Raw genomic sequence first — 56,478 nt, 5'->3', positions numbered from 1 at the left:
ATGTGAAACGTGACAGCGGCGACGATAGTTGGGGGGCAGCCCCCTGTGAAAATAGCTCGATGCCAGGGTGTTTTTAATAAAGCCTCTTCATTGCTTGATTATTCAAGCTGAAGGGGCTTTATTTTGATCCTACTTTTTCTAATTCCTGGTCGGCGAGTTCGTAGAGTTGTTGTAAGCGCGTGAGCGTTTGCTCATTCGGAGACCAAAATCCTCGCCCATGGGCCTCTAACATACGTCCGACAATGTTGCAGAATGCTTCGGGGTTGGCCTTCCGCAGGCGTTCTGCCATGGCTGAGTCGAGGGCATAGGTTTCTGCGGCCTGGTCATATACCCAGCTGTCTCGAAAGTCCGCTGTTCCACTCCAGCCGATTAAGGCGGTCATGCGTTGGGAAATTTCGTAGACTCCTCCGGAGCCTTGATCCGCCATTGCCGTAGCCCATTTAGGATTCAGTAGCTTGGATCGATATTCGATTCGCAGCAGTTTTTCTAGCCTTAGGGGGGTGTGGTTTTTGGAGAAGCTCTCAACGAATTTTGCACTGACTTGCTTCCCTTGGACTTGCTCCATGGCTTTTTTCATGGCCCCGGTGTTGGCATAGTATTCCTGGATATCCGTAAGACCGTATTCTACGGAATCAATTTGTTGAATAATCTGTCCTGTGGTGTTAAGCAGTGTTTGTAATACTTCGGGGCGGGTTTGGCCTCGATCGTGGCGACCGTAGCTGAACGCATTGCGATCGCGCCAGGTTTGGGCCAGGTCCTCCCCGCACTCCCAGTTGGCATCGGTGACGCGGTCATTGACCAGGGATCCAAAATCCCCGGCGGGATTAGAAAATAGTCGGGCTGTGGGCTGATCAATTCCTTGGGCTTGTAAGCTCAGAGCATGTTTACGAATAAAGTTTTGATCCTCTGGTTCTGCGACCTCAGCGGCTCGTAGAAATAAATCATCCAAGAGTTCCAGAATATTGCCAAAACTATCGCGGAAAATTCCGGATAGATTCGCGAGTACATCAATGCGGGGGTGGTCTAGATCTGACAAGGGCCTGAGGCCGTAGCGAACAATCCGACCGGTGCTTTCCTGAATGGGGTGTGCCCCCACCAACTCCAGCAAAATACCCAGGGACTCGCCACGAGTTTTGATGGCGTCTAGACCCCAGAGCATCACGGCAATGGTTTCGGGATAGTCTCCCTGTTCCTCTCGATGCTGGGCAATGAGCTTTTGGGCGATGGCCCGACCTCGTTCAACGGCACCTGCTGAGGGCATTCGGTAAGGATCCAGGGCATGAATATTGCGCCCCGTGGGCAGCACGCCAATGCCGTCGCGCAGCAAATCGCCGCCGGGGGCAGGCGGAATATATTCTCCGTTGAGGCCCCGGATCAGGTTTGTGATTTCGTCAGGGGTTTGCTGGAGGCGATCGCGTAGCAGCACCGCTTCATGGCTGCGATCGCACCAAGCCGGGTTGACCTCATGCGCTCTACCTGGCTGCTGGATATGTCGGTGGCGACGATAGGCGGCTAGGGCTTCTTCGGCAGTGGATCCATGGGCGATGGCCTCCAGGATCGGCTCCGGGAGGTCCTTGGGGGCTGTAAAGTAGGCATTTAGATAGCTGCGCAGCGCTTCCGGGCTTGGGGCTTCGCCCAGCACATGCAGACCCGAGGAGAAGAGGCGATTTTCTAGCCCGAGAAGATAGTCGTAGAGATCTATGAGATAGCGGCCAAAAACCTCCGGACTGAACAGCCGGGCATTTTCTAAGGTGAATTCAATTCCCAGCTTTTGCGCCTCTTTGAAGGGACAGTCGGTTTGAAGCCCCGCATCTAGAATTTTTTTCGTAATGACTTCGCGCAGCCCTTCATTAACCAGCGGATCTTCCCGATATTCGGCAATGAGATCCTTGAGGAGGGCAAGTTCTTTATAGAGATCGACACGACCGTAGGGCGGAATATTATGGGAGAGGATCACCCCGTAGCCGCGCCGCTTTGCCAGAATTGATTCCGAGGGATTGTTGGCAGCGTAAATATAGAGATTCGGGAGATTTCCCAACAGTACATCGGGCCAGGAATAGCCGGTGTTGCCCAGCGGGGAACCGGGAAGCCATTCGACGGTTCCGTGCATGCCAAAGTGAATGAGTGCATCGGCCTGGAAATCCCGCTGGAGCCATTGATAAAAGGCTGCGTATTGGGGATGGGGGGTCATATCGCGCTCAAACATTAGGCGCATGGGATCACCCGCAATGCCCAAGGGCGGCTGGACTCCAATCCAAACATTGCCGAGCTGCACGCCTCCCAGGTAAAACTCGTCGCCAAAGGTTTTAATACCGGTACCTGTCAAGGTGTTCCACTGCTGTTCGATGCGGTGCGTCAACCGATAGCCGAGCCACTTTTCCAGGCGATGCACCTGAACTTTGGCGGCGCGTTGACGCTGTTCAAAATCCCTTGCGGATCCGGGATGATCGGCATAGGCGTTGTCGGCCTGGCGCACCTGTTCAAGGAGTGCCTCGCCATCCTCGGGGATCTCGCCCACCTTGTAGCCCTCTGCCTGAAGCGATCGCAGGAGCTGAATGAGTGATTTCGGCACATTCAGCAGAGCGGCTGTGCCTGTGGCGCCATACCCCGGAGGAAATCCATAAAGCAAGATCGCAATTTTACGCTGAGACTTCGGCTGATGACGCAGCTTAATCCACTGGTGCAGTCGCCCGGTTAGCCGCTGCACTCGTTCGGGAATGAGGTAAATATCATTACCCACAAGTCCTCCCAGGGGAACGGTATCAATGGCCCCATCTAGTTCTGGGAGCGCATATAAAACAACGCTTTGCAATCCATTGATGCCTTGCCGGGTCCAGGAATGAATGTCCTGAATCAAGAGGGGGGCCGCCACTATATAGGGGAGATTTTTAGCCCACAAAATCTGCTGTGCCACGGCCACCTGACGACCGGCCTCCATAGATCCTGCTGGTCCGCCCACAAGGGGAAAGCCGAGGGTGGAGACGATGGCATCCACAGCGATCGCCTCCTTTGACAGGGAACGAATTCGGGTTGGATTGGACTGAGGCTGCTGTTGCTCATAGTTGCTTGTCATCAGATCTCGCACTGCGGCGTGGCCTTCGACCCCATTGATAAAAATGGGAACGGGAAGAAGCTGGGCCTGTTCAAAATACCGAATCAGCTGGGGAATGTAGGGCTGTTGGGTAATGACATGCTTGCGGTAGAGTAAAATCCCCACCCTGGGCCATTCTTGGGCCTGAGGGGAGGTTTGGTGATACCAGTGGAGGTAGGCTCGCGGGGATTCCCAATATCCCTCATGGTCTGGGTGTAAAAGTCCGAGGTTGGGCGTTTCTACGGGGGCGGGTAGGTCGCCCACTGCAAGATTAAAGTACTGTTGTGCGATTGCCCAGCACATTGCCGCTACATTTTCAGCGCCGCCTGCATTCCAGTAGCCATAAATGATCAGCCAGTTGCGCAGATCCTGCACCTTGGAGACGGGAATATACTTGAGCAGTTTGGGACCCACCTTGAGAAAGCTTAAATAGCCTGCCAGCTTGTCTTCCTCACGACCACTGCCAAACTTGTCCAAAATAAATTTAATGGGTTTGGGCATTCCCTTGGGCTGATGACCGATGGCAAACTGTCCTAGTTGGGTCCATCTCATCAGCTCCAGGGCTGACTCAAAGATCAGACGAATGGGAATGTGTTGGATGCGCGCACAGATCCATTCCACCTGATCGTAGTCAAAAATTAAGCTGGCAAAGAAGACATCTGCCTGCTCCAGTAAAGCTTCGATCTCGGCTGCTTGAGGCTGAAGATCGCGATCGCTGAAAATGTGCAGATCTAGATCGGGACAGCGGGCCTTGGCAAGGGAAAGGGCTTGACCGTACAGCCCCAGATTGAAGGATTCAAATCCAATAATTAAGACAATCCGTACCATGGCCAGCCTTCTAGGGTTTAATCTGATTGTATTGAGATTGCCGCGGCTTGCATAGCCATGACTATTCCTTAACCACAACGAGTCTCAGCGCAAAGGCCACCAATCCACTTTGTCGCGAGTGGCTCCATAGACTTCCTTCAATCCCTCTGGATCGCAAATCTGGACGAGATCGTGTCCTGCCTCTGACTTTTTGGATGATCGGAGGAACCCTGTTTTTGTCATTCCCTTGAGAACCTGTTCCACCGTCCGGTGATTCAGCTGACAGGCTCTGGCAATGATATCAATGGGTAGATCGAAGCTAAAGATCCCCTCGGAGGCAGGCTGATTCCCCAGGACTCGTTCTTGATAGATCAAGGCTCGCAAAAGGGCTGCAACGGCCTGGGGCGGATAGGTACTGCAGTTCAGGAGATGATACTGAAACTTCTCGCGCAGCTCAAATAAAGTGCCATAGCGCTCCTGAATTTGCGGGTAGTCCTGATAAAGCTGCTGCACAATCATCTGGGGAATTTTGAGGACATCCGTGGTTTTGTAGGCCTCCACTAAACTGGGAAACCCCTTGTAGACCCGACCATAGCTAAAGTCCAGATTCATCATCCCAAAGCAGCTTCCTGGGTAGGTGAGCGCAATCACCCGATCGAGGGGGACACTGCGAACAATAACTGGCCCCCCCTGCACAATGACATAGAGATACTCCAGAAACACGTCAGGCAGGTAAGCCGTGTAGATGGGACGACTTGAATAGAGTTTTTCCAGGGATACATCCTCTGTCTCTAGATATTGAGCAATTTCTTGAGTATCTAGGCCACGAAACAAAAAATTTGTTTGCGTGAGGTTTTGGATGACCTCTTCCTTGGAAACAGCCTGCACAGTTTCCTTCGCCATTTTGTTGTCTCCTGCAGAAGTTGTCTCCCATGTCCTATTGTGTCACGGTCGTTTATCTAAACCGTGGATTTTTCAAAATCTTTTGCAGGGTGTTGATTGAGCCTTGACGAGGAGAACCTCCGTCGCGTCGCGCTTGGAGTCTGAAATTTAATGGGGGGTCAACCACAGTCCCGCAGGGGGTGGGCTTCGCACGATCTGCGATTGAAACATAAATGTTTTGAAAAACATTTCTGTTTGACATGAGTTCCATTTTTGTGTAGTTTGAAGGTTGTCTGAATTCCAAGTTGCTCCAGGGTGCCTAGGATTCAGGACTGATGGGTAATTCATGGAGGATTTTTGGATGAGCGCAGGGAGTGGAGCCCCGTTTTCAGTGACGTTTCGAGGGATCTCAGACCGCTTAGTAAGGGTTGGGTTAACCGGGCTGATGCTTGGAGGGTGTGTTCGGGGAAGCGCGGAAAACGCTCCTCAACCGTCTTCCGCTGCCGGTGAGAAGGCGGAATCCGTGGAGATCACCCTGGTGTCCTACGCGGTTACCAAATCCGCCTACGAAAAAATCATTCCCAAATTTGTCGCAGCCTGGAAGGCCGAAACGGGTCAGGAGGTGATTTTTCAGCAAAGTTATGGTGGATCCGGGTCACAGACACGTGCGGTCATTGATGGACTTGAGGCAGATGTGGTGCAATTGGCTCTGGCTGGGGATGTCGAGAAAATTGAAGAGGCGGGTCTGATTGAGCCCAATTGGGAGCAGGAGGCACCGAATAACGCCATTGTGACCCGATCCGTTGTGGCGTTGGTGACGAGAGAAAACCAACCCAAGGTTGAAAAATGGTCGGATTTGGCCGATGGGCGCCTGCAGGTGATTACAGCCAATCCCAAGACCTCCGGTGGAGCCAAATGGAATTTCCTGGCTTTATGGGGGGCCGTTACCCAGACCGGGGGAACGGATGCTGAAGCGCAAGCCTTTGTGGAACGAGTCTTGAAAAACGTTCCTGTGTTGGCTAAGGATGCTCGTGAATCTAGCGATGTCTTCTACAAGCAAGGTCAGGGCGATGTTTTGATGAACTATGAAAATGAAATTTTGTTGGCTCGCGCCAAGGGGGATACGCAACCCTACAGCGTTCCCCTTGATACCAACATTTCCATTGAAGGGGCTGTTGCCGTCGTAGATAAAAATGTGGACCAGCACCAAACCCGAGAGGTCGCTGAGGCCTTTGTGGAATTTCTTTACACCCCGGAGGCTCAAAGGGAATTCGCGCGGGTTGGATTTAGGCCAGTCAATGCAGCGGTGGCCCAGGAATTTTCTACTCAATTCCCCACGGTCAAAAAGCTATTCACCGTTCAGGATTTTGGCGGTTGGAGCCAAATCGACACCCAATTTTTTAAGGAAAATGCCCTTTTTGATCAGAGTTTACGAAAAATCGGACGCGCTTCGCGCTAAAGACCGATTTTACCTAAATTAATAGGGTTGGAGTGGCGTTCCAGGACTCTATTGCTTTTTTCCTTTCTTCTACTGGAGTTCAACATGATGATTAATTCTCAATGGAACGGTTTACCTGTGGCCTCTTTGGGGTCAAGCTCTCTGCGGGCTCACGCTCGAACTCATTCAGGAGAAACCGCGGGTGATCGCCTCATGACCCAGATACAGCTGCGAATTCCGCCGCAGTACGCCGACAATCCTATTTTGTCGCAGTTAGTGAACTACGGAGTCGAGTTTAATATTCGTGCAGCTTTGCTATCCAAACATTCCGAAGAGTCTGGCTGGTTTGATCTTGCTTTGTTGGGGCAGGCAGAACAAATCCAGCAAGCGCTGGAATACCTGAGGTGCTGCAATATCGACATCTGGTTCCTAGATATGGCCCAAGATAGCTGGGATTACCTTTAACGACCAACGTAGGAGACTCAACCTTTGCTGACTCATTTAAAATTCCAAAAGATGACTTTTCGGGGAGGCCGTTCTCAACGAAGAACCAGAGGTCAGGCTTTAGCGCAAACAGCACAGCCGATGTCTTGGCCTTGGTGGGTCATGGCCGTCTACTTAACTCTGATGCTATTGCTTCCCATCTCAGCCCTGATCGGCAGATCGCTAACGGTAGGTTCAGCTGAGTTTTGGGAGATTGCGACCTCGCCGGAAGCCCTCTCGGCCTATGATGTCACCTTTCTAACGGCTCTGGGAGCGGGAATCATCAATGGAATCATGGGAACTTTAGTAGCTTGGGTCTTAGTCCGTTACTCATTTCCGGGTCGTAAATTAGTCGATGCGGTGATTGATCTTCCCTTTGCCTTGCCGACGGCGGTAGCAGGGTTGGTGCTGGCAACAGTTTATGGTGATCAAGGGTGGATTGGACGCTGGTTCCTGCCTTTGGGAATTCAGATTGCCTTTACGCGTTTAGGGGTTTTAGTGGCAATGTTGTTCATTTCACTGCCCTTTGTTGTGAGAACGATCCAGCCGGTCATCCAGACCATGGAGAAGGAGATAGAGGCGGCGGCTCTATCCTTGGGAGCGAGTTCTCTACAAACCTTTACTCAGGTATTGCTGCCCCCCCTACTGCCCGCGATTTTAACCGGTGTAGCCTTGGGATTCTCCCGTGCAATTGGGGAATATGGGTCGGTGGTGATCATTTCCTCTAGCATTCCCTTTCGAGATCTCATTGCTCCAGTTTTGGTGATCCAGCGTTTGGAGCAGTACGACTACGACGGGGCAACGGTCATCGGTGTGATGCTGCTCTTGATTTCCCTGGTGCTGTTGTTCGTCATTAATCTGTTGCAGCAATGGGGGCGACGCTATGTTCAGTGATTGGTTCTGCTCTAAGTTTCAATCTTTGGATTGGAAAAAGTTCGCCTTGGTGGCGATCGCCGTATCTTACTTGGCTTGCCTTTTGTTCGTGCCGACAGTTGCTCTATTTTACGAAGCCTTCCATCAAGGATTTGCAGAGTTTCTAGGCATCCTCAGCCAGACGGATTTTATTAAAGCCTTGCAGCTCACCCTGTTGACTGCCGGTATTGCGCTTCCGGTGAATACTGGGTTTGGGCTCTGCGCGGCTTGGTTTTTAGCGCGCCGTCATTTCCTGGGACGATCCCTCCTCATCAGTGTGCTAGATCTGCCCTTTTCGATTTCGCCGGTGGTGGTTGGCCTCATGCTGGTTCTGCTTTATGGGGATCGGGGTTGGCTGGGATTCTTGCCCCTCAAAATTATTTTTGCCCCTCCCGGAATTGTGTTGGCTACCTTAATCGTGACGCTCCCCTTTGTTGCCCGTGAGGTCATGCCCGTCCTTGAGGAATCTGGACCAACGGAGGAAGAATCGGCCAGGACTTTAGGGGCAAAACCCTGGCAGGTATTCTGGAGAGTCACCCTACCGAATATACGCTGGGGGCTTCTATACGGGGTGCTGCTGACCAACGCAAGGGCAATGGGTGAATTTGGGGCAGTGGCAGTTGTTTCTGGAAATATTGTCGGAAAAACTCAAACCCTGCCTTTGTTTGTAGAAGAAACCTATAAAAACTACCAGACGGAGGCGGCCTTTGGCGCGTCAACGATCTTGGCGCTGTTGGCGGTGGTGACCTTAGTGCTCAAAGAGGTTCTGGAGCGGAAGACGCGTCATAAAGCCCCTTGAGTCGGAAAAAAGCGCTTGGAAACGGTGTTTTCGCCCAATTCTAAACCTCTACCTTTGTTCTCTTGCCTTAATTTTATCTTTGGAGGATATCCATGACTATTGTCATTGAAGGAGTAACCAAGCATTTTGGTTCATTTCGGGCGCTGAATGAGATTCATCTCACGATTCCCCAGGGAAAGCTGGTGGCCCTACTTGGCCCCTCCGGTTCTGGAAAATCTACTCTTTTGCGAGTAATTGCGGGTCTTGAGCATACCGATCAAGGGCGTATACACATTGATGGCCGAGATGCCACGACCCTTGATGTGCGGCATCGCAATATCGGGTTTGTCTTTCAACACTATGCGCTTTTCAAGCACATGACCATCCGGCAAAACATTGCCTTTGCGCTGCAGATTCGCCGGGTGCCTAAAACCGTTGTGCGAGAGAGAGTCAAGGAATTATTGGGATTGATTCAGTTGGAAGGCCTGGGCGATCGCTACCCGGCTCAACTCTCGGGAGGACAGCGGCAGCGTGTTGCCTTGGCGAGGGCGCTAGCGGCTCAACCCCAAGTTTTGCTCCTGGATGAACCCTTTGGAGCTTTAGATGCCAAGGTGCGTGAAGAACTCAGGGTGTGGTTGCGGCGACTGCACGATGAGGTTCAAATGACCAGTATATTTGTGACCCATGATCAAGAGGAAGCCATGGCAGTGGCGGATGAGATTGTGGTCATGAATCAGGGATCCATTGAGCAGATTGGAACGCCCGCCGAGATCTATGACCATCCCAAAACTCCTTTTGTAATGAGCTTCGTCGGGCCTGTGAATATCCTCTCTGGCAGCACCGCTAGACTCTTTCAGTCCCAGGGATGGGAGTCCTCTAGCGAGCAAGGTTCTCTGTTTATTCGTCCCCACGATATTGATCTGCGACCCACAGCGCATCCCTCCACCGTGGCTGCGTGCGTGCGCCGGGTTACGGATTTGGGATGGGAAGTTCGAGTGGAGTTGGAACTCCCCAACCGCCAACCCCTCACCGCCTTTCTGACTCGCAGTCAGTTGAGGGATCTGTCTTTACAGCCAGGGGAGGCGGTTTTCGTCAAGCCCAGGGCGGCTAAGGCGTTTCTGCCAAAGCTGGACTGCGTGATTTAGCTTCCGAGGGGAACACCGCATTATCATCTCCTTTGATCGATCTAGATCAAATTGAAGTCAAATTTAATTTCGATTGAATTTAATTTTGATATAAATTGAATTTGGATTCGATCAAGTCATGGTGAACACGATTGCATCATGCGATTAATCCTGTGTGACACCCAAGGAATGAGGAGATCAAAATGCGCAGGGCACACTTCCCCCGAAACCAACGCTGGCTGGGTCAACGCGGGGCCGTCTTTGTGGTGCTGATGGGGCTAGGCGCGGGGGTCGGTTTGGCGATCGCCGCCGCTCAAGCCGGTTCTTTTTCCTGGCTGACTGGGATGAACTGGCAGGCCTGGCTGTCTATCGCGGTGACGCTGATGGCTTTTCTGGGAAATGCCCTGACGCCGCTACCGGCTGAGATCGTGTTTTTAGGGGCCGCAGCGGTGCTGTTTTTAACCGGAGTGCTCGACGAAAAGACCGCCTTATCTGGGTTTAGCAACTCCGGCATGATTACGGTGGCGGTTTTGTATATCGTGGTCACAGGGCTGCAGCAGACCGGTGCCCTGGTGTGGGTGTCGCAGCAGGTGTTGGGCATGCCAAAGACTGAATCTCGGGCGCTGGTGCGGCTGATGTTGCCGGTGATGGGAATCAGCGCCTTCTTGAACAACACGCCTGTGGTTGCCATGTTTATTCCGGTGGTGGATGACTGGTGCCGCAAACTCCGGTTTAGTCCATCTAAGCTGATGTTGCCCCTCAGCTATGCCGCGATTTTTGGGGGACTGTTTACCCTGATCGGTACCAGTACCAATTTGGTGGTCAATGGTTTGCTGATGGATGCCACTCAAGGTCCGGGTCTGAAGCTCTTAGATATTGCCTGGGTGGGAATTCCCTGCGGGATGGTGGGCTTTGTGTTTTTACTGGTTGCCCAACGCTGGCTACTGCCGGAACGCAAGGCGGCGCTGAGTGATACCGATGATTTACGCCAGTACACGGTGGAAATGCGGGTTGTCCCGGAGAGCCCGATTGTGGGGAAAAGCATTGAAAAAGCCGGATTGCGGCATCTGCCCCATCTGTATCTGGCTGAAGTGCGCCGGGGAGATCAATTGCTCCCGGCCATTGGTCCGCAGCAGGTACTCCAGGGCGATGACCAACTTCTGTTTGTGGGGGTTGTGGATTCGATTTTAGATTTGCAGCGCATTCGCGGTCTAGAGCCAGCCACGGATCAGGTTTTCAAGCTTGAGGAACCCCGCACCGATCGCTGTTTGATTGAGGCGGTGGTGTCGAATACCTGTCCGCTGATTGGTCAGACCATTCGAGAGAGTCGATTTCGCAGCCAGTACAATGCGGTGGTGGTGGCGGTGGCCCGCAACGGCGATCGCCTGATGGGGAAAATTGGCGATATCAGGCTGGATCCGGGGGATACGCTGCTCTTGGAGGCGTCGCCTTCATTTGTGCGCGAGCGCCGGATTTCTCGCGATTTTTATTTGGTAAGCAGCATTCCGAACTCTGAACCGATGCGCCACGATCGATCGCCCTGGGCTTTTGGATTTACCCTGGCGATGGTGATTGTGGCCGCTCTGGGCTGGATGAGCATGCTGCAGGCGGCTACCCTGGCGGCCATTGGCATGCTGGTCCTTGGCTGCTGTTCCCCCCGGCAGGCGATCCGCAGTATTGAATGGTCGGTGTTGCTGGTGATTGGAGCCGCTCTGGCCCTGGGAGCGGCCCTGGAATCCACGGGGGCGGCGGCGGCGATCGCCCATCGGGTGATTGCCCTGGCGGGCGATAATCCCTGGCTGGTGTTGGCGGCCCTTTATGCGGTCACCACGGTGTTGACGGAGGTGATTACCAACAATGCCGCCGCTGCGTTGATTTTTCCAATTTCCCTGGCCCTGGCGAAGCAGCTGAATGTCAGTGACCTGCCCTTCGTGATTGCGATCATGATTGCGGCCTCTGCTAGCTTTGCAACGCCGATTGGCTATCAAACAAACCTGATGGTCTATGGTCCAGGGGGGTATAAGTTCACGGACTTTTTGCGGATTGGAGTGCCCCTGAACCTGATCTACGGAATAGTGACCGTTGCGATTACGCCGCTGGTTTACCCCTTCTAGGGGAGGACGCTGCTGGCAGGCCCCCCAATCTCCAGAGTCGCTGAGGGAGAGGGGACAAAATGCTCTGTGATCAGCAGCTCAGCGGCGTCGCTGGGCAGGGGTTTCGACAGGCTGTACCCTTGCCCTTTCTCACAGTTCAGGAGTTTTAAATAGTCGAGCTGGGCTACGCTTTCAATGCCCTCGGCGATCGCCTCAATGCCCAGCTGATGCGCCAGATGAATAATGGTTTCCACAATCTTGCGTTTTTCCCGCTGTTGCAGCATGGAATTCACAAAGGACTGATCCACCTTAATGGAATGAACGGGAAATCGATGCAGATAGCTCAAGCTTGAATATCCGGTGCCAAAATCATCAATACTCAGGCGGATGCCATCGTCTGCCCACCCCTGCAGGAGCGTCACCAGCGCCTCAGATCCATCCATGAGCATGCTTTCCGTGAGCTCGAGCTGCAGACAGGAGGGAAGAATGCCGCTCTGGGCCAGTGCTTGATCAATCGTCGTCATAAAACTTGCCTCTCGCAACTGGGCCATGGAGAGATTCACGCTGACGTACAGTGAGGCTGCGGCTGGGCATTGCGATTGCCACTGCGCCAATTGTTGACAGGCTTGCTGCAGGGCCCAGGCTCCGAGCGGTACGATCAGGCCAATTTCCTCTGCCATAGGGATGAAGGCCTCGGGAGAAATCCGGCCCCGCTGCGGATGAGACCAGCGAATCAGGGCTTCGAAGCCACAAATTTCCCGGTTGGCTAAGGCAAAGATGGGCTGATAATCCAGGGAAAACTCTTGCTGTTCCACGGCCCGTCGTAAATCCTTCTCCAATTGATGTCGGGCCAGGGTTTGCAGATACATTTGCTGGTCAAAGATTTCGAGTCGGCCCTTGCCACTGCCCTTGGCCCGGTACATGGCAATATCCGCATTGCGCAGCAGATCAATGCCTTGATCTTCCAGGGCTGAACTCAACGCGACGCCGACGCTAGCGGTGGTGGTTACCGGGTGTTCATTGAGCTGAAAGGGCTGCTGGAAGGCCTGCACGATGCGATCGGCCACCTGCTTTGCTTCCTCTAGATGCAGGATCTGATCGAGCAAAATGATAAATTCGTCACCGCCGAGGCGGGCCAGAATGTCATGCCCTCGCACCAGATTGCGCAGACGATCGGCCACCTGAATCAGGAGCTGATCGCCAGCATGGTGCCCTAAACTGTCGTTGATGTATTTAAATCGATCGAGATCAATAAATAAAACCGCAAATTGATAATCCGGCGATCGCTTTGCCCGCTGTTGCGCCATTTCCAGGTGCTCGGTGAACAGGACCCGATTCGGCAGGGTGGTGAGGGCATCATGGAGGGCGCTATGCCGCAGCGCATCCTCCACGCGCTTGCGTTCGACAATTTCTGCCGCCAGGGTCTGATTCAATTCCAGCAGCTGCGCCGTTCGCTCTTGGATGCGAGCTTCCAGCGTGGCATTGAGCGAGACAATTTCTGCCTGGGCCCACCGCAGTGCCAGTTGATGGCGGACGCGGGCCAGTACTTCCTCCGCTTGAAAGGGCTTGGTAATGTAATCTGCGCCGCCAATGGAAAAGGCCGTTACTTTGTTAATCGCTTGGTCGAGGGCACTGAGAAAAATCACTGGCGTTCCCTGGGTCAGCGGATGATCCTTCAGCTTGGCACAGGTTTCGTAGCCATTCATCCCCGGCATCATGATGTCTAGCAAAATCAAGTCCGGTGATGTCTCCTGGGCCTTCATCAGTGCGCTTTCGCCGCTTTTGGCCACAGAGATCCGGAACCCCTCCTGCTGGAGCAGTTCAAACAAAACCTTAATATTGGCCGGTTGATCATCAACAATGAGAATAGACGGTGAAGCAGGTGACGGCGGCATAGAACATTCAATCAGGCAAGATAGGGTTTTAGGAGCGAAACAATGGCTTCATCCTCAAAATCAGCCGCCAACAGCAAAACTTGCCGGGCAAAGGCATGGTATTGAGGGTTCAGCGCCTTCAATCGGTGCGCTTCGGCCTGGATATCTGCGATATACCCAGCCTTTGCCGCCTGGTAAAGGGCTTGGATCTCTTCGGGAGGCGGCATCGTGGAAAGAGTGCCTTGATCACCGGCCCCTGGGTCCGCGCAGGTGGGGGAGACCTGGGACTGCCCGGCCTGCTCCTGGGTATAACACCAGGTTAATCCCAGGTAATCCTGGAGCAGATCTAGCAGGTTGGACAATTCCACGGGCTTGGTCAGAAAGTCGTTACAGCCAGCCTCGCGGCTTTGCTGGCGATCGAAACTAAACACGCTGGCGGAAGATGCAATGATGCAGATCTGCTCAAATTCGGCCCGCTTGCGGATTTGCTGGGTCATCTCGAACCCGTCCATCACCGGCATCTTCAGGTCGGTGATGATCAAGTCGGGGTGATGCCGCTCCACTTGCGCTAGTCCCGCTTGCCCCTGATCGGCCTCCAGGACTCTAAAGCCTAAAGGCTCCAGCAGATGTTTAATCACGGCGCGATTTTCCCAGCGATCGTCCACGATCAGCAGCGATCGCTGGGGGCCTTCATACCCAATGATTTCCAGGGAGGGGACCGGGGATTCTTCTGGCCCGGTGGTTTCCTCGGGCAGGTCTAGATCAAACCAGAAGGTGCTGCCCTGTCCCACCTGGCTGCGCACCTGAATGGTAGATCCCATCATCTGGATAATTTGGCTGCTGATGGCCAGACCTAGCCCGGTGCCTTCGGTTTTGCTCTGGTCGTCTCCCACCTGCTCAAAGGGTAGAAAGATACTGTCGATCTGATGGGGATCCATGCCAACGCCGGTGTCTTGAATCTCAAAGCGCACCGGGTGAAGGGGGGAGGCCACCGCGACAGCTTCAACGGCAGCGGTTGATGCTGGGTCGGGGGCGTTGGCCCTAAGAGAGCGGACGCGAAACAGAACCTCCCCTTGGTCAGTAAACTTGATGGCATTGCCCAGCAAGTTAATCAATACCTGACGCAATCGCTTGGGGTCGGTGGAAATGATCTGCGGTAGATGGGGGTCGATCTCAAAGGTGAGGCTAATTTCCTTTTGTTCTGCTTTGATCCGACAAATTTCTCGCACACCCTGGAGAAAGGGCATCAGCTCAACTGGACTGGGAGAGAGCTCAATTTTTTGGGCTTCAATCTTGGCCAGATCCAGGACATCATTGATGAGGGTGAGCAGATGACTCCCGCATTGGTAAATGGTGTTAACCCCGTCTAGGTGCTGCGGCGTGAGCGATTTGTCCCGCCGTAGAATTTGGGCATAGCCAAGGATGCCATTGAGCGGTGTGCGTAGCTCATGACTCATGTTGGCTAAAAATTCGCTTTTGGCCTGGTTGGCGCTGTCGGCCGCTTCCTTGGCCACTTCCAACTGGGCCGTGCGGGTCTTGACGCGGGTTTCCAGTTCATTATTCATCTGCTCCAGGGCCGAAAAGGAGGTTTTAAGCTGGCCCGCCATGGCGTTAAAGACCTGGGCAAGGGCGTTAATTTCCTGGATGACACTGCTGGGGACCGACTGATCGAGCTGCCCCTCTGCGATCGCCTGACTCGCTCGTCGGAGCCGCAAAATGGGCAGGGTCATCCAGCGAGAGGTCAGCATTCCCAGGATGATTGCGCCGCCCAAGGCCACCAGGCACAGGTAAACGGTTAACCAGGTGTTGGCATTGATTTCGGCCATAAAGTCGGATTCAGGTACTGTTACCAGCACCAACCAGTCCAGCCCCTGGCCATCGGACCAGGGGGCGATTTGAGCATAGTGGGGATCTCCGGCCTGAGAAAACTTAAGTTGCTGCGTCGTGTTCAGGGTTTCCAGGCTGCCAAATTTTGTCCGAATGGCCTGTATGGCGCTCTCAAGGGTGGCATCTCCGCTCTGAGCAATGTTGACCCGCTGCGCTTCGCCCTTGACCAGGCGGGACAGGGGCACATCCGTGGAACTGGCAATGAGATTGCCATCACGCTCCAGCACCAGAATTTTGGCCGATGGGCTCAGTGGAATCTGGCGCAAAAAATCGCTGATGCCCGTCAGCAGCAGATCAACGCTCAAGATACCAATAATTTTCTGATTTTCTCCCCAGATGGGGCGGCTGTAGGCAATGGATTGAATGTGGGGAAACCCATCCCAGGGATACACTTCATTCCAGATTGGCCCCTGGGCTGCCAAGGTTTCCTGATACCAGGACTCGGAAAAGGGATCGTAATCTGTATCGTCCACCATCTGGGTGCGATTTCCCTGGGCATCGGTGGCGTAGGTATGGGCTTTCCAGCCCGTATTGGCTGAAGTTTCATCAATGGTCAAGCTTTGCTGCTCGAGCCAGCGTCCAGCGCCCACATATTCCCCACTGGTGAGGACGTAGGACAAATAGCCGACCTCCTCAAAGGCTCGGAGCTGACGCCAAAAAAACTGGCCGTTAGTTTCGTAGTTGTATAAATCCAGGAGACCGAGATCAAGGGCATCGGCATTGGTCTGGAGGAGGTCGATGGGCAGTTCCAGGTAGCTATCGAGCCGGCGCTGCACCCGACTACTGGCCTGCTGCTGGAGCTGTTGGGCTAAGTTATCTATGGCGTTTTGCCCGTGGCGAAAGGAGAGATATCCAGTAATCCCCACGGCAGCAGCCAACTGTAGCACGAAGGGAACCACCCAGATGACTCGCAAGGGGATTCCTGAAAATTGCAACGGCAGGCGTGATCGGGGCGACTGAATAAACACCGCGTAATCTATGGATGAAGACAGGGGGACACTAGACCTAGATTGCCCATCCTTCCAAGGAGATTGACTGGGCTTTCCGGGGCAACATCAGCCTGGATAGCGCTCGATCTGCCTTTTTTACCCTAGTTTGAACGCATGACTTTGCCTTCAGCGAAAATACGGGACACTGGCCTGAACAGCCTAGCGGCTGGCCAGGGATCGTAGACCGGTCTGAACCTGCCAGAGCTGAGCATAGAGCCCTTGTTGGGCTAACAGTGCCTCGTGTTGGCCCTGCTCCACCAGGCGACCTTGGTCCATGACGTAGATACAGTCGGCATGGCGAATGGTGGACAGGCGATGGGCAATGGCTAGGGTGGTCCGGTTTTGGGTAATGCGATCGAGCGATCGCTGGATGGCGGCCTCGGTTTCGTTATCGACCGCCGAGGTGGCCTCATCCAGGATCAAAATAGGGGGATTCTTCAGCAGTGCCCGAGCAATGGCAATCCGCTGCCGTTGTCCGCCGGAAAGCTTCTGGCCGCGTTCACCAATCATCGTGTCATACCCGTGGGGTAGTTGTTCAATGAAGGCATGGGCCTCAGCGTTGCGGGCCGCCGCCTGGACCTCCTCCATGGAGGCATTGAAGCTACCGTAGGCAATGTTTTCACGGACGGTTCCATGGAATAGAAACACCTCCTGACTCACCAGACCGATGGCCCGGCGTAAATCTGGAAGTCGGTAGGACTGGATATCGACCCCATCAAGGGTGATGACTCCAGACTGAATTTCGTAAAGGCGCAGCAGCAGCTTGACTAAGGTGCTTTTTCCCGATCCGGTCGCCCCCACAATGGCAATGGTGGCCCCGGCCGGAATGCGGAGCGAGAGATCATGAATGACGCTCTGGCCGGAGGCGTAGGCAAAGGAGACGTGATCCAGGTTCACTTCGCCCCGCACGGCACTAAAGGGTAAGGACTGGTGCCCCGGATGAATCGTGATGGGGGTATCAAGCAAATTCATGCAGCGCGTAATGGACGCCATGGCACGCTGATAGTGATCGAGGGTATCTCCCATGCGGGTAAGGGGCCAGAGCAATCGCTGGGTAAGAAAAATCATGACGCTATAGGTGCCCACCGCCAGCCGTTCGGCGATGACCTCCTGGCCTCCCAGGATGATGGCTGCCACAAAGGCGAGCAAAATTAAAATGCGAATCACCGGGATAAAGGCTGCGCTCAGGGCGATGGCCTGGTGATTGGCCTGCCGATAGACTTCGCTTTCGCGGCGCACCTGCTCTCGCTCATAGTCCTCGGCCACAAAGCTTTTGATGGTTGTAATGCCACTCAAGTTGTTGGAGAGCCGACCGTTGAGCAGGCTTACCGCCTCGCGAACCCGCGCATAGCGAGGGGCCAGCAGCTTCTGAAAGGCGATCGCCCCCCAGATAATAAAGGGCATGGGTAAGACGGCCATCCAGGCCACCTGGGGAGAGAGAATAAAAAATGCACCGCCAATCACGACGATCGTCGTCAGCAAATGCAGCAGCTCATTGGCCCCGCCATCTAGAAATCGCTCCAGCTGGTTAATATCGTCGCTGAGTATTGACATTAACCCCCCTGTGCTCTGGTCTTCAAAAAAGGCCAAATCTAGATTTTGCAGGTGGGCATAGGCATCAAGACGCAAATGGTGCTGCACGGTTTGGGCCAAGTTGCGCCACAGTCGTGCATAGGCATATTCAAATACAGACTCTAGGCCCCAAATCACCAAGGAGAGGCCCCCTAGCACCAAAAGCTGCTGAGTCACATCCGCCAGCCCCAGTCGGCCCAAGATGGAATCTTGCCGCTGAACCACAATATCCACGGCGGTGCCAATTAACACCGGTGGCGCCAGGTCAAAAATTTTATTCAGGACAGAACAAAGCGAGGCCAGCCAAAACTGGCGACGATAGGGACGGCCGTAGGCGGCGAGTCGCCAGAGGGGATGGGAGCGACGGCTGGCCTGCCGAGAAGAAGCAGTCGAAGAACTTGGCATGAATTCAAGGCTTGCGCAGATGGGCCTAATGTTACAATATGTCAATAAAAGCAAATAAATGTGTTTCCTATCTACCTCTGTCGCTATCTTAAAGGCTGTTCGCGGTTGCCGGATCATGACTAACCGTGATGCAGGTCATTTCGTTCGCTGGGTCAATGGGGAACTTTAAAGGTGAGAGCAACCATCCTATCTAGTAGAGAACTAATTCCGTCATGACTGTGACTGATACCCCTCTCCAAAACCCTGTCCAACCATCTCAAGGCAGCGATGCTGTTGAGGTTCATGTCGAGCGGATTGAGCATCGGCAGCGACAAATTAAGGCACGAATTCAGCTTCCCTATCGAGCAGAGCAAGTTTGGGAGGTGCTGACGGATTACGAAGCGCTCTCGGAGTTTATTCCCAATCTTGAGCGTAGTGCCCGGCTAGAGCATCCAGAGGGAGGGGTTAGGATTGAGCAAGTGGGTGCCCAGAGCGCCTTGATGCTGAAGTTTTCGGCGCGAGTTGTGCTGGATATGGAGGAAAAATATCCCGAGCAGCTTAAGTTTGATATGGTCGAGGGGGACTTCAAAGGATTTACTGGCAACTGGCAGCTGTGCCCTCGCACAACGGAGAATGCCCAAGAAGTCACAGAGCTGACCTATACCGTAAAGGTGTGGCCCAAGCGAACCATGCCAGTCATCGCGGTGGAGCAGCGGCTCTCTAAGGATTTACCCAATAACCTACAGGCCATTCGGCAGCGGCTAGACGAGCTGTACGGGATGAGCGCTTGAATCCAGAGGGGTCAGTCCCCTGGTGACCCTTGGGAAACTCGTCCCTCCCTGGAATCTGGTATGAAATGGGCTCGACGGAGGGCATTGGCCTCCAAGGTGGGCGGTAATGGGGCAGGTGCCTCCGCAGGATCACGGTCTTTGTGGGTAAGCTTCTCGCCGGTCATCCCTTTAGCAATTGCAACAGATTCTAAATAGAAAGCCACTAAGTTTGCAAGTCTTGAGATTGAGTAAACGCGAATAATCGGTCTATGCGCTAAAACGCTATGTGCGCTAAGACGCTGAAGGATGAAGAGTGAACCGAAAGTTAGTGACAGTCGGGGAAACGAGAAAACTCCCCTGATTTTCTGATTTCGAATGGGGGTGGTGGGGAACCTGTCTCCGGTATGGTGATGGAGATGGGGATCCATCTTATTGAAAATATTTACCACTTAATTTGATGATTCACTGACCTTGGGAGAGCGGTTGGGTAATTTTTATGGAATGATTATCATTATCGCGGTAAAGTAGTGCCTTGATTGAGAGCAAGCCTACAGAAATCTTTGTGTATGCTTGCTCGATTCCTGAATCAGGCCGCCTTGGCCGCGAAGAGAAGTCAGGTTTCTTTTGTCCTAACTGTGAGGCGTGGATATGCGTAAAGTTTTGCTTTGGGCTGGGGTGCCCTTGTTTGCCCTGGGCGTGGCGCCAGGTGCTCTGGCTCAAGTTTCTGCCCCCACTGCGGTGGATCGCTTGATCAAGGATGAGCAGGACAGCAGCCTTGGGGTTGTGACTTCTGTTTCTCAATTGTCGGATGTGCAGCCGACTGACTGGGCCTTTCAGGCGGTCCAGTCTTTGGTAGAGCGATATGGCTGTGTTGCGGGCTATCCGGACGGCACCTTTCGCGGGAATCGTGCGGCCACTCGCTATGAACTCGCGGCCCTGGTTAATGCCTGTTTGGATAATATTAGCGATCAGTTTGCTACCCAGGAAGATTTAGCCGCCCTGCGCGCCCTTCAGGAGGAATTTGCTGCGGAGTTGGCAACGCTGCGAGGACGGGTGGACGGTTTGGAGGCCCGCACGGCGACCCTTGAGGCTCAGCAGTTTTCTACGACCACTAAGCTGGAGGGCTCAGTGATTCTCACGGCTCAGTTTGGGGATCAGATCAATAATGCGGCTCCCAGTCCGAGCCGGGTTTCGGTGCTCTCGGAGGTGGGGCTAACCTTCAACACTAGCTTCACGGGGGAGGATTTGCTGCAGGTTGCGCTGTTGACGGGGAACGGTGGAAATGACTTCTTTGGAGATTTTTTTGATACCTTTGGGGTCAATCCGGCTCCGCTGCCTGCGGGGCTAGATGGGATTGTGAATCTGGGGGCTATTGAATATCGAGATACGGGAACGGCTGTTGAACTTGACCGTTTAGCCTACGAGTTTAGTCCGGTTAAAGATCTCTCGCTGACGGTGGGGGCTGTGGTCTATCCCAGTGACTTTATCGATGGGAATAGCTATGCCAACGATCCAGGCGTAGATTTTAATTCCGGGTTTTTTATCAATAATGCCTTGGTGATTAACGATGCCATTGATGACCCTGGAGGGGCTGGCTTTGGTTTTAACTGGAATGTGAATGGCGGGCCGGTGAGCCTTCGCGGTGGGTATGTGGCCTCCCAAGCCGATAGGGCTGTGGATGTGGGAGGACAAAATGGTTTGTTCAACGATCCACACCAGGCTGTTTTTGAGGTGGAATATGCGAACGCATTTGCCGGTGGCAGGAATAATTTCGCGCTGCGACTTCAATATGCTCACATCGACTCCCTTGCCCCGGCGGTGGAGCAGAATGTGCTGGGTGTGAATGCAGAGGCGACTTTCGGCAAATTTGGGATTTTTGGTCGCTACGGGATCTCCCTGGATCCTCAGCTGGCCAATGTGGATTTGTTTCCGGCCAATAACAACATTCAAACCTGGATGGCTGGCATTGGCATTGCCGATTTGCTGGTGCCGGGGTCCATGCTATCGGTGGCTGCGGGGCAGCCATTTATTGCCCCTGGTGCGCAGCCTGATCAGACTAATTTTGAAGGATTTTATCGGATTCCGGTGAATGACAACGTTACGATTTCTCCGGGAGTGATGGTGATTGTGGATCCCCAAAATGTCAATACCAACACCTTAATTCAGGGTGTCTTAAGAACGACCTTTTCGTTTTAACAAGGGAAGGCTGGGTGTCTCTGCCCTAGGGAAGCATTTGCTCTAGGGCTTGTTCTAGCTGCCACCCTACCACGCTGATGAGTACCAGGCCGCCTAAACCCCGGCGAAAATAATTGACGCCGGTTAACAGTTCCTGGGTTGCCCAAAGGAGAATGGCGGCGAGGGCAACAATTTTCATCAGGCTGTGGAGGGGTTCCTGGGGAAACACCCACTGCAGCAAGCTTGCGCCGATCCAGGTCAAAAGGGAGGCATTGGGAGGTTGGCCAATGACGATGTTGCCTTGGTCGTCTCGAAACAGGGTATCAAAGAGGGAGGATTGCATGGTTTACCAGGGTGGTGGCTAGACTCTAAATCTATCCTCTAGCCTAGGCGATCGCGGGGGGGCTGAGGTCTGCTAAGAGGGAGATGGGGGCTCTCTATCGGAGGGGAGATTGTTCCTGCTCATCGCTCAGGGTCGATCAGGGACGGGCGGGGACGCAATCTGGGATCAGCGATCGCTGCGGTCGCGACTAATCTCGTGCAATCCGAAGCCGCCTTGGCGGTAAAACGCTTCTTGCTGGATGTCGTTGTAAACTTCGCCGACGATTTTGTTGGTGTCATCATCCAGGAGCAGGTCAGCATTGAGGGCGGCTTCGACGAAGCCGCGCAATTTTTTTTGATTGGCCTTGGAGAGCTGTTTGTAGGGTTTTCCTTTAAACCGGATGATTTTTTGCTGCAGCGATCGGAACCAGTAGAATCTGTAGACCTTGTAAATGAAATAGCCCAGAAGGCCAAAGAGCAAAAACCAAAGCATAGCGGTATCCGGACAATTCCTACAAGGAGGTGTCAAGTCTTAATCTACCCTAGCAAGCGGTTGAACTTTCAATTGCATCGTGGAACCAGTGGGTCTGATCGCGAATTTTTGTGGCTTTCACCTTACCGAGCAAGGTTCGTCCAAGACGATAAAAGACCTTTGCCATTTTGGCCTGATCGTTTGAGTGATTTTATGAGGAGATCGCATCGTAAAAAGAGGGCGTCTTCTTCTGGATCAAGGGTTCCCTTTTGAGTTCTCAGGTTGTTCAAACGGTCCTGTTGTTTCAAGGCCCATTGAAGGCGTCGCCAAAGTCTTTGAATCACTTGGGCTATCGGTTCTCGCCCATACTGGCGATCGCCTCTTTTAGTTCGTCCTCGGCCACAGCACTTTGATCAGCTTCCGGCCAACTCTCCGCAAAAGCGACCTTGAGATGTTCGTATAAGAGCTTGCCATGAGTCTGAATCACTTGCGTTAAATCACTGACAGCTAATGGCGTTGTCCGCACAAAACTATGGGGTTCGAAGAGGTAATGCTTGATTTGGGTTGGAAGGCAGTCTTTCAAGACATTAGCGAGTTCCTGCTGCTCGGAGTAAGAGAGGCATATACCCTCGTTGAATTTCAAAATCTCCTTCACGCCAGAATTTGGAAAACAGGCGTCCTTCCCGATCGAGCAGCAAATAGTTGCGTCGACTGTAATCGAGGAGTGAGGCGATCGCATTCACCAACTCTTCGGGCTGAATCTGAATTTCCCGTGCCCATTGCTGGACAAATGCAAGATTGGAGGTCCTTAGGCTTGAATTTGAGAGCGGGTTTCATAGACGGTTTGGAGGCAGTCTTCAAAGTCGTCTCCTTGCCAGGTCATCGTGTGACGGAGGAGTGAGCCTCTGTTGGGGGGTCGATAGTCGTTGGTGTCCTCATCATTTGTGTTGGGTTGTTCCCGATGCTCTTTCTGCACCAGAAATGAAATGAAATCGACCACGAGACGGAGGCGATCGCTGGAGAGTTGGTCGAGATAGTGGTCAATGATTTGGCGAAGTTGGGTAGTGTTCATCTAGTGCATTAATCTCCCGCTTCAACCGCCGCACTACCACCTCCTGAATCCGCTGCCGCATCGCTGGCGTAAAGTCACTGGTCTGGGTGAAACGCACCGGATCTAGCTGTTCGAGCAGCCCTGAAAAGCAGCGCGTATGACCGTTATGGGGCGTCGCACTCAGGAATAGCTTGTGTTCAAACCAAGGGGCGATCGCCCGGAGCATTTTCGAGAGATCGCTGTCTTCTCCAAAATTCGAGGGCATCAGATTGTGGGCCTCATCCACAATTAGCAAATCCCATGGCAGTTGCGCAGTGCCCTCTGGCTGCTGACAAGCTGAGCGAAATTGCTCCAAAACGTCGGGCTGACGGAGGTAATGGTAAGAGGTCACAATTCTTGGGAAGGTCCGCCAGGGGTTTGCATCAAGACCCAAACGTTTTTGCAGAGCGTGGGTCTGGGATCGATCGATCACATCGAACGACAGGGCAAATTTATCCTGCATTTCCTGTTGCCACTGCTTGCGTAGAGCCGCCGGACAAAGGATCAGAACTCTTCGAATCCGTCGGCGGAGCAATAGTTCCGATAAAATGAGACCGGCCTCAACCGTTTTCCCCAGCCCCACGTCATCTGCCAGCATCAGAGAGATCCGAGGCATCCGTACAGCCTTCGGAAGGGGAACCAGTTGAAAGTCCTCCACCTGCATCGCTCCGAAGCAAGGTGATGCAAAAATCGCAATTGAAGCGTTAGAGTTATCCCCAAGCCCTAAACATGGAGAGAGGGCGGCCCACCGCGTAGCACGCTGCAAAGCATCAAATTCATGCCCAGACATTGGACCTGATCGCTCTACTGGCGGTAATGCTGTTGGCTCCAACAAGCTACAGCTGACTTCTCGCTCCCAAATCAAATCGTCAACATCAGAACCATCCGCATCCATGTATTCAAGACGAACCCAATGGATCTGTCCCTCTCCTTCAGAACAATAGGGACTGACGTCGGCGACGAGGGCTCGGCGATTGCGAACGCTTGCCAGCATACCTTCGCGGGGGATTTGGATCGGTTTATGAACGTCCATCGCCTAAACCCTTTGGTCGAATCAACATCCTCGTGCTAACCCTCTGAATCAACCCCGCCTTTTTATGGAGAATACGATAACACGTGGTTGTTAAGGAAAGATATTTAGCCTAAGATGGATTCTCTATGATCAATCTGTCTTATTTTGCTCAAAGCGCTCTTTCTTTTTCCGAGAAATAAAAGAATTATAAAGACGTATTGCAGAAACAGTGAGGTTGTGGATTGTGGCTAGGTTAGTTTCTCAGTAACAAGACCTCAGGGATCTGGGCCGTATCGCTTCAATGCTACCAAAGCAGTCTTGCAAGATTAACTTTGAGGCGGGTTGTTTCTGGATGAGACCTGAGAGAAACAGGGAGGGTCGTGATGGGAAATATTACAACAGTTCAACAGATCTATGCGGCCTTTGGTCGCGGCGATATTCCTGCTATTCTTGAACATCTTGCGGATTCTGTGGAGTGGGAATACGGCATTTCTAAGACTGAGGTCCCGTGGCTGCAACTTCAGAATGGTAAAACCAACGTATCGAATTTTTTTGAGTCTCTTAAGCAATTTGATCTCCATAAGTTTGAGCCAAAGGTGTTCTTTGAGAATGGCAATATCGTTGTTGCTCTCATTGACGTAGAACTCACGGTAAAAGCGACAGGAATAAAAATTATTGAGGAAGATGAAACACATATCTGGCATTTCAATACAAAAGGTCAGGTAATAAAGTATGGTCACAGACTCGATACTCATCGCCATTGGCTCGCTTACAAAGGCAAGAACTCCTTGGGGATAAATCTGGTGGATTTTGCCTAAGAGGTTTTTTGAGAAGTATTAAACCGATTGCCCGCACCCCCCTTCCTTGAATGCCCCTCGGGGCGATAACTTGGGGGCAGGGGGCGGATGCAGAGTCTGGAAAGACGTTTCCGCCTCTAACAAGTTGAACCGTGGACGGTGATGCCTCAGCTCTTGCAAAGGCAGGCGCTTGAATTGGTTCAATCGTTGGTCAAGGTGGAAATTTGAGCTTTCCCAGGGCAGCAATGGTTGCGGTTTGCGAGTTCAATTCCTTCGGGGGACCTTCAGTTCCGGCGTGAAGCAATCGGGCGAGAGTGTGAACGGGTAGAGGTTGACGAGGGCATGATCAACACAGGAGTGGGTTAGACCCCAGCCCGGTCAGACCCAGTGGCCTACAGCCAACTGTCCCGATGTCCATGCAAATCATCGCGCTCTGGAGCGGTCCAGTGTCTCAATTGAATTCCAGCATCGAGCATGCGTATACTCAGCTACACTTGCCCCTGGGTGCCCCCCTCGCCACAGTCGAAGCTGCATACTTCAAGCTCCGAGCGGAAAAAATTCAGAACCACCAGCGGGGAGAGATTCCAGACCTCAAGGCAGCCTACTCCTTGATCAAACAGTTTCTGGAGCAAGAAGATCTCAGGATCCATCCTCCAGAAATGCCGGCCTTTGAAACGATGACGCCCAGGCCGGCCCCAGCCACGGACCCCGCAGCGCAGGGACTGGACGCGCCACAATTGCCCCCGGAGACCCGGCTTGAACAGGCGCTCATGGGTCGGGGCCTTCGTTATCCTCAGGTGCAATGGCAGGGCCAACGTCTGCTTCTCACCCTCGATGCCCGGCAGGCCCCACGATCGGCAAAGGCGATCGCCAAACTTTGGCCCATGCTCCGCGAGATTCTGCCCGATCTAGAGGCCTTTCACGGCGTCACGGCCATTCAGTGTATGGCCAAACAACCCTCCGGTAAAATCCTTTGGCGTCATACCCTTCCGGGTCCTCAAGCCTGGCAACGCAGGGATCGAGAGGATCAAAACCTGTTTTCCTTCGAGAGCCGCATCACTCAGATTTGGGTGTTCCCCATTGCCCTGGGCCTGGCGATCGCGATGAACGCCATACCCCTCGTGAAATTTCTGCTCCGGGGGATTACGATTTGGGTGCATGAATTTGGCCATGCCACCGTAGCATGGCTCTCCGGGCGTAAGGCCATTCCTCTGCCCCTGGGCTGGACAAACGTTGAACCTCAGAAATCCTGGTTTGTCTACCTTGGCTTGCTGATTCTGTTTGGACTCTTGATCTGGGCGGGCTATCGGGAGCAGCGGCGATGGCCAGTGGGGTTGGGGATTGTATTTTCTGGCCTGCAGTTTTTCATGACCTGGATGATGCCTGAGGACTGGTTTGATCTGTTGTTGGCCTTCGGGGGCATTGGCGGCGAATTTTACCTGAGTGCCTTTCTGATGGTGAGTTTTTATTTTGACTTGCCTGCCTATTTTAAGTGGGACTTCTATCGATATCCTGTGCTGCTGGGATCTGCCTTTACCTTTTGGGGCGCCTGGTGGAACTGGCAAGAGATTGATCGCGGCGCCGCCGCTATTCCCTGGGGATCGCTCTGGGGAGGCCAAGATCACGCTGGGGGAGATATGAACATTCTCAGTACCCGAGGCTGGAGCGATCAGCAAATTATTGAGACCTATAATCTGCTGGGCGGGGTTTGCTGGTTCCTGATCCTGGGCCTCTATTGCTTCTTTCTATTCAAACAGCATCGACAGTCCTTAGCCCTGTTCTGGCAACAATGTCTCTCCCTGTTCTAAGGCCCCGGTGAGGGCAATTGGGCTATAGATCCCATCCTCCCCACTGCCAAGCCGATACCTTTCCTCCATGGGACCGCCATCTCTGGGACCGTTGCACCATTCCCGATACAGCAGCGAGGCGAAGTCGATCCAAACCCTGTTTCCGCGATCGCCCCTGGAGCGCAAGGCATCGCCCCTTTGTTTCTCATAAATGTCTGCACCGGCCATCCTGAGCCATGATTCAGACTTGAGGCGTGATTAGACCTTGATCCCGATTAATGCTCCAAAGCAAGAGGGAAAAGTCCTCAATTCGCAATTTTTTAGGTAATCATGCCTAGATGTTCGGCTAACCTCCCCCACCCGGCCTGCTCTAGCTACGTTAATATCTGAAGTGAAGAGTTTACACTTTGTAACAAAAGGAGGGGACATGATTTTGATCTCCCTGTTTACATTCCTGCTCCTGTTTTGGTCCATCGGAATCGTGGTGAATCAGTTTGGCAGCGAGCAGCCCCATGGCTAGGGGGAATGGGGGAAGGCTTTTGCCCTGGGCCTCACTGGAAAGCGAGCGTTTAGAGACTGGTTTAGGAACTTGAGTGAGCGACCTTTTTAGAGACTTTTAGATCCCTTTTAGAGATGCAGCGGAACGATGTTTGAACGATTTAATGACCAGGCTATTGCAGCCATTATGATTGCCCAGCAGGAGGCCCGTCAGCTGGGGCAAACCATGGTGGGGACTGAACTGATGCTGGTGGGTGCGATCGCCCAGGGCGAGAGTGTGGTTTCTTCCTACCTCCACAGTGCCGGTGTGACCCTGCGAACAGTGCAATCTGCCGTTGAAAAGCTGTTAGGGAAAGGACCGGTGCACGCCAAGGCAGAAATTCCCTTTACGCCAGCGGCTCAGGCCATCCTGAACCAGTCCATTCAGGCCGCCTTGGAACTAAAGCAACCTCTGGTAGGGCCGGAACATCTGGTGTTGGCCATGGTGCGCGACGCCAGCAGCTCGGCCTCTCAGACCTTGCAAAGGCTGGGCATTGATCTCCAGGAGATGGAGGAGACCCTGGTGGAAGCGGCTAAGGAACGCCTGGCGGTGCCCGCGGGGAGTGGAACACCAGAGGGGGGGGCCGCTCCCCGCAGCGGTAAGGTTTTGGCCAATTTTACCCGTGATCTGACCCAGCTAGCCGCCCAAAATAAGCTAGATCCGGTGGTGGGCCGCGATCGCGAGATTGAACGGCTGGTCCAGATTCTGTGCCGCCGCCGCAAGAATAACCCCATGCTGTTGGGATCACCCGGTGTGGGGAAAACCGCGATCGCCGAGGGGTTAGCCCAGCGCATCGTGAATCGAGAGGTTCCCGATCTCCTCTACGACCGCCGGGTTCTGAGCCTGGATGTGGCCGCCTTGGTGGCTGGCACCCGGATGCGAGGTGAGTTTGAAGAGCGCCTCAAGCAGTTGGTGAGCGAGGTGCGTGCCGCCGGAAACATCATGCTGGTGGTCGATGAGGCCCACACTCTCTTGGGAACGGGAAGCATGGCCGGAGGCATGGATGCGGCGAATCTGCTCAAGCCTGCTCTGGCCCGCGGCGATCTGCAATGCATCGGGGCCACCACCCTGGAGGAGTACCGTCAGCATATTGAAAAAGATGCTGCTCTAGAGCGCCGCTTTCAGCCCATCCAGGTGGAGGCGCCCTCGGTGGCAGAAACCTTCGAAATCCTCAAGGGCGTGCGCCCGGCCTACGAGGCCCACCATCGGCTCTCGATCACCGATGCGGCCTTGGAAGCAGCCGCCCGCCTCTCGGATCGTTACATTGCCGATCGCGCCCTTCCAGATAAGGCGATTGATTTAATTGATGAGGCCGGATCGCGGGTTCGGTTTCGGGCTGACTCCACAGGATCGATCAATCCTCAGGTGACGGTGGCCGAGATTGCCCAGGTGCTTGAAGCCTGGACCCAGATTCCTGTGGGTCAGCTTACTCAATCGGAATCCACCCAGCTGTTGGCTCTAGAAGATCGGCTCCAGGAGCGGATTGTTGGCCAAACCGCCGCCGTGACCTCCATTGCCAGGGCCATCCGGCGGGGCCGGGTGGGACTGCAAAGTGCCACTCGTCCTCTGGGCAGCTTCATCTTTTGTGGACCGACGGGGGTGGGTAAAACCGAGCTGACTAAAGCCCTCGCCCACTGTCTGTTCGGGTCCTCTGAGGCCTTGGTGCGCTTAGATATGTCCGAATATATGGAACCCCAAGCGGTTTCAAAATTAATCGGTGCTCCGCCAGGCTATGTGGGCTATGGGGAAGGTGGCCAGCTCACGGAAGCGGTTCGCCGTCGGCCCTACACCGTTGTGCTGTTTGATGAAATTGAAAAAGCCCATCCGGATGTGTTCAACCTCCTGTTGCAGCTGCTAGAGGAGGGGCAGTTGACGGATTCCCAAGGGCGATCGGTCAATTTCAAAAATACGTTGATTATCCTGACTTCCAATCTGGGGGCTCGGGCCATTGAGAAGCAGGGAGGCGGCTTTGGCTTTGAGCTAGCCGCAGGCGCACAAGCCCAGTATCAGCGGATCTGCGATCGCGTTCAGGATGCTCTGAAAGCAGCCTTTCGTCCGGAGTTTCTCAACCGCCTGGATGAGGTGGTTGTGTTTCAGCCCCTCACCCGCCACCAGGTTAGCCACATTGCCGATCTCCTGATTCAAGACGTGGCCGAACGCCTACAAGCCCAATCCATGAACCTAACCGTGACCCCAGCCCTGCGAGACCAACTCATTCAGGTGGGTTACGACCCAGCCTATGGTGCCAGGCCCATGCGTCGGGCGATCACCCAGCTCGTAGAGGACACACTGGCCGAGGCCATCCTGGCCGGTGATCTTCAGCCGGGAGAAACCGCTTGCCTGGACCTCGATGAGCATCGTCAAGTTCGGCTGCGGCCCCAACCCGCCCCAGTGGCAGTGGGGGTGGCCTGAATTATCCCTAAAGGTGGAGGGGGTGAGCTTTACATTTCTTTACAATAAGATTAGCTGAGCCCCCGTCAGGGTCCGCCAATCCTGTGTCTACGCTTCTTCCCGGTCTAATCCATTCCTGTCCAAATTCCTGTCCAATCCATTAAGGAGACCCGTATGAACGGCAATCTTCGTGTGGGAAGCCTGTTTGGGATTCCCTTTTTCATCAACCTATCCTGGTTTTTTGTCCTTGCCTTGGTCACGCTCAATTTTGGCAATGGACTAGCGGCTCGCTTTCCCAGTCTGGGCGGCAGTGCCCTCCTGTTGGGACTGGGGGCGGGACTTCTGTTGTTTGCATCGGTATTGATGCATGAGCTGGGCCATAGCTTTGCTGCCCAGCAGCGTGGCATCAAGGTAAATTCAATTACGCTCTTTTTGTTTGGGGGATTGGCCAGTCTTGAGGAGGAAGCGAAGACCCCCGGCGGTGCCTTTTGGATTGCGGTCGCTGGCCCTCTGGTCAGCCTGGGACTTTTCTTGCTGCTGTCGCTGCTGGCGTTCAGTGGTTGGGTGAGCGGTCCTCCCGCCGCGATTGTGGGACTGTTGGCCTACATTAATCTGGTGTTGGCGGCCTTCAATATGATTCCTGGATTGCCCTTAGATGGTGGCAATGTTCTCAAAGCTGCGGTTTGGAAGGCCACTGGGAATCGGTTCCGCGGAATTCGCTGGGCCAGTCGCCTCGGTCAGATCATCGGCTGGATCGCCATCGGCTTGGGACTGCTCTCAATTTTGGGAATTTCAAATCTTGGAAGCGTCTGGAGTCTGATTATTGGCTGGTTCCTGCTGCAAAATGCCGGACAGTCTGCCCAGTCCGCCTCCATCCAGGAAGCCCTGGCGGGACTCACCGCTGCCGATGCGGTTTGTGAACAAAGCCCCATCGTCGAGGCCCAGTGTACCCTGCGTGATCTTGCTGACCGGGCGGTTCTGACCCGCGAGAAGCAGCAGTGGCAGCGATTTCTGGTAGAAGATGAGTTTCATCGCTTCATCGGCACCGTTGACCTGTCGGTTCTGCAAACCCTGCCAGCCCAGCAATGGGCTGATTACCGGGTTCAAGATTTCCTCAAGCCCATGGATCAGAAAAATCAGGTTCGATCCGATCGATCCCTGCTAGAGGTGGCGAGCCAGCTTGAACAGCAAGGCAGTCAGGCGCTAGCAGTGATTCGGGATAACGGCACCCTCGTCGGACTCCTGGAGAAGTCGGCCATTGTTCGCCTACTGCAACAACGGCAGCAGTCTCAACCGGCCTAGGGTTGGCCCCAAAATCACCGGGTTTTGGGGCCTTCAAGACTGGCTAGATTTTTTCCTGTGCTGATGATCCCTCCGAGACACACCTATGCTGCTTCCCCACGGATTTGAACAAAAAACGCTCTCTACCCGGTTGGGAGCCATGGTCTATGCCACGGCTCGGGGACCTCTGTGGCAATCCGCTGACCTCAGTCCCGCTTGGCCCACGCTGGTATTCCTGCACGGGTTTGGAGGTGGGTCGTCCAACTACGAATGGTCAAAGGTTTATCCGGCCTTTGCCCATAGCCATCGAGTCTTTGCCCCGGACTTAATTGGCTGGGGACGTTCCGAGCGATCGCCCCGTGCTTACCGCATTGAAGATTATCTCAGCTCGATTACGGACTTCCTGGCACAAACCTGCCCTGGCCCAGCGACGGTGGTGGCCTCGTCCCTAACCGCTGCCTTGACCCTGCGCCTGGCCGTTGAACGCCCCGAACTCTTTCGCTCCCTGATTTTAATTTCGCCCGCGGGTCTGGCCGATTTTGGGGAAGACCGCACCGCCAACTTTTTTGCCCAGCTGGCGAGCCTCCCGATCCTCGACCGCGTGATTTACTTTGCTGGTATCGCCAACGAGGCTGCCATTCGTCAGTTCCTAGAGCAGCGGCAGTTCGCCCAGGCCAATCGGGTTTGCCCCGAAATGGTTCAAGCCTACGCCGCAAGTGCTCAGCAGCCCTACGCCGAATATAGTGCCCTGTCCTTTGTCAGGGGCCATCTCAGCTTCGATCTAGCTCCCTGGATTCGGGATCTGCACACGCCCACAGCCATGATTTGGGGACAGCAGTGTTCTTTTACCCCCGTCAGTCTCGGTCGACGGTTGGCCGCGCTCAATCCCAGGGCGATTCAGTTTTTTCAAGAGCTGGACCACGTGGGGCTCACGCCCCAACTCGAAGTTCCGGCGACCACCATTGGCCTGATTGCGCAATTACTCCAGCAGCTCCAGGTCGCCCCTCCCTCTACTTCATCGCATCATTGAGCCTCCTAGCCATCATGAATACAATCCAGTACAAATTTTTGCTGCAACGGGCTGCGACCTTACTGTCCGTTGCCATTTTGACTCTGGCCCTAGTGGCCGCGCTTTCGGGCCTACTGGTGGGATTTAACTACCAGCCAGCGGCGGGGAAAGCCTACGACTCTGTGCAATGGATCGCCACCCAGCTCACAAGCGGTCGACTCATTCTTGGACTGCATCAATGGGCTGGCAATGGGTTAATTATTGCTGGCCTTGTCCAGATTCCCATTCTTTTCCTAGGACGTCAGGCGCGCCGGAGCTGGTTTACTGCATGGGTGAGTGGGTTTGCCCTCACGGCCTGCGCCATTGCTTTGGGCTGGACCGCCATGATTTTACCCTGGGATCAGCTAGGATTCTGGCGGCTCCGGGTTGAACTGAGTACCCTGGGCAGCCTGCCCATTCTCGGAACCTTGATTAATCAAGTCCTACTGGGCGGTGGCGGCATGGATACCAGAGCGCTGGTTCATTTCTACGCCATCCACAGCTACATTTTGTCCTTGGTGGCGATTGGATTGGCCTTGACCCACCTGATTGCCTTGGTGGTCCATGAGCAGCAGGAGAGAGACGCTGTGCTCCAACAGCTGGAGCGCCTAGTGGATGATGCTGAAGTTGCCACTGAGGCTGCCACTCAGGCTGAATCCGGAAGCGAAGTGGACCCGGTCACGAGTCAGGGATAAGGAATCTTTTTGTCCTGACCTACAAAAAGCGCATCTATGTCAATAGACCTAAACATAAGTTTGCTTTTTGTTTATACTTCGTTACACTGTGAATGTTCGTTCAAACTTTGAATCATTAACGTTATGCCTTCCTCACTCATTCCCATTCCCAAGCCCTTACAGCCTCAATCCAGTCCCTATGATCTCAAGGAGCGTCTGGACTGGGGAGAGCCGGCCCTGACCATTGTCGATGTCCGAGATCGGCAGACCTTTAACCAGCAGCACATCATGGGGGCAATTTGTATGCCCATGTCTGATCTGGTGGCCGCTGCATCCCAGAGTCTGGAGGCGGATCGAGATATTTATGTCTACGGTGCCACTGATGAGCAGACCGCTGAGGCTGCCCTGCGACTGCGTCAATATGGCTTTATGCAGGTGGCTGAACTAAAGGGCGGTCTCTCTGCCTGGAAAGCAATTCGAGGATCAGTGGAAGGAGCTGCCTAACCTGACTTGTGGCTAGACGACTCTGCTGTCTCGGCCGAACCTGTTCTCCCGCTTTGTTGTACAACGCTGAGCGGGAGATTCTATTTGGGGAAGTTTTATCTCCAGAGATTCTATTTAGACTGTAGGGCAGGGGTCGCGTCACTGTGTCATTGCTCTAGCCAAAATCCAGTCCTATATGCCTTGCTTCTATGTTCTCTGATGTGCCACTGCTGATGTCCCAGGGAGTGCTCACTTGCTTTGGCACCCAGGTTAACGTTCGCCACTGTGAACGAATTCCTGGCGATTATCCTGTTTTGCTGGTGAGCAACCATCGCAGTGTTCTAGATGCTCCCTTGCTCATGATTGCCCTATCGCGCTCAGTCCGCTTTGCCTGTCACCACTACATGACCCAGGTGCCAGGTCTGCGGGATCTGATCTCGACCCTGGGGTGTTTGCCCTTAGATTCTCCAGGGCCGCGCCGTCAGTTTTTCTTTGAGCAGGCCATTGCAGCCCTCTCAGACGGTCAGCCCGTGGGGATTTTTCCTGAGGGTGCCCAGCCAATGGTGAGAACCCCTCAGCCCCGTGAGCTAACGCCCTTCCATCGCGGGTTTGCTCACCTGGCACTGCGGGTACCGGTTCCCAAGCTAGCTATTTTGCCCATTGCCATTTCCGCGCTCTCTGAGACCGTTAACCCTTTGGCCCCCTTGAAACTGTTTAGCTGGTTCGACCCCACGGAACCGCTGTTTAATCAGCCTGGTTGGCATCCCGCGGTCCATTATCATCGGGTGAATGTCTCTATTGGTCAGCCCCTTTGGATTACGACCCGGCACCGGAAACAGTACCAGGGACGTCAGGCGGCTCGCTTGGCGCGGACAATCACCCGAGCCTGCTATGCTGAGGTGAATCGCCTTGTCCAGGAAGGGTTTGTCTAGTCTTACTCTGAAATGTCCTACCCAGACTCTGCCCTAACCCTTCAATCTCTGACGCACAGATCGCCCCAGCGCCCACTGCTTGTTTTCCTGCCCGGCATGGACGGAACAGGGCTATCCCTGCAGCAGCAGGTTGGCAATCTTCAAACTGAGTTTGATCTATGCTTTCTAGCCATTCCCCCGGACGATAGAACCGGTTGGTCAAGTATGGTGAAGCAGACCCTTGCCTTGATGAAGGCAGAGCGAGGTTCGCAACGACCAATCTATTTGGCGGGGGAATCCTTTGGCGGTTGTTTGGCGTTATTGGTCGCGCTGCAGGCCCCGGAACTTCTAGATGGCTTAATTCTAATTAACTCAGCGACGTCGTTTCACCGCCAGGCTTGGCAATGCTGGGGGGCGAATTTGGTGAGCTGGATGCCCGACGCGCTCTATTCTACGGCAACGATCGGACTTCTCCCCTTTCTGATTAATCTGAGGCGAGTGCCCCGATCCACCCAGAAGGCTTTGCGTCAGGCAATGCAGGCCGTCACTCCCAGAAGTGCAGCTTGGCGAATCTCTTTGCTGTGTAGCTTCCAACTAGAGTGGTCTCAAGTTCAGGCTCTTTCATTGCCAACATTAATTATTGCCTCAGGTGCGGATCAGCTGCTGGATTCCCAAGCAGAGGCTCACCGTCTGAGTCAACTCCTTCCTGATGCCAAAACCGTTCTGTTACCCCTGAGTGGCCATGCCTGTCTTTTAGAACCAGGGGTTTGTCTAGCAAGCATCCTGAAACAGACAGAGTTTCTGGCTCCTCGCTGCCCCGCTTCTCAGATCAATAGCGGCGCTTAAGGCCCTTTTCCCGACGGATATTCGGGCCGCCCAGATTATGGGAGGTTAGGGTTCCAGATCTTTTTATTGAAAATGGGATGTTGATTCGTTTGGTCAAGGGTTTGGCTGGCCCGATTTAGATCCCCTCCCAGGAGCTGAATGGACCGCTGCAGGTCTTCAATGGCCTGGGGATCGCCCAGCTGCTGGCGAGCGTAATAGCGTCGATAGTATGCTTCGCCAAAGTCTGGTTCCAGTTGGATGGCCTGGTCAATATCTGCGATCGCTCCTTGATAGTCTCCTTGCTGAGACTTATGGCCGCCGCTCAAATAAAGATCCTCTGCCGTGGGTTCAGCAGGCGTAACGGCCACGGGTGCAGTCTGAGAAGAGATCTGTTGAAAGGTATAAATGGGAATACCCAGGTTAAAGCCAGTCTTCAAGTAAATAGTTGCCGTTTCTTGCACCTGTTGCTCTGTATCCGCTCGGCCATGAATGCCAATGAGGTCGCCCTGCTCATCTAACACTGCGCCACCACTCATGCCTGGCAGGGTGCGGTTCGTATAGACCAGCGCATAGCCATCGGCCAGGGGACGGGTGGAATGGGCGGTAATGGCACCTGGAGAGAAATTTAGGATCGGTTCAGTAATGGCAGCGCTGGGCATGGGAAAGCCAGACACATAGACCTCATCGCCACGACGAATAGCCCGGGCATCGCCCATCTCGGCAACGGTGTAGGTTTGATCACTGGTAAATTCCACCAGGGCTAAGTCAACTTGAGGAAGGGGCTTAACCCGGCGATAGTCCAGGGAATAGCGTTGCTCATCGGGGGTCACAATGTCATACTCGTCCGCGGTGGCTACCACATGGGCAGCCGTGAGCACCGTGTAGGTGTTGTCTTGGTGCCCAATTAAAACACCCGACCCCGGATTTTGGCCCTCAATCCTGACGGTGATGGCCTGGGCAATTTGGCCCACCTCCCGAGGGTTGAGGGCCTGGGCGATGGGTGCAGGCGCGATGACCACCGGCACGGTGATCAAGACACTGGCGCCCATCCCTAAAAATGGTAGAAGTGTGAGGGAACCTTTCATCGTCTCAAGGATGCTACGCTACGCTATCTGGCTGAAATCGTTTCTGAAATAGCCCCTAGATCTATGCTAAACGACGGCGCAGATTTGCCCGTAATGGCGATCACAGGATCCTTCTCAGGGCCGGAAAGTTTAAAAGAACTTCAAGAAACGTTGAGTTTTTACAGCTTTAGCTAGGCAATAATAGGGGCAGTGGGGAGTGCTTTGCCGAGGCATTTAGGAGGCACGACCATGAATTTGCGCGTTGCTATTTTGGCAGGTGTCCTCAGTACCGCGATCGCCCACCCTGTCGCTGCCCGTAGCCCATTTCAGCCCGTTTCCACACGCGCTAGAGATCTAGAGGGTTCTCCAGAGTTGATGCAGTGTCGCTTGGATCGATCCCAGGCGCTCTGGCAATCGCCCCACCCCATCAGCCTAGGCGAGATCCCTTGCCAATATCTAGGTGCGGTGGGGGGACCGGCGAGCGGCGGCGGATCTCTTTACTCGCCCGCAAGATTAGCAGAGATTGCTAGCACCGTTGAGATCGGGGGGCAGCGCCGGATTGCCCTGCGCCGGATTCCCGACCCCAGATCGATTTTTGAGGACCGACAAACCGCTGCCATTGACCTTGACGAGCTTCCCTTTTAAGGGTTCGTTTACGCCTAGTTGGGGAAGTGGACTCAAGGGACCCGTCTTAACCTAACCGACACCACAAATTCCGAGGGGTTCCCCCGCCCTCGGATCGGGTCGAGCACAGACAGACAGACCCGAGGGTTCCCCGCCATGGGCAGATTCAACTCCTCCCCATGGTCGGTGGATGGGTTTCGGTCAGCGGCTGTTTAGCGGCAGCGGCGATATTTAATGTGATAGACCAATCCTCGATGGGCTAGGTCAAAGGAATCGACGGTGGCGATGCCTGGTCCGCGGGCCATCATGGAGGCGTTTACCCGCATGTTTACACTATCTCCACAGGCTGACCAAACGTCGGCCACGGTAACGAGGGGATCACGAACGCTATAGTCCGTTTCTCCGCGGAAGACGCGCGTAAACACCGGTCCCCGCTGTCCGGCGAAGAAATATTCCGCCCTGAGTCGTCCGCTGGTGTTGGGAGAGACATAGCCGCGGTAGTCTGCATCGTAAAGGGAGATCTGAAAGCCCTGGGGAACCTGAATGGGAATGCTGAGGTTGCAGCTTTTCCGGCTTTCTTGATAGTCGTTGCCCAAGGCAATAAATTCATCAAACAAAATGCTCAGTTCCTGGCCATCCGGGCTGACGCTGACGCTGGCCGATTGGTCCGGGCATCCGCTGCCGCCGTAGTTAGCACCCCTAATTTCGACGCGATTGCTGCTCCCAAGGGCTGGATTCACGAAGGCGGTGAGGGCGGTCACCGAAGCAAACAGGATGGGAAGTAGTTTCATCGTTCATCTCCTTGAATTGTTCAGGTAAGGTCATGGCTGCTGGGTTCCTCCGCAGCGTACAGGTCGGCAATGGGGATGCCCCTGCCGATATCCAAATAGGAAGAGTGAGTTTCCAACGGGTGTCCCATCCTCAGCTAGGAAACCCTGAGCCTGGCAATCAGGTCTGGCCATTGCTGGAAATGGAACAGGCGATTGTTCGTGAAGCAGCGCCGTAACCCGCAGCGAAGCCCCACGAAACTGGCAATACCAAAGATTGATTGAGCGATAGGTGGGTTAAAGTAGCCTATTGACCCTGGGGAACTGCAAAGGGCCTTGCCATCGCTATTTGGATAACCTGTTAAGCCCTAAAGATGATGGCCCTGTTGGAAAAGTTCCCAGCTAAAGAAAAAAATTTTCCCAAACTTTGCCTTGGGTCACCGGGGGATGTTGTCCTCGATGAAGAGGGCATTCCCCCCTCTCCCTCATTGCCACTGTGCAACCTTGCCCTGCACCCGTTGTCTCCAAACTCGCAGGCAGGGTGAGGTGTGGCAACCGATCCCTGGGATCGCCTGAGCCGGTGCTGGAGAAGGGGAAAGGGTGCCGTTTGGCACGGATAAGACAAAGTTTCCCCCGATGGGGTCACCCTGGACGGCAACACCGAGCTGGCGCAATTGCTCGGCGATAAAGTGGTTGCAGTTGTGCCAAAGATGGTAAGGCCGGGGATGTCGCACAAACTCCAGGCGATAGCTGGGATTGTAAATTTTGGGGAAGGTGGGGTCAAAGAAGCGATCTAGCCGTTGATTCAGGTCCAGAGCCAAGGCTCGATCCACCTGGATGGGAAGGAGCGTTTCCACTCCCATCCTGCGTTTAAGATGCCCGATTTCCAGGGATGGATCCGCAGGGGATGGACCCCCCAGGGTGCGGCGTCCAAGGGTAGCAGGGGTTGGCCACAGCAGTGCCTTCAGGCCTCCCCAAAGTGTCTCTTGGGAGTGAGCATAAAAGCCCCATTCGCCATAGGCATATTCTCGGTACCCGGTCGCAATGGGCAAAAGCAAGCTCGCGTGGAATCCGGGGTAGAGGGCAACATACACCGTGGTTGTGGGAGATTGTGGGGGATCAGCCGCTTGAATCTGGGCCCTGGAGCCATAGAGAATCCAGAGTCCATAAACCAGGCTGGCCAGACTGCAGCCCAGGCCAAGGAACAGAATCAGACGCAGGTGGAGAGGACGGTTGTGGCGCATGGGGCAGATGGGCAGAACCCTGGAGAGAAGGGAATTTTGCTTTCTCTCACTCCACTCTAAGGGATGGTTGGGCCATGGCTACCTGACTTGCTCGGGGGCCGCTCCGAGTTCTAGGGGCGCTTCCCCAGACTTTTTCTGAATATAGGAGAATGGAGGCTAGGGGGATCAGGATTCCGACGCGATGCCCCCCTTTGGCGGGAGCGAGCGAGCAAGTTTGGGAGGACGGCGTCATGACTGAGGATTATGACCTATTGGTAATCGGAGCCGGATCTGGGGGACTGGCCGCAGCCAAGCGAGCTGCCAGCTACGGCGCACGGGTGGCCATTGTAGAGCAAGATCGGGTGGGGGGAACCTGTGTTGTGCGCGGCTGCATTCCTAAAAAGCTCATGGTGTATGCGGCTCAATGTGCCCATTGGTATACCGATGCCCAGGGCTATGGTTGGGATGCCTCTTTGCCTCGCTTCCGCTGGTCGGTGCTGCGCGATCGCATTGCGCAGGAAGTCCAACGCCTCAGCCAGATCCATTGCCAGCGACTTCAGCAGGCTGGGGTGAAGCTGATTCAGGGCAAGGCAAGGTTTTCCTCGCCCCATGGGGTGGAGGTGGGTGAGGTTTCGCTGCGGGGCGATCGCATTTTAATTGCCACCGGCAGCGAAGCTGTGGTGCCCGATTTACCTGGCATTGAACATGCCATCACCTCCCGCGATCTGTTCAAGTTGCCCGATCAGCCCCAACGCCTTGCCATCATTGGCGGCGGATACATTGGGGTTGAATTTGCCGGGGTGTTTAATGCCCTGGGAACGGAGGTGATTCAACTGGTGCGCGGTCCCAGTATTCTGCGTGAGTTTGATGCGGATCTGCGCCATCATCTCCAAGCTGCAATCATTCACCGGGGTGTGCATTTAAGGACCCACACCAGTGTTGAGGCCCTGCATGTACAACCTGCGGGAATTGACATTCAGCTCTCTAAGGCAGACCCGCCCATCACCGTCGATGCGGCGGTTCTGTTTGCCACTGGCCGAGCCCCGAATACGGCGGGGCTGCAGCTCGAAAAAGCTGGACTTTCCACCCAGGCTGGGGCGATCGCGGTGAATCACTGGGGCCAGACCCAGCAGCCGCATATCTATGCGGTGGGGGATGTCACTGATCAAGTTATGTTAACGCCGGTGGCGATCGCCCAGGGTCGAGCCTTTGCGGATACCGTGTTTGGCTCGTCGGCCCATCCAGTCAGCTATGAGGCCATTCCGACTGCTATCTTTAGTCAGCCCGAGGCCGCTAGTGTGGGACTCAGTGAAGCCCAGGCCCAGCAAAAACTGGGGGAACAGAATATTCAGGTCTACCGATCCTACTTTCGACCCCTCTTTTACAGCCTGGCAGAATTTGATGAAAAAACGTTTCTCAAGCTGGTGGTCGATCGCCAGAGCCAACGGGTTCTGGGGGTCCATATGGTGGGCAAGGATGCCGCCGAAATTATTCAATCGGTGGCGATTGCCCTGACGATGGGAGCCACTAAAGCCGATTTTGATCGGACGATGCCGCTCCATCCGTCCACAGCCGAGGAATTGGTCACGATGGAGGGTGGCTAGCTCAGGCTGGACGCTGTGGATCACCCAGCGGCGAGGCTAACCAATCCAGAATGTATTGGTTGACCTCTTGGGGGGCTTCCTGCTGCACCCAATGGCCACAGGTCGGAATATAGCGAATCTGGAGATCGCGTACGTAGCGGTGAGTGCCCAGGGTTAGTTCCCGGCCTAATGCCACATCCTGCTCTCCCCAGATCAGCAGGGTGGGAACCTCCAGCAATCCCCACTGCCGCGATCGCAGGATGCTGCGGGGTAGATTGCGATAGTAGTTCAACATCGCAGTTAGAGCGCCGGGTGTGGTGGCGGCCTGTTGGTACGCCGCCAGATCTTCAGGGCTAAAGGGGTTGGTTCCCCTGGCGCTGAGGCTGAGAATCTTGGCAATCAGAATCCCATGGTCGCGACTTAACAGCCACTCTGGAAGAACCGGGAGCTGAAACAGGAAAATATACCAGCTCTTTAAGATCTGCGCAGGTGTGAAAAATCCGGCCTTAAAGAGAGCCGGATGGGGGAGATTGAGCACAATCAATCGATTTAGCAGGTTCGGGTAGGTATAGGCAAATTCCCAGGCAATGGCACCGCCCCAGTCGTGTCCACAAAGAATACAGCGGTCGTAGCCTAGCGCTTCCAGAATGCCCCGGATGTCCTCCACCAGCACGGATAGTTCATAGGCGCTTTGCGGCAAAGGTTTATCACTCTCGTTGTAACCGCGCAAATCCACCGCCACAACCTTGTAGGTTTGGGCAAACACAGGAATTTGATGTCGCCAGGAGTACCAAAATTCTGGAAACCCATGCAGCAGGATGATCAGAGGACCTTCGCCCTGGGTGACGGAGTGCAACCGGATGCCCTGGACGGAGAGAAACTGGTGGGTCAGCCTGGCGGCAGAGTCCTGCATGGGGGGGGCGGAGACTACAAGGCCTTAATTTTATCCAATGGCGCGGCACTGTCCAACCCTCCCAGGGAGGGTTGGACAGCAGGAGAAGGAGAATTGCGGCTAATTGGATCCGCCGCCAATGGGGGTAGAATCCATGACCTTCGGATAGGAAATGATTTGATAGTTGGGAATCGTCTTAGACTCAGCGGTAATGTGGCTGGCGCCTCCAGGACCGCGCACTACAATCCGAGGAAAGGTGTGGGGAGAAGTGGGGACGCGCATCTTTGCATCCAGAGGAAGATGATCGGCTTGAACCACATGGGCTGCTCCGTTCGGTCCTCGGATCACCACTGTATACTCAGCCAGGGCAGCCGTTGTGGCCGTTCCCAGGATTGAGAGGGTCGTTAAGGTCAAAAGTGTAAAACGACCATAGCTTTTAACGATCTTCATGGGTGTTTCCTCGTCAGGATTGGGATGCTCTAATCTCGCGAGATCCCTAAAGATAGGAGGAGACTCTTGGACCCTCTGTTTGGGATTATCTTCTCGAAATCTCGGCGGTATGAATATCTTCGCCCCGAGGGCTGATAGCGGTATGAGGGGTTGATGAATTTCTGCTGAGCTTTCTGCTGATTAGATGCGGCGGCTGTGAGCGCGGTGGTCCCTTAAGGGTCGAGGTGGGGTGGGCGAGGGGCGGAGGGAGGAACGGGACGGGCCACCATGATCCCCAGGGCGCTGTCCACTTGCTGAAGATAGCGAGTCAAATCCGGGGCCAGTCGAACGGACCCGCCGGGTGAGGCGTGAATTAGACCCGGTTTACCCGTTGGGGCAGTATAGATCAAACCCGTGTGGGTGACATCTAGATAGGGAACTGCCGTCGCGACGGCAATGATATCGCCAGGCTGGAGCTGCGCCTCAATTTGGCGAACTTGTGGCGTGGGGATGTAGAAGCGGGACACGGAGGCCAGCCGATCTTCCATCTGCACAATGCAATTGTAGAGGTCGGGGTCGGTGATCTGGGGATACTGCTGCCGATGACGGCTCATGAACTGGAGTGGGGTGGGGTGCGATCGCCCCCCGAACTGGCGCGTTAAGTTTTGCACCTGCCCCCGTTGCTGATTGTCCTCAATCCAGTCTGAAAAATAGTGTAACCGGCTGCAATATCCCTGCCGCTGCCCCTGGCGATAACGATGGGATGCGATCGCTTGCGTGAATACCTCGGCGGAAGGGCGGGCTGGGGCGCTCACGAAGCTTTGGGCTAGGGCCAGCACCGTCTCCACAAACAGCACGCAGTCGAACTGGGTGAGGGAAACCACGAGGGGTTCCGCTGAGGACTGGTCTAACAGCCCCGCCTGATAGGGGCGTCCGAGCAGCTGCATAGCAAAGTGCTGCAAAATTTGACCGTAGGGCTGCGCGGAGATCCGCTGCTGCTGTGCTGTGGCCATGATCTGGTCAAACTGCTGGCGATCGCGGGCCGTTAGGACGGAGGCAAGGGGAGCAGTACGGGACTGGATCATCCCCCTCGGCAGCCAGATTCCAGCCGATCGCTGAGGAGTCTGGCGGGCTATGGACCCTGCACTGATGCGAGGCCGATGGGCCGCCGAGATGGGGAGAACCCCCAGGCTAAATGCTGCCGTGAGCCCCCAGAGGCTGATTGTTCTGAGCATTTTCTCTCCCCGGCCCTAAGGATCAAACTGGTGGCCACAGCTAGAACAAAAGCGATCGCTGGGTTGGACCGGGGCACCACATTGTGAGCAAAAATTACGCCGGGGCCCCGTCTGCGCTGCCGGAGTCAGGGGTTGTCCCATACGCATTTCCATATTGCCCATGCGCATTTCCATGGGCTTGAGGCTCATGTTGCCCATTTGTAGGGGCGGCATCGCGGGCAGGGGAGTCATGGGCGGCAGCGGCTCCAAGGGAGGGATTTCGGAGAGTCCTGGCATCGTGGCCGCTTCCGTTAGCTGAATCTGTTCAGCCTGCTGGAGCGGCGGCAGCGATGAGGCGGCCTGGAGGGTTTGTCCTTGCACCTGAATCACTCGGGGACCTTGCGCCGTTTGTAGCGTGATGAAGATGCCCTGGGGCGATCGCAGAACTTGGGGTGGCTCAGTCCAGGCTCCGGTCCGGAAGGACTGGCTCGACTGCTGCTGCTGCCCCGGCGCGCTCAGGATTGAAATCACCGTGGTTTGTTCACCTTGAAAGGTGAGATACAGTTTTTGCCCTGTGCTGATATCGCAAACGTACACCATGGCATTGCCTCCCCAGCGGGTTTCAAGCATTCTCATTCTATCTGGGTTTCCTTAAAGGGTCCCAGGGAGATTTGTTAAAGGCGCCGCTTGCAAGCCTGAGGCTTAGGTCCATTCTGGGGGGCATCGCGTCTGGAACGTCGGCCTTTCGGAATGCTTCCCAAATTATCTCGGCTTATTAGAGCCATTAGGAATGTTCAGGCCCTGGAGATCATAAAGACAAAGATCTATGCTTTTATATAATTCAATAGTAGATAATCAATTTATTGATTGATTTCTATGAAAGCCATCGGTGGACATCCAGGATTTATCCAGGGGAGGAGAAGCAAATGGCGTGGTTTCTGTTTGTGGTTGCGGCCTGTGGGCTGGTGCTGCTAGGGAAGGGCGTAAGCCGAATTGATCAGGTTTACGGACTTTCTATCTACGGTGCGAGCGTTTTTTCGGGTCTCTGGGGGTTTGCCATCGCCCCTGCCTCGGCCCAGTTGGGGTTGGAGGTGCTGGTTTTGGGCTGGGTGCAGGCCCGATGTTTGCGTCCTTAAAGGATCGTAAACCGCCAAAACCAGAGGAGGAGCGAGGCAGTCAACCGCTCACAACAGAGTTTGTCCAAAGATTTGCATAAAGATTTGCATGAGGTTGTTTGAGGGTATTGATCATGCTGACTGCAACTGAGTTACAGTTTCCGTCTATCAGCGCAATTCCATGGGGATTGCCCTCGCCATTGGCCACGGTGCCAGCGGCGGATACGGCCCCCTTTGTGTTGATTGGTGTTTTGCTCAGTCTCGTGGTGGTTTACCTCACCAGTAAGCTGGGAGGGGAGCTGTCCAAGCGATTTAATTTACCTCCGGTGCTGGGAGAACTGGTGGGGGGCGTGGTGATCGGGGTTTCGGCGCTGCACCTGCTGGTATTTCCTGAAAATGGCGCCGCTGCAGGTGATTCTCAGCTCATGACCCTGGTGCAGTGGCTGGGACACCTCACCCCAGAGGCGATCGCGACCATCTTCGAGAGCCAGAGCGAGGTGATCTCCGTCCTCGCTGAGCTAGGGGTGATTGTGCTGCTGTTTGAGATTGGTCTAGAGTCTGACCTGCGTGAACTGGGGAAGGTGGGATACCAGGCAGCGGTGGTGGCCGTGGTGGGTGTGAGCGCGCCCTTTGCCCTGGGCACCTTAGGGCTGATTGCCCTCTTCCACGTGCCCGTTATTCCCGCCATCTTTGCCGGAGCCGCCCTGACCGCGACCAGTATCGGCATTACGTCCAAAGTCCTCTCGGAGCTGGGACATCTCAAGTCGCGGGAGGGACAGATTATTGTCGGGGCCGCGGTGATTGATGACGTGTTGGGGATTATTGTTTTGGCAGTGGTGGCTAGCCTTGCCAAAACCGGGGAAGTGGACCTGCTCAACGTGGCCTACTTGATCCTGAGCGCCACCGGGTTTTTGCTGGGAGCCATTCTGCTGGGACAGTTTTTTAACAAAAGCTTTGAATCCATTGCCGAGCGGCTGCAAACGCGCGGAGCGCTGCTGATTCCGGCCTGTACCTTTGCATTGGTCATGGCCATCTTGGCAAGCACGATTCATCTGGAAGCGATTCTGGGTGCCTTTGCCGCAGGCCTGGTCCTCGATGAAACAGATAAACGCAAGGAGCTCGATCAGCAGGTGATGCCCATCGCTGACCTGCTGGTGCCGATCTTTTTTGTGTCGGTGGGGGCTAAGGCCGACTTGAGCGTGCTTAACCCTGCGGTGGCAGACAATCGCGCTGGCTTAGGATTGGCCGCATTTCTAATTGCCATCGCCATTGTTGGCAAGCTCGTAACGGGGTGGGCCGTCTTTGGGCAACCGGGGATTAACCGCTTTGCCATTGGGGCCGGCATGATTCCCCGCGGGGAGGTGGGTCTGGTCTTCGCCGGAATCGGTACAGCTAGCGGGGTGCTCAGTAAGCCCCTGGAAGCTGCCATTATTGTCATGGTCATTCTCACGACCTTCCTGGCTCCGCCCCTCTTGCAGTGGGCCTTCCAATCGCGGGAGAATGAGCTGGCCGTTGAGGAAGTTACCCCTGGGGTAGAGCTTGTGCGCTTGGAGGATTAGACCGATGGCCGTTCTAGAGGCATTTATCTTTGCCACGATCCTATGCGGATTTTTCGGAATCATTTTGAAAAAAAACTTAATGATGAAAATTATCGCGATGGACGTCATGAGCACGGGGGTGATTGCCTTCTACGTGCTGGTGGCTTCTCGGAGCGGCCTTTTTACGCCCATTGCTGGGTCTCAGGAGAACGTGGCCTATGCAGACCCCGTGCCCCAGGCTGTGATCCTCACAGCCATTGTGATTGGATTTTCAATTCAGGCCCTGATGCTGGTGGCGGTGATGAAACTGGCGCGGGATAATCCCACCTTGGACAGCCGCGATATCGAGCAGCACTACACGCCATGACTGCCCTGACGATTGTTTGGATTGCGCTGCCCTTTTGGGTGGGGTTCAGCATTTATCTGCTGCCCCGCCTGGACCGCAGCCTGGCTCTGGGAGTGGCCATTGCCTCCTTGGGCTACGGGATGATTCCCTTGCTAACTTCGACCTCCCTGAGCCTGCAGCTCATCGATCGCTTTGGGGTGACGCTGCAGGTCGATGCCCTCAGCGGCTTTTTTATTGTCACCAATGCCCTGGTGACCCTGGCGGTGATTCTTTACTGCTGGGGGCGCGAGGACAATACCTTTTTCTACACTCAGACGATTTTGCTGCACGGCAGTGTCAACGCGGTGTTTATCTGCGCCGATTTGATGAGTCTGTACGTGGCCCTAGAGGTGATCGGCATTGCGGCATTTCTGATGTTGGCCTATCCCCGCAGCGAAAGATCCATTTGGGTGGGGTTACGCTATCTGTTTGTCAGCAATACGGCCATGCTGTTTTTTCTGCTGGGGACGGTGCTGGTGTATCAAGAGAACCAGTCCTTTGCCTTTAGCGGACTCCAGAATGCTTCCAACGAGGCGATCGCCCTTATTTTAATTGGCCTACTCAGCAAGGGAGGCATCTTCATCTCAGGGCTGTGGCTACCGCTAACCCACGCAGAAGCAGAAACTCCGGTGTCGGCGATGCTCTCCGGGGTGGTGGTGAAAACCGGTGTGTTTCCGCTGGTGCGCTTTGCCCTGATGGTGCCTGACCTCGACCCGTTGATTCGGGGATTTGGGGTGGCCACGGCGCTGCTGGGAGTGGGCTATGCCGTTTTTTCCAAGGACAGCAAACGAATGCTGGCCTTTCATACGGTGTCCCAGTTGGGGTTTGTGCTGGCGGCCCCTGAGGTGGGCGGGTTTTACGCCCTCACCCATGGCTTGGTGAAGGCTGCGCTCTTTCTGGTGGCGGGGAACCTCCCCAGCCGCGATTTTAAGGTGCTCAAGCACACGCCCATTGCTCTACCCCTCTGGATCGCCCTGGCGATCGCCAGCTTTTCCATTTCGGGGTTTCCGCTGCTGGCCGGGTTTGGGGCCAAGGTTTTAACGCTCAAAAATCTGCTCCCCTGGCAGGGAATTGGGATGAATATTGCCGCCTTTGGGACGGCGATTTCCTTTGCTAAATTTATTTTCCTGCCCCACGGTGGCGAGGCAGACCTCAAACCAGGCTTCTGGCCGGCGATGGCCGTTTTGCTGGGGGGATTAATTCTGGCCAACGGGGTTTACTATGAGGCCTATACCCTGACCAGTACCCTCAAGCCGCTGATCACGATTGGGTTGGGTTGGCTCGCCTATGGCTTGGTTTTCAGACGGCTGAGCGTGCGCCTCCCCCGGCTGCTGGAGCGCTTTGATCACCTGATTGGCATGATGATTGTGGTGTTGTCCTTACTTTTCTGGATGATGTGGGCATGATTGGCTTTCTCGATATTGCTCTGCGGCTCACCATTTGGTTCCTGCTCACCGCGGATTTGAGTCCTGCCAATATCATTATTGGGGTAGCCATTGCGCTGCTTTTACCGCGTCGCGCTACGGCTCCCGGCGTGCTCAAAGATGGCCTGCGGGTTGCCTGGGACATTCTGATTGCCATTCCCGTCGCCTACATCGAGGCCATTGAGATGATCCTGCGTCCCCATCGCCACGAAAAAATGGTTCGAGAGCGGGTCAAGCCGAATCGGACTCCGGGGCTGATTTTCCTGGATATTTTTCTGATTACTTTTACGCCCAAGTCCATCGTCACCCAATATCAGGAAGACGGCTGGTATGAGGTTCATCGCGTTACCCGGAGAAATGCCCCATGAACTGGGTTCTGCTTGCCATGATTTTAATTCTGCTGATTCCCATCGCAGAGGCCTGTCGCAGTCAGAGCATTTGGCCTAAAATGCTGGCCTTTGCCAGTATTGCCACCAAGACCTCAGTGATGATTCTGGTCATTTCTGTGCTGCGCGATGACTGGATGATTGGCGTGGTGGGAGTGCTGATTCTCAGCGTCGGCAATGCCGCCTTGATGCTTTTGGCCCATATTCTCAGACGGATGAACGAAGCATGATTGAAGGGTTTAGCGATGTCTGTATTGGCGGGGGGCTGCTGTTTTGGCTCTGGGGCACGCTTCCCATTTTGGGCCGTCGTTCGGTGCTCTTTAAGCTGCACAGTCTTTCCGTTGCCGATACCCTGGGATCGATGAGTATTATTACAGGGCTGTTGCTTAAAATTTCGCGGGAATGGCCGTTGCTCCTCTTGGCGATCCTTTCCCTGGCGATTTGGAATACGGTTTTGGGCTACGTTCTGGCCTACTGTTCCAGTTCTGGAGGGCAAAATGACTGAGGAGGTTTACATTCTGGCGATCGCGGCCTTGATGCCCCTGACCGCAAGCTTGCTACTGGTGCAGACCAATCCCTACCATGCTCTGGTGATTCGCGGAATTCTCGGGGCGGTGGCGGCCTTGGTCTATGCCCTATTTGGAGCCGCGGATGTGGCCCTAACCGAGGCGCTGGTGGGGACGATGCTCTCGATTACCCTCTATGCGATTGCTGTGCGATCTTCGTTGAGAATGCAGCTTGGGATTTTAGAAACCGAAGGGCAAGCGTCCCTGGCCCAGACGCAAGAAGGTCAGCAGCTGATCACAACCATGCAGCAGGCAATTTCAAGCCATCATCTGCGTCTGGAACTGGTGCCCTTCAGCCAGATCCAGGATTTACAATCGGCCCTGCGCAAGCGAGAGGTTCATGCCACTTTGGTGCGGTTACCGGAGGGGGAGGCCTCGGATGGCCCCTCAGACTCAGCGTCTTACCAGTGCCAGGTTCGAGTGCAGCGGTTGGCTGAACTGCTAGATCCGCAGTTGTCCCCGCAAGGGGTGCGTTTGGTGCAGGTTTTCCCTGAGGCCTCGGTCTCACCCTCTCCGGCGTCCTCGGCCGCTGTGGACCCAAGCGGTGGTGCGCCCAATCTACAGATGGGAGGTGAAGCATGAAGTGGATTTATATCGTGGCGGGACTGCTGTTTTATCTAAAAATGCTGCTGGTTCCCAGTTTGGGCAGTGAAACAAGCGAATTGGACATTGTGAGCGCTATTGTAGAAGATAGCGGCGTGCCAAACGCGGTATCGGGCGTTATTTTTAGAAATCGCCTCTACGATACGGTGTTTGAGGTGATCGTGTTTACCCTGGCGATCATGGGCGTTCGCTATCTGCTGGCCAATGAACAGCCCACCACCACGGTGTACCAGTTTACCGATCATCCATCGGTGGTATTGGCGAGGCTGGGCGCCACGATTGCCGCCTTGATTAGTATTGAACTGGCCATTCGGGGGCATTTGAGCCCTGGCGGCGGATTTGCAGCGGGCGTTGCTGGGGGAACGGCCATTGGACTGATTGCCATTACCGCTTCCTCCACCTGGATGGAGCGCATTTATCGGCGCTGGAACGCTGCGGTGATTGAAAAGGTTTCGGTCTTAGTTTTTATCGCCATCGCGGTTCTCAGTCTTCTGGGGATTGAACTGCCCCACGGAGAACTAGGCCGACTGCTGAGCGGCGGCTGGATTCCAATCCTGAACCTGTTGGTTGCGGCCAAGGTCACCCTCGGCGCCTGGGCAGCTGTGCTGCTGTTTATCCGATATCGAGGCTTAATCTAGGGCCGATCGCGACCTGATTGCTGCGGGTCTGGGGCAGTCAGAAACCTGCCTGTGCCAAGTCGGGGCGCGCGCCGCAAGATTGGTCCTGCTCATCCAACCCGCCTGACAGAAGGATTGGGGATTTCTGGGGGCATTCCACGGATTGGCGACCTGACCGGGAGTGGATTCGTCACCCTGGCCGGTGAACCCGTTAAAGTCAAAGGAACGGGGGCAAGCTTCCCTCGGCTCTGTTGGATGAATAGTTTTGATGTTGACGACTTCCCCGGATTCGAACATGCCGCGACCGCTGTGGAAAGGCCCCGGCTGGGCGCTGATCATTCTCCTGCTGTGGATGGCGAGCTTAGCGGTTATGGGGCGATCGCTAGGGGCGATGCGACCGGAAGCGATCGCCGGTTTAATTGCGGTTCGCGCCTTCCTCCATACGGGCCTGTTTGTGGTGGCCCATGATGCCATGCATGGCAGCCTGTTTCCCGGCCGTTGGCGCTGGAATCGCACCGTGGGCCAAATTTTCCTGGGGCTATATGGGCTGATTGATTACGACCACTGTGCTCAAAACCATGGAAAACACCATCGCTTTCCGGGACAAGATCGCGATCCAGATTTTCACGCGCCGGGCGATCGCCCGCTGCTCTGGTATTTTCGCTTTATCCGAGCCTACTATTCACTGGGACAATTTTTGGTGCTACTGGGGATTTGGCTGTTGATTTTAGTGACCCTCCAGTCCTGCGGGGTGGGTTCAGTTCCCCACTTTCTCCTCTTTTGGGTGCTGCCCCAGGTGATCAGCGCGGTGCAGTTGTTCCTGTTTGGCACCTATTTGCCCCACCGCCGCACTGGGAGTTCGGTTCCGGGAAGCATTCAGAGCCTGGCCTACCCCCCCTGGCTTTCCTTTTTAGCCTGCTATCACTTTGGCTATCATGGTGCCCACCATCGGTTTCCCACGGTTCCCTGGTTCGATCTGCCCCGGATTCAGGGGGCGAATCAGGAGTCGGCCTGCCAGTCTGGGCAAACCAAACTAGCCTCCCAGCCCCGTGGATGGATGGCACAGATTAACCGGCTGCGGGTTACCGGGGTAGAGCCGTAGGCCACGCCATGGTAGTGCTGACACCCGCGACAGGGTAAGGGTGGGTCCGAGGGATCGGGCGGCAGAAAGCCCACCTGCGATCGCAAAATTTGCTCCCGACGCTGCTGTTTCCGCCAGCGATGGTGCATCTTTACAAACAGCCGTTGATTTGCCTGTGAAAAAGGATTGTAAGCCATCTGCTGCCCTGGCCAAACTCAGCCCCATTGATTGCAGAGAAATTTCCCTGTGTTGTTTTCTTCTCTCAGCTTAGTCCAGGAGAGGCAACGAGGCGTCCGCCACGGCAGTTGAATCGGGTTGTGGAGAAGTGCTGGCTCCGAGGTGCTGCCGCACCGTACGGTCCCCCCAAAGATAGGCATTGATCCAGGTGAGTAAGACTTGCAGACGACTCAGGTAACCGGGAAGATACACCCAGTGAACCATCAGCCACATCAACCAGGGAATAACTCCCACCAGTGGAATCGGGCCAATTTGACCGATGCCCGCATAGCCGCCGATGATGGCCAATCGTCCCTTATTCAGGTAGCGGAAACGGCGTAAGGGGCGCTGCGCCATCTGCCGCCGCAGATTGCAAGCCGTGGCCACACCCTGTTGCAGGGCTACCGGAGCGACGCCCGCAAGGGGCTGTCCCCGTCCCTGCACCTCAGCCACATCGCCAATGGCATAGATCTCAGGATGATCGATCAGCTGCAGGGTGGGGCGAACCTGAAGCCTTTGACTGGGAGATCGCTGGAGCGTCGGAGCGCTGATTGGCACCACAGGTGTGACCCCAGCGGCCCAGATAACGGTGGCGGTATGGATCTGCGTGCCCTCTTGCAGATGCACGGCGGTGGCGGTAATGGCCTCCACTCTTGTTCCCAGATGCACGGTGACGCCCATCTTCCGGAGTCGCTTCAGGGTATATTGCCCCAGATGCCGTGGAAATTCTGCCAGCAGTGTTAATCCGGTGTGGAGGAGGGTGACGCGAATCAAGCGGGGATCTAAATGGGGATAGTCACGGCGCAGGGTTCCTTGCATCAGCTCCACCAGGGCACCGGCCATTTCCACGCCGGTGGTGCCTCCCCCCACAATGGTGAAGGATAATAGTTCTTGCTGCTTATGGGGATTGGATTCCCAGGCGGCCTGCTCAAAGCATCCCAGGATATGATTTCGCAGCTGAATGGCATCGTCCAGGGTTCCCAGGGGCAGTGCATAGTCCTCGGCGCCGGGGAGGGTATGGAGGCGTAGCTGACTGCCGGTGGCTAGAACCAGATAGTCGTAGTCTAGGGAGCCGCGATTCGTCTCGACTCGCTGGTGGCGCGGGTCAATGGCCTGGACCTCGGCGTGAACAAAGCGCAGATTGGGATGGCGGCGCGTCAGGGTCTGCACCGGCAGGGCAATCAGTTCCGGAACCAAGGTGGCGGTTGCCACTTGATACAGGAGGGGCACAAAGGTGTGGTAGGCGTGGCGGTCGACCAACCAGACCTCAGCGGGAGCCCCTCCCAGGGAAAGGGCCGTTTGCAGGCCACCGAATCCGGCACCAATCACGATAATCTTGGGGCGTTTGGACATGCTTCTGAGGAATAAAGGGGCCAGTGACCCGAGGGCCAGTGACCCGATGATACAAAATGGGGCCTAGTCCCGTCGTCCCTGCTCTGGATCGCTTCAAGTTATACAAGACTTTGCGCAGAATCACGGTGGAAATGAGTCTGGATTATTTTTATTTTTGGGAATAAATCAGTCAATAGGACTGTCTCACCTTCAATGGGCGCAGGGATTCTCCTATTGGCGCTTGATTCGGAGTAACCATGACCCACGAACTTGCTGACCTTCCCGCCCAAGACTGCTGCTCTAGTGATAATCCTGGCTCAGTACGGCAGCCGGATTTGCAGTTACTGTCCCTGACGGCAGACACCGACATTGGCGATTTACGAATGGTTGAAGCCTACGACAGGTTTGTCCTTGACGAACAATCAGCCATTCCATTCACGATTCGACTGCTGGAAAATCCCAAAAGCCCGATTGCTTTTCCCGGCAGCGTGGATCTAAAGGGGCATGATTATCTGCATCTGCTGCTGAATCGGGGAATTACGCTCTGGGATGAGGCCTTTGTGGTGGGATTTACCATGGGGAACTGTGATCGGCTGCGTCCCCATCACATTTACTGGTATAAGGTCCTGTCCACGGCCCTATTCCCGCAAAAGTTCCGGTTCAATCGGTCTCACTTTAAGGCCTACGATCTAGGGGTGATGTACGGTCAGAAGGTGCCGCAGAAGAATCTGCACCGGGTTAACTTTGAGCAGTATGCCCACCTGTGTATTGGAGAGGTGCGACGGATGTTTTCCATTGATCTGCAAGAGATTCAGATGCTGTGGAATGCTGAGCGACTGCTCGTGAATTAGCGCGTAAATTAGCGCGTGAATTTGCTTGCATCGGGGCGCGGTTTAGCCTCAGGGGGCAGTTTAGAAGAGGTGCAGGACTTCATCCTCCTCCGCAATCAGGCGCGAGGCTTTCCCGGATACGATCCAGGCGATTCCAAAGGCTCCCAAGGCGATCGCTTCTCCCCAGTAGATGATCTTGGCAGACTCCACTACATCGCCGGGAAGCACGGCATTGGCGATTACCATTGCCGCCATGCACAAAATCATGGTGGTCCCGCAGAGCAGGTAGATTTTGCTGCGGAGTCCTTTTTTGCCGCGCTTTCCTTTGATGTCTTGTCGAAAGGGAATGAAGCAAAAGTAAGCCAGAATCACGAACAGGAGCGCCGCCGCGAGGTAATGAAGGGTGGCAGTGGGGCTGCCTGGGCAATCTTTACAAGCGGTGGGAAAAATCGCCACCCCTATGGCCGCAATCGAAGCTACGTCACTGGCGATCGCCTCTGTTTTAGAGTTGCCATTGTAGGCCCACAGAAAACTGCCCACAATAAACAGCATTCCCACAAACATATCCCTTGCCTCTGTGTAGTAGGACGCACTGATTGAAGACAAGGGGCTTGAGGACAAAATGCTCACGACAAAGGGCAAGGCAAGGGCAATGATGCCCATCAATAATCTGAGCGCACGGTAGTCAAATACCTTGTTTTTCCGGTTTGAGGAATTACTCATCGTTCATTCTCAACCAAGGGTATATCGAGGGGCTTGGATTGGGATTAATCTTAGGTCTTTCCCTGAAATTCCGAGTCAATCTACATATTTAATTAATGAATTACTCGGTTTTTTTATGCTGTTGATTACAGTTAAAAAATCTTGAACGGAGAGGTTTGCGGCAATATTAACGGCGGCGGCTTGCTCTAGAAAATACGGAACAGGCGGTAGACTACCTCGGCAATCAGGTTGGGTGAGCGATCGATCAAGCTAGCGGAAATCCCCTTTTCAGGGGGAGATTAGCAGCATTCCCGATCTGGACGTGTCCCCTCTGCTGTTGACCCCTGTAGTGATTGACCTGAAAATATTCCGACTTTTAGCAAGGAGTTTCCGACTTTTTCAGATTGACAATTTTTGAAAGGATAGAGACTATATTTTGTGGCAAGAGATTTTTCTGCCCTTAGGTCATTTAGAAGAAACCGATCTTGCCGAATGCAGTTCATTAATTGTGGAGCGGACGCATGAGCGCGGAGATTATTCAGGACTTGATGGCTGACAAAGGATTCGGGGGGCTGGGTCAGCAGGTGTTAGGTCGTCGAGGGATGAAGCAGTTTGATTCTAAGCTTGAAGGCGATTTTCTGATTGGAGAACAGCAGGAAGTCTGGATGAATCACTTGGAAACATCTAATCCGGGTGAATATTCCAAATCTTTAAAGGCGGATCTACCCAAAGGCAATGACTTTGGCCTAGGAAAAGAAAGGATGGATCAGGATTCACATGTCGATCTCCTAGAAACTCACAACGAAAAGGAGATCTGGAAGGAGAAAAAGCAGAGAACACAGATTTTACCTGCCGATCAAAAAATTAAGGGGCTGACGCAGCAGGAATTAGCTGATTTATGGTGGTCTATAGTATTTTCTACGCCTTTAGGAGATGTGCCATTCTTCTCGACTGGTGATCTCCAAGATCCCCGAGGCAGACGTGGTACCCTAGAAAGCCACGAGAAATTCCAAGCACGTTCGCCACAAGGAGTTTATTTTTTGGGCGGACTTTTTGGATCCGAATCTGTAGAGCGGACAATTGTGGCACAGCCTAATTCCGTATATTTTGCACCCTTTATTAATACCGCATTTGATAACACGACAGATGATACTAGTACTAGTCCTTCTAATGAATTCCCAGGAGGTTATGCATTAACCCCGAAACATGCGGAAGATTTAAAGACAAGTGGGATAACCCCTAGGAAATTTGTTACTCCTGAAGAAGTATATAATTCTGGACTCGAATATCTTTCGAGTACATTTCTCCCAGAAGACCAATTTTTATTCGTAAATGGCAAAGATTTTACTCCTGCAAATATTGAAGATTATCGACAAGAAACTGATGATGTGGGTTATGATCTCCTCCCTCGTCATACTGGTGAACTATCTGGCTCTAAATTTTTAGCAGATCCAGATCTTATTTTGAATCCTGAAGCATCTGATACCAATACAGACCCATATAAATTTCCAGAACTGTTAAGTCTAAATCCAAACTACGAAAATTTAGTGGTGCCTTTTGTACAGACTGGTTACTACTTCGGGCTTAAATTAGCGAGTAGTTCCCAGATTGTCCAATTTGGTGGAGGTCTGCCTGCCAAAGGATTTGAACAAAACATAACTTACAACTTACTAAATCCAATTGAAGGCAATAACAAGAGCAATCACCTCAGGGGAACTTCTAAAGGAGACTATCTGGATGGCAAAAACGGAAATGATAAGCTTTTCGGGAAAGATGGAGATGACTTATTAGTAGGTGGAAATGGTCGAGACTGCCTTAATGGTGGGCGTGGCGACGATGAGCTTTGGGGCGATAAAGGTCTGGATAAATTTATCTTCAATCGTGGTTTCGGAAAAGATACTATCTTTGATCTGGAAACAAATGAGTTAATCTATATCAATGGGTTTAATGAGTCCCCAGAAGTCGCTGAGCTACCTTTAGAAAGCGGAGTTTTAGCCACTCAAATAAAATTTAATGAGCAAGATGTACTGACCTTGGTCGGTGTTGAGCCAGAGGCTATTAGCATCAATCTTGATAAAAATATTATCAAGGCGATCGGAAATATCTAATTTTCAAAATCAGAGGTGGTTTGAAACGTCTCTCCAGACTCTGCATTCGCCCCCGATCCCCAAGCTTGAGAGATTAAAGCCCTCCGGGCATACCGGAATGGGGGCGTGTGCAATGAGTTGAACACTTCTCAAACAGCCTCTCAGTCGTAAGAAACTCTAAAAGTGTAGCCAAATGCGGTCTTAAGGAGAAACTGAAAATGGCTGATTTTCTATTGAAAAACCAGGTGATCGTGACTGAATTCGACGACGATTCCGATGGTATTATTGATTCTAGAAGGACTGAAAAATTTACTTACGATCACAATGGCAATCTAACTAGCTCGGTGACTGAATTCGACAATGATTCCGATGGTATTATTGACTCTAAAACGAATGAAAAATTCACTTACGATCGCAATAGCAATCTAACTAGTTACCTGAGTGAATATGATTCAGATGGTGATGGCAATGTTGACTCTAGAACCACTGTAGATCATACCTACGACAAGAAGGGTAATCTAATTGGCTCGGTGAATGAATATGACGATAATGGCGATGGTATTATTGACTATAAGATTGTCGACAAATTTACCTATGATAGCAATGGTAATCGAACTAGTTATCTGAGTGAATCTGACTATGATGGAGATGGCATCATTGACAATAGATTTATTGAAAAATCAACATCAACCTATGATAGCAATGGTAATCGAACTAGTTACCTGAGTGAATCTGACTATGATGGAGATGGCATCATTGACAGTAGATTTATTGAAAAATCAACTTATGATAGCAATGGTAATCGAACTAGTTATCTGAGTGAATCTGACTATAATGGAGATGGCATCATTGACAGTAGATTTATTGAAAAATCAACTTATGATAGCAATGGTAATCGAACTAGTTATCTG

52 protein-coding genes are annotated in these 56,478 nt (G+C 54.0%); 33 read left to right on the top strand and 19 right to left on the bottom strand.

What is annotated here, in order from left to right:
* Nucleotides 1-118: 118 nt before the first annotated feature.
* A complete protein-coding gene (bchH, locus tag QQ91_RS04475; RefSeq protein WP_166280534.1) occupies nucleotides 119-3,919 on the bottom strand; it encodes a magnesium chelatase subunit H in 3,801 nt (1,266 codons plus the stop codon).
* Between the two features lie 84 nt (nucleotides 3,920-4,003).
* Nucleotides 4,004-4,801 (bottom strand): Crp/Fnr family transcriptional regulator, encoded by a 798-nt coding sequence (locus tag QQ91_RS04470; RefSeq protein ID WP_166280533.1) that lies wholly within the window; start codon nucleotides 4,799-4,801, stop codon nucleotides 4,004-4,006.
* A 424-nt stretch (nucleotides 4,802-5,225) separates the two neighbouring features.
* Here QQ91_RS04470 and QQ91_RS04465 point away from each other — a divergent pair, with 424 nt between their 5' ends.
* The 6 genes from QQ91_RS04465 to QQ91_RS04440 all read left to right on the top strand — a co-directional run bounded on the left by QQ91_RS04465 (nucleotide 5,226) and on the right by QQ91_RS04440 (nucleotide 11,629).
* Nucleotides 5,226-6,239 (top strand): sulfate ABC transporter substrate-binding protein, encoded by a 1,014-nt coding sequence (locus QQ91_RS04465; protein ID WP_166280531.1) that lies wholly within the window; start codon nucleotides 5,226-5,228, stop codon nucleotides 6,237-6,239.
* A gap of 84 nt (nucleotides 6,240-6,323) precedes the next feature.
* On the top strand, nucleotides 6,324-6,683 hold the full coding sequence (locus tag QQ91_RS04460; RefSeq protein WP_166280529.1) for an NIL domain-containing protein: 360 nt from the start codon (nucleotides 6,324-6,326) through the stop codon (nucleotides 6,681-6,683).
* A 120-nt stretch (nucleotides 6,684-6,803) separates the two neighbouring features.
* Nucleotides 6,804-7,595, top strand: a complete 792-nt coding sequence (cysT, locus tag QQ91_RS04455; protein ID WP_236096071.1) for a sulfate ABC transporter permease subunit CysT — start codon at nucleotides 6,804-6,806, stop codon at nucleotides 7,593-7,595.
* Nucleotides 7,585-8,412 carry a sulfate ABC transporter permease subunit CysW gene (gene cysW / locus QQ91_RS04450; RefSeq protein WP_166280525.1) on the top strand — a complete coding sequence of 276 codons (828 nt, stop codon included), beginning with the start codon at nucleotides 7,585-7,587 and terminating at the stop codon, nucleotides 8,410-8,412. The genes cysT and cysW overlap by 11 nt, the downstream gene beginning before the upstream one ends.
* Nucleotides 8,413-8,504: 92 nt before the next feature.
* Nucleotides 8,505-9,536 carry a sulfate/molybdate ABC transporter ATP-binding protein gene (locus QQ91_RS04445; RefSeq protein ID WP_166280523.1) on the top strand — a complete coding sequence of 344 codons (1,032 nt, stop codon included), beginning with the start codon at nucleotides 8,505-8,507 and terminating at the stop codon, nucleotides 9,534-9,536.
* 182 nt (nucleotides 9,537-9,718) lie between these two features.
* Nucleotides 9,719-11,629 (top strand): SLC13 family permease, encoded by a 1,911-nt coding sequence (locus tag QQ91_RS04440; protein WP_236096070.1) that lies wholly within the window; start codon nucleotides 9,719-9,721, stop codon nucleotides 11,627-11,629.
* Here the strand turns inward: QQ91_RS04440 and QQ91_RS04435 are convergent.
* The 3 genes from QQ91_RS04435 to QQ91_RS04425 form a co-directional block, all read right to left on the bottom strand.
* The gene (locus QQ91_RS04435) at nucleotides 11,626-13,503 is read right to left on the bottom strand and encodes a two-component system response regulator (RefSeq protein ID WP_166280521.1); all 1,878 of its coding nucleotides are present in this window, start codon (nucleotides 13,501-13,503) and stop codon (nucleotides 11,626-11,628) included. The genes QQ91_RS04440 and QQ91_RS04435 overlap by 4 nt on opposite strands.
* Nucleotides 13,504-13,514: 11 nt before the next feature.
* Nucleotides 13,515-16,283, bottom strand: coding sequence for a hybrid sensor histidine kinase/response regulator (locus QQ91_RS04430; protein ID WP_201277321.1), 2,769 nt, complete (start codon nucleotides 16,281-16,283; stop codon nucleotides 13,515-13,517).
* Nucleotides 16,284-16,517: 234 nt separating this feature from the next.
* Complete coding sequence (locus QQ91_RS04425) at nucleotides 16,518-18,335, bottom strand: ABC transporter ATP-binding protein (RefSeq protein ID WP_166280519.1); 1,818 nt, start codon at nucleotides 18,333-18,335, stop codon at nucleotides 16,518-16,520.
* 212 nt (nucleotides 18,336-18,547) lie between these two features.
* Here QQ91_RS04425 and QQ91_RS04420 point away from each other — a divergent pair, with 212 nt between their 5' ends.
* Nucleotides 18,548-19,105: an SRPBCC family protein gene (locus QQ91_RS04420; protein WP_166280517.1), complete on the top strand. Its 558-nt coding sequence runs from the start codon at nucleotides 18,548-18,550 to the stop codon at nucleotides 19,103-19,105.
* Between the two features lie 627 nt (nucleotides 19,106-19,732).
* Complete coding sequence (locus tag QQ91_RS04415; protein WP_166280515.1) at nucleotides 19,733-21,280, top strand: iron uptake porin; 1,548 nt, start codon at nucleotides 19,733-19,735, stop codon at nucleotides 21,278-21,280.
* Nucleotides 21,281-21,305: 25 nt separating this feature from the next.
* Here the strand turns inward: QQ91_RS04415 and QQ91_RS04410 are convergent, their stop codons facing one another.
* The 5 genes from QQ91_RS04410 to QQ91_RS04390 form a co-directional block, all read right to left on the bottom strand.
* Nucleotides 21,306-21,602: a hypothetical protein gene (locus QQ91_RS04410; RefSeq protein WP_166280513.1), complete on the bottom strand. Its 297-nt coding sequence runs from the start codon at nucleotides 21,600-21,602 to the stop codon at nucleotides 21,306-21,308.
* Nucleotides 21,603-21,767: 165 nt separating this feature from the next.
* Entirely contained in the window at nucleotides 21,768-22,073 is a 306-nt protein-coding gene (locus tag QQ91_RS04405; protein ID WP_166280511.1) for a hypothetical protein, read from the bottom strand.
* 328 nt (nucleotides 22,074-22,401) lie between these two features.
* Entirely contained in the window at nucleotides 22,402-22,791 is a 390-nt protein-coding gene (locus QQ91_RS04400; RefSeq protein ID WP_166280509.1) for a hypothetical protein, read from the bottom strand.
* Between the two features lie 69 nt (nucleotides 22,792-22,860).
* Entirely contained in the window at nucleotides 22,861-23,124 is a 264-nt protein-coding gene (locus QQ91_RS04395) for a hypothetical protein (protein WP_166280507.1), read from the bottom strand.
* Nucleotides 23,093-24,175: an SNF2-related protein gene (locus QQ91_RS04390; protein ID WP_236096069.1), complete on the bottom strand. Its 1,083-nt coding sequence runs from the start codon at nucleotides 24,173-24,175 to the stop codon at nucleotides 23,093-23,095. The genes QQ91_RS04395 and QQ91_RS04390 overlap by 32 nt, the downstream gene beginning before the upstream one ends.
* A 362-nt stretch (nucleotides 24,176-24,537) precedes the next feature.
* Here QQ91_RS04390 and QQ91_RS04385 point away from each other — a divergent pair, with 362 nt between their 5' ends.
* From QQ91_RS04385 to QQ91_RS04345, 9 genes are all read left to right on the top strand, one after another.
* Complete coding sequence (locus tag QQ91_RS04385) at nucleotides 24,538-24,972, top strand: nuclear transport factor 2 family protein (RefSeq protein WP_166280505.1); 435 nt, start codon at nucleotides 24,538-24,540, stop codon at nucleotides 24,970-24,972.
* A 425-nt stretch (nucleotides 24,973-25,397) separates the two neighbouring features.
* Complete coding sequence (locus QQ91_RS04380) at nucleotides 25,398-26,759, top strand: M50 family metallopeptidase (protein ID WP_250833255.1); 1,362 nt, start codon at nucleotides 25,398-25,400, stop codon at nucleotides 26,757-26,759.
* Nucleotides 26,760-27,384: 625 nt separating this feature from the next.
* Nucleotides 27,385-29,688: an ATP-dependent Clp protease ATP-binding subunit gene (locus tag QQ91_RS04375; protein ID WP_166280501.1), complete on the top strand. Its 2,304-nt coding sequence runs from the start codon at nucleotides 27,385-27,387 to the stop codon at nucleotides 29,686-29,688.
* 153 nt (nucleotides 29,689-29,841) lie between these two features.
* Nucleotides 29,842-30,969 (top strand): site-2 protease family protein, encoded by a 1,128-nt coding sequence (locus QQ91_RS04370; RefSeq protein ID WP_166280499.1) that lies wholly within the window; start codon nucleotides 29,842-29,844, stop codon nucleotides 30,967-30,969.
* Between the two features lie 85 nt (nucleotides 30,970-31,054).
* A complete protein-coding gene (locus tag QQ91_RS04365; protein WP_166280497.1) occupies nucleotides 31,055-31,978 on the top strand; it encodes an alpha/beta fold hydrolase in 924 nt (307 codons plus the stop codon).
* Between the two features lie 14 nt (nucleotides 31,979-31,992).
* Nucleotides 31,993-32,691: a cytochrome b N-terminal domain-containing protein gene (locus QQ91_RS04360; protein ID WP_166280495.1), complete on the top strand. Its 699-nt coding sequence runs from the start codon at nucleotides 31,993-31,995 to the stop codon at nucleotides 32,689-32,691.
* Nucleotides 32,692-32,814: 123 nt separating this feature from the next.
* Nucleotides 32,815-33,174, top strand: a complete 360-nt coding sequence (locus tag QQ91_RS04355; RefSeq protein WP_166280493.1) for a rhodanese-like domain-containing protein — start codon at nucleotides 32,815-32,817, stop codon at nucleotides 33,172-33,174.
* Nucleotides 33,175-33,362: 188 nt separating this feature from the next.
* Nucleotides 33,363-34,085, top strand: coding sequence for a lysophospholipid acyltransferase family protein (locus tag QQ91_RS04350; protein WP_166280491.1), 723 nt, complete (start codon nucleotides 33,363-33,365; stop codon nucleotides 34,083-34,085).
* A 12-nt stretch (nucleotides 34,086-34,097) separates the two neighbouring features.
* Nucleotides 34,098-34,910: an alpha/beta fold hydrolase gene (locus QQ91_RS04345; RefSeq protein ID WP_166280489.1), complete on the top strand. Its 813-nt coding sequence runs from the start codon at nucleotides 34,098-34,100 to the stop codon at nucleotides 34,908-34,910.
* 35 nt (nucleotides 34,911-34,945) lie between these two features.
* Here the strand turns inward: QQ91_RS04345 and QQ91_RS04340 are convergent, their stop codons facing one another.
* The gene (locus tag QQ91_RS04340) at nucleotides 34,946-35,974 is read right to left on the bottom strand and encodes a trypsin-like peptidase domain-containing protein (RefSeq protein WP_236096068.1); all 1,029 of its coding nucleotides are present in this window, start codon (nucleotides 35,972-35,974) and stop codon (nucleotides 34,946-34,948) included.
* Between the two features lie 228 nt (nucleotides 35,975-36,202).
* On the opposite strand from QQ91_RS04340, the gene QQ91_RS04335 reads away from it, so the two are divergent.
* On the top strand, nucleotides 36,203-36,598 hold the full coding sequence (locus tag QQ91_RS04335; protein WP_166280487.1) for a hypothetical protein: 396 nt from the start codon (nucleotides 36,203-36,205) through the stop codon (nucleotides 36,596-36,598).
* Nucleotides 36,599-36,789: 191 nt separating this feature from the next.
* Here the strand turns inward: QQ91_RS04335 and QQ91_RS04330 are convergent, their stop codons facing one another.
* Nucleotides 36,790-37,368 (bottom strand): DUF4360 domain-containing protein, encoded by a 579-nt coding sequence (locus QQ91_RS04330; protein WP_166280485.1) that lies wholly within the window; start codon nucleotides 37,366-37,368, stop codon nucleotides 36,790-36,792.
* A gap of 32 nt (nucleotides 37,369-37,400) precedes the next feature.
* On the opposite strand from QQ91_RS04330, the gene QQ91_RS04325 reads away from it, so the two are divergent.
* Nucleotides 37,401-37,583 (top strand): hypothetical protein, encoded by a 183-nt coding sequence (locus QQ91_RS04325; protein WP_166280483.1) that lies wholly within the window; start codon nucleotides 37,401-37,403, stop codon nucleotides 37,581-37,583.
* A gap of 246 nt (nucleotides 37,584-37,829) precedes the next feature.
* Here the strand turns inward: QQ91_RS04325 and QQ91_RS04320 are convergent, their stop codons facing one another.
* Nucleotides 37,830-38,588, bottom strand: coding sequence for a DUF2459 domain-containing protein (locus QQ91_RS04320; protein WP_166280481.1), 759 nt, complete (start codon nucleotides 38,586-38,588; stop codon nucleotides 37,830-37,832).
* A gap of 230 nt (nucleotides 38,589-38,818) precedes the next feature.
* Between QQ91_RS04320 and gorA the strand changes: the two genes are divergently transcribed.
* A complete protein-coding gene (gorA, locus tag QQ91_RS04315) occupies nucleotides 38,819-40,171 on the top strand; it encodes a glutathione-disulfide reductase (protein ID WP_166280479.1) in 1,353 nt (450 codons plus the stop codon).
* A gap of 1 nt (nucleotide 40,172) precedes the next feature.
* Here gorA and QQ91_RS04310 read toward each other — a convergent pair whose 3' ends face one another.
* From QQ91_RS04310 to QQ91_RS04295, 4 genes are all read right to left on the bottom strand, one after another.
* A complete protein-coding gene (locus QQ91_RS04310; protein ID WP_166280477.1) occupies nucleotides 40,173-41,063 on the bottom strand; it encodes an alpha/beta fold hydrolase in 891 nt (296 codons plus the stop codon).
* A gap of 99 nt (nucleotides 41,064-41,162) precedes the next feature.
* Nucleotides 41,163-41,492: a hypothetical protein gene (locus QQ91_RS04305; RefSeq protein ID WP_166280475.1), complete on the bottom strand. Its 330-nt coding sequence runs from the start codon at nucleotides 41,490-41,492 to the stop codon at nucleotides 41,163-41,165.
* Nucleotides 41,493-41,704: 212 nt separating this feature from the next.
* Nucleotides 41,705-42,706, bottom strand: a complete 1,002-nt coding sequence (locus QQ91_RS04300; protein ID WP_166280473.1) for an N-acetylmuramoyl-L-alanine amidase-like domain-containing protein — start codon at nucleotides 42,704-42,706, stop codon at nucleotides 41,705-41,707.
* A gap of 15 nt (nucleotides 42,707-42,721) precedes the next feature.
* On the bottom strand, nucleotides 42,722-43,321 hold the full coding sequence (locus tag QQ91_RS04295) for a zinc ribbon domain-containing protein (protein WP_236096067.1): 600 nt from the start codon (nucleotides 43,319-43,321) through the stop codon (nucleotides 42,722-42,724).
* 290 nt (nucleotides 43,322-43,611) lie between these two features.
* On the opposite strand from QQ91_RS04295, the gene QQ91_RS04290 reads away from it, so the two are divergent.
* The 10 genes from QQ91_RS04290 to QQ91_RS04245 all read left to right on the top strand — a co-directional run bounded on the left by QQ91_RS04290 (nucleotide 43,612) and on the right by QQ91_RS04245 (nucleotide 50,421).
* Nucleotides 43,612-43,821, top strand: a complete 210-nt coding sequence (locus tag QQ91_RS04290; RefSeq protein WP_166280471.1) for a hypothetical protein — start codon at nucleotides 43,612-43,614, stop codon at nucleotides 43,819-43,821.
* 113 nt (nucleotides 43,822-43,934) lie between these two features.
* Nucleotides 43,935-45,359, top strand: coding sequence for a cation:proton antiporter (locus QQ91_RS04285; RefSeq protein ID WP_166280469.1), 1,425 nt, complete (start codon nucleotides 43,935-43,937; stop codon nucleotides 45,357-45,359).
* 4 nt (nucleotides 45,360-45,363) lie between these two features.
* A complete protein-coding gene (locus QQ91_RS04280) occupies nucleotides 45,364-45,705 on the top strand; it encodes a cation:proton antiporter subunit C (protein ID WP_166280467.1) in 342 nt (113 codons plus the stop codon).
* Nucleotides 45,702-47,129, top strand: a complete 1,428-nt coding sequence (locus tag QQ91_RS04275) for a cation:proton antiporter (protein WP_166280465.1) — start codon at nucleotides 45,702-45,704, stop codon at nucleotides 47,127-47,129. Before QQ91_RS04280 ends, QQ91_RS04275 begins: the two co-directional genes overlap by 4 nt.
* On the top strand, nucleotides 47,126-47,515 hold the full coding sequence (locus QQ91_RS04270) for a Na+/H+ antiporter subunit E (RefSeq protein WP_166280463.1): 390 nt from the start codon (nucleotides 47,126-47,128) through the stop codon (nucleotides 47,513-47,515). Before QQ91_RS04275 ends, QQ91_RS04270 begins: the two co-directional genes overlap by 4 nt.
* Nucleotides 47,512-47,763 (top strand): hypothetical protein, encoded by a 252-nt coding sequence (locus tag QQ91_RS04265; RefSeq protein WP_166280461.1) that lies wholly within the window; start codon nucleotides 47,512-47,514, stop codon nucleotides 47,761-47,763. The genes QQ91_RS04270 and QQ91_RS04265 overlap by 4 nt, the downstream gene beginning before the upstream one ends.
* Nucleotides 47,760-48,038, top strand: a complete 279-nt coding sequence (locus QQ91_RS04260) for a monovalent cation/H(+) antiporter subunit G (RefSeq protein ID WP_166280459.1) — start codon at nucleotides 47,760-47,762, stop codon at nucleotides 48,036-48,038. The genes QQ91_RS04265 and QQ91_RS04260 overlap by 4 nt, the downstream gene beginning before the upstream one ends.
* Nucleotides 48,031-48,681, top strand: a complete 651-nt coding sequence (locus tag QQ91_RS04255) for a DUF4040 domain-containing protein (RefSeq protein ID WP_166280457.1) — start codon at nucleotides 48,031-48,033, stop codon at nucleotides 48,679-48,681. Before QQ91_RS04260 ends, QQ91_RS04255 begins: the two co-directional genes overlap by 8 nt.
* Nucleotides 48,678-49,340: a Na(+)/H(+) antiporter subunit B gene (locus QQ91_RS04250; protein ID WP_166280455.1), complete on the top strand. Its 663-nt coding sequence runs from the start codon at nucleotides 48,678-48,680 to the stop codon at nucleotides 49,338-49,340. The genes QQ91_RS04255 and QQ91_RS04250 overlap by 4 nt, the downstream gene beginning before the upstream one ends.
* A 247-nt stretch (nucleotides 49,341-49,587) precedes the next feature.
* A complete protein-coding gene (locus tag QQ91_RS04245; protein ID WP_166280442.1) occupies nucleotides 49,588-50,421 on the top strand; it encodes a fatty acid desaturase in 834 nt (277 codons plus the stop codon).
* Nucleotides 50,422-50,667: 246 nt separating this feature from the next.
* Here the strand turns inward: QQ91_RS04245 and QQ91_RS04240 are convergent, their stop codons facing one another.
* Complete coding sequence (locus tag QQ91_RS04240; RefSeq protein WP_166280440.1) at nucleotides 50,668-51,969, bottom strand: NAD(P)/FAD-dependent oxidoreductase; 1,302 nt, start codon at nucleotides 51,967-51,969, stop codon at nucleotides 50,668-50,670.
* A 236-nt stretch (nucleotides 51,970-52,205) separates the two neighbouring features.
* Here QQ91_RS04240 and QQ91_RS04235 point away from each other — a divergent pair, with 236 nt between their 5' ends.
* Nucleotides 52,206-52,799, top strand: coding sequence for a hypothetical protein (locus QQ91_RS04235; protein WP_166280438.1), 594 nt, complete (start codon nucleotides 52,206-52,208; stop codon nucleotides 52,797-52,799).
* Nucleotides 52,800-52,859: 60 nt separating this feature from the next.
* Here QQ91_RS04235 and QQ91_RS04230 read toward each other — a convergent pair whose 3' ends face one another.
* Nucleotides 52,860-53,501 carry a hypothetical protein gene (locus QQ91_RS04230; RefSeq protein ID WP_166280436.1) on the bottom strand — a complete coding sequence of 214 codons (642 nt, stop codon included), beginning with the start codon at nucleotides 53,499-53,501 and terminating at the stop codon, nucleotides 52,860-52,862.
* A 500-nt stretch (nucleotides 53,502-54,001) separates the two neighbouring features.
* Between QQ91_RS04230 and QQ91_RS04225 the strand changes: the two genes are divergently transcribed.
* Both QQ91_RS04225 and QQ91_RS04220 read left to right on the top strand, forming a co-directional pair.
* Nucleotides 54,002-55,588, top strand: coding sequence for a calcium-binding protein (locus QQ91_RS04225; RefSeq protein WP_166280434.1), 1,587 nt, complete (start codon nucleotides 54,002-54,004; stop codon nucleotides 55,586-55,588).
* A gap of 197 nt (nucleotides 55,589-55,785) precedes the next feature.
* Nucleotides 55,786-56,478 (top strand): hypothetical protein (locus tag QQ91_RS04220; RefSeq protein ID WP_201277319.1); only part of this gene is annotated, 693 nt, incomplete at its 3' end.

The organism is Lyngbya confervoides BDU141951, from assembly GCF_000817775.3.
Classification (GTDB): domain Bacteria; phylum Cyanobacteriota; class Cyanobacteriia; order Thermosynechococcales; family Thermosynechococcaceae; genus Lyngbya; species Lyngbya confervoides.
This window is presented reverse-complemented; position numbering and strand designations above follow the sequence as displayed.

Bases quoted from the DNA above. Each gene is read 5' to 3' on its own strand.
- bchH (WP_166280534.1), bottom strand. From the start codon at position 3,919: ATGGTACGGATTGTCTTAATTATTGGATTTGAATCCTTCAATCTGGGG.
- QQ91_RS04470 (WP_166280533.1), bottom strand. From the start codon at position 4,801: ATGGCGAAGGAAACTGTGCAGGCTGTTTCCAAGGAAGAGGTCATCCAA.
- QQ91_RS04465 (WP_166280531.1), top strand. From the start codon at position 5,226: ATGCTTGGAGGGTGTGTTCGGGGAAGCGCGGAAAACGCTCCTCAACCG.
- QQ91_RS04460 (WP_166280529.1), top strand. From the start codon at position 6,324: ATGATGATTAATTCTCAATGGAACGGTTTACCTGTGGCCTCTTTGGGG.
- cysT (WP_236096071.1), top strand. From the start codon at position 6,804: ATGTCTTGGCCTTGGTGGGTCATGGCCGTCTACTTAACTCTGATGCTA.
- cysW (WP_166280525.1), top strand. From the start codon at position 7,585: ATGTTCAGTGATTGGTTCTGCTCTAAGTTTCAATCTTTGGATTGGAAA.
- QQ91_RS04445 (WP_166280523.1), top strand. From the start codon at position 8,505: ATGACTATTGTCATTGAAGGAGTAACCAAGCATTTTGGTTCATTTCGG.
- QQ91_RS04440 (WP_236096070.1), top strand. From the start codon at position 9,719: ATGCGCAGGGCACACTTCCCCCGAAACCAACGCTGGCTGGGTCAACGC.
- QQ91_RS04435 (WP_166280521.1), bottom strand. From the start codon at position 13,503: ATGCCGCCGTCACCTGCTTCACCGTCTATTCTCATTGTTGATGATCAA.
- QQ91_RS04425 (WP_166280519.1), bottom strand. From the start codon at position 18,335: ATGCCAAGTTCTTCGACTGCTTCTTCTCGGCAGGCCAGCCGTCGCTCC.
- QQ91_RS04420 (WP_166280517.1), top strand. From the start codon at position 18,548: ATGACTGTGACTGATACCCCTCTCCAAAACCCTGTCCAACCATCTCAA.
- QQ91_RS04415 (WP_166280515.1), top strand. From the start codon at position 19,733: ATGCGTAAAGTTTTGCTTTGGGCTGGGGTGCCCTTGTTTGCCCTGGGC.
- QQ91_RS04410 (WP_166280513.1), bottom strand. From the start codon at position 21,602: ATGCAATCCTCCCTCTTTGATACCCTGTTTCGAGACGACCAAGGCAAC.
- QQ91_RS04405 (WP_166280511.1), bottom strand. From the start codon at position 22,073: ATGCTTTGGTTTTTGCTCTTTGGCCTTCTGGGCTATTTCATTTACAAG.
- QQ91_RS04400 (WP_166280509.1), bottom strand. From the start codon at position 22,791: ATGCGATCGCCTCACTCCTCGATTACAGTCGACGCAACTATTTGCTGC.
- QQ91_RS04395 (WP_166280507.1), bottom strand. From the start codon at position 23,124: ATGAACACTACCCAACTTCGCCAAATCATTGACCACTATCTCGACCAA.
- QQ91_RS04390 (WP_236096069.1), bottom strand. From the start codon at position 24,175: ATGGACGTTCATAAACCGATCCAAATCCCCCGCGAAGGTATGCTGGCA.
- QQ91_RS04385 (WP_166280505.1), top strand. From the start codon at position 24,538: ATGGGAAATATTACAACAGTTCAACAGATCTATGCGGCCTTTGGTCGC.
- QQ91_RS04375 (WP_166280501.1), top strand. From the start codon at position 27,385: ATGTTTGAACGATTTAATGACCAGGCTATTGCAGCCATTATGATTGCC.
- QQ91_RS04370 (WP_166280499.1), top strand. From the start codon at position 29,842: ATGAACGGCAATCTTCGTGTGGGAAGCCTGTTTGGGATTCCCTTTTTC.
- QQ91_RS04365 (WP_166280497.1), top strand. From the start codon at position 31,055: ATGCTGCTTCCCCACGGATTTGAACAAAAAACGCTCTCTACCCGGTTG.
- QQ91_RS04360 (WP_166280495.1), top strand. From the start codon at position 31,993: ATGAATACAATCCAGTACAAATTTTTGCTGCAACGGGCTGCGACCTTA.
- QQ91_RS04355 (WP_166280493.1), top strand. From the start codon at position 32,815: ATGCCTTCCTCACTCATTCCCATTCCCAAGCCCTTACAGCCTCAATCC.
- QQ91_RS04350 (WP_166280491.1), top strand. From the start codon at position 33,363: ATGTTCTCTGATGTGCCACTGCTGATGTCCCAGGGAGTGCTCACTTGC.
- QQ91_RS04345 (WP_166280489.1), top strand. From the start codon at position 34,098: ATGTCCTACCCAGACTCTGCCCTAACCCTTCAATCTCTGACGCACAGA.
- QQ91_RS04340 (WP_236096068.1), bottom strand. From the start codon at position 35,974: ATGAAAGGTTCCCTCACACTTCTACCATTTTTAGGGATGGGCGCCAGT.
- QQ91_RS04335 (WP_166280487.1), top strand. From the start codon at position 36,203: ATGAATTTGCGCGTTGCTATTTTGGCAGGTGTCCTCAGTACCGCGATC.
- QQ91_RS04330 (WP_166280485.1), bottom strand. From the start codon at position 37,368: ATGAAACTACTTCCCATCCTGTTTGCTTCGGTGACCGCCCTCACCGCC.
- QQ91_RS04325 (WP_166280483.1), top strand. From the start codon at position 37,401: ATGGCTGCTGGGTTCCTCCGCAGCGTACAGGTCGGCAATGGGGATGCC.
- QQ91_RS04320 (WP_166280481.1), bottom strand. From the start codon at position 38,588: ATGCGCCACAACCGTCCTCTCCACCTGCGTCTGATTCTGTTCCTTGGC.
- gorA (WP_166280479.1), top strand. From the start codon at position 38,819: ATGACTGAGGATTATGACCTATTGGTAATCGGAGCCGGATCTGGGGGA.
- QQ91_RS04310 (WP_166280477.1), bottom strand. From the start codon at position 41,063: ATGCAGGACTCTGCCGCCAGGCTGACCCACCAGTTTCTCTCCGTCCAG.
- QQ91_RS04305 (WP_166280475.1), bottom strand. From the start codon at position 41,492: ATGAAGATCGTTAAAAGCTATGGTCGTTTTACACTTTTGACCTTAACG.
- QQ91_RS04300 (WP_166280473.1), bottom strand. From the start codon at position 42,706: ATGCTCAGAACAATCAGCCTCTGGGGGCTCACGGCAGCATTTAGCCTG.
- QQ91_RS04295 (WP_236096067.1), bottom strand. From the start codon at position 43,321: ATGAGAATGCTTGAAACCCGCTGGGGAGGCAATGCCATGGTGTACGTT.
- QQ91_RS04290 (WP_166280471.1), top strand. From the start codon at position 43,612: ATGGCGTGGTTTCTGTTTGTGGTTGCGGCCTGTGGGCTGGTGCTGCTA.
- QQ91_RS04285 (WP_166280469.1), top strand. From the start codon at position 43,935: ATGCTGACTGCAACTGAGTTACAGTTTCCGTCTATCAGCGCAATTCCA.
- QQ91_RS04280 (WP_166280467.1), top strand. From the start codon at position 45,364: ATGGCCGTTCTAGAGGCATTTATCTTTGCCACGATCCTATGCGGATTT.
- QQ91_RS04275 (WP_166280465.1), top strand. From the start codon at position 45,702: ATGACTGCCCTGACGATTGTTTGGATTGCGCTGCCCTTTTGGGTGGGG.
- QQ91_RS04270 (WP_166280463.1), top strand. From the start codon at position 47,126: ATGATTGGCTTTCTCGATATTGCTCTGCGGCTCACCATTTGGTTCCTG.
- QQ91_RS04265 (WP_166280461.1), top strand. From the start codon at position 47,512: ATGAACTGGGTTCTGCTTGCCATGATTTTAATTCTGCTGATTCCCATC.
- QQ91_RS04260 (WP_166280459.1), top strand. From the start codon at position 47,760: ATGATTGAAGGGTTTAGCGATGTCTGTATTGGCGGGGGGCTGCTGTTT.
- QQ91_RS04255 (WP_166280457.1), top strand. From the start codon at position 48,031: ATGACTGAGGAGGTTTACATTCTGGCGATCGCGGCCTTGATGCCCCTG.
- QQ91_RS04250 (WP_166280455.1), top strand. From the start codon at position 48,678: ATGAAGTGGATTTATATCGTGGCGGGACTGCTGTTTTATCTAAAAATG.
- QQ91_RS04245 (WP_166280442.1), top strand. From the start codon at position 49,588: ATGTTGACGACTTCCCCGGATTCGAACATGCCGCGACCGCTGTGGAAA.
- QQ91_RS04240 (WP_166280440.1), bottom strand. From the start codon at position 51,969: ATGTCCAAACGCCCCAAGATTATCGTGATTGGTGCCGGATTCGGTGGC.
- QQ91_RS04235 (WP_166280438.1), top strand. From the start codon at position 52,206: ATGACCCACGAACTTGCTGACCTTCCCGCCCAAGACTGCTGCTCTAGT.
- QQ91_RS04230 (WP_166280436.1), bottom strand. From the start codon at position 53,501: ATGAGTAATTCCTCAAACCGGAAAAACAAGGTATTTGACTACCGTGCG.
- QQ91_RS04225 (WP_166280434.1), top strand. From the start codon at position 54,002: ATGAGCGCGGAGATTATTCAGGACTTGATGGCTGACAAAGGATTCGGG.